Genomic DNA, 57,671 nt, shown 5'->3' with positions numbered 1-57,671 from the left:
ATATCTTGGATCCGCAGCGACGGTTACGGCGTCTGCTATTAAGGGCGAAATTGCATTAGCAAGTGATTTATAATCTGCACAGATTTGTAAAGACTATTTTCACTTCTGCCTGTACTTTTATACAGGCAGAAGTGTCGTTCCACCAGTAATGCCCCTATACATAGAATAAATGTAACTATTCAGTACCTTCATAGTTACGTGCAAAAATCCATTCCAGATCAGCTTCGCTGATGGGATTTTTGCCTTCCAGCCTATGTTTTCTTACGGTCAGCGCAGCAAGTGCGCAGACCCACTGAACAGTTACGGATAAATTACTTATTGGTATTTGCCAGAATGATACGGCAATATGCATTTTTGAATATGATCACTATATTTGTATAGAAATCGAGGACTTTTACCATGGAAAAAATGACTGGAAAGGTCTGGGTTCTGGGCGATGACATCGACACCGATATCATCATCCCGACCGAGTACCTTGCATTAAAGACCATTGACGACATGAAACAGTATGGATTTTCCCCGCTCCGCCCGGAGCTGGCTGCCCAGATCAAGCCCGGTGACATCATCGTTGCTGGAAAAAACTTCGGCTGCGGTTCTTCCAGAGAACAGGCACCGGAGATCATCAAAGCGTTGGGAATCCAGTGCGTGATCGCGAAATCCTTCGCGAGGATCTTCTTCCGCAACTCCATCAACAACGGCCTGCTCCTCATCGAACAGCCGACACTCTACGATGACATCCAAGAGGGCGATACCGTATCCGTTGTGATGAACGAGCACATCGACTACAACGGAAAAGAATACCCGATCGCGTCTCTTCCTGAGAACCTGATGGACATTATCCGCGCAGGCGGCCTTGTCAAGGCCATGCGCAAGCTGAATGGTTTGGACTGAACGGGAGGAAAACGAAATGGGAAAGACTGTAATTGAGAAGATCGTTGAACATAACACCGGCAGGTCCGTAAAGCCGGGCGATATCGTGACCGTAAATGTTGACCGCGTCATGATCCACGACATTTTTATTCCGTTCGTGGCGGAGAAATTTAAAGAGATGGGCTTTGAAAAGCTGTGGGATCCGGATAAGGTCGTTCTGATCTATGACCACCTTGTTCCGGCAAGCCAGCTTGACGATACAAGACATTTCCATGTCGGCGATGCGTTTGCCGCAAAATATGGCATGACCCACGTCCACAGAAGCGACGGAATCTGCCACCAGTTAATGACAGAAGCCGGATATGTAAAACCGGGCGATGTTGCCTTCGGTACAGACAGCCACACAACAACCTACGGCTGTGTCGGCGCATTCTCCTCCGGAATCGGATATACGGAGATGGCCAGCATCCTGGGAACCGGAACCATGTGGATCCGTGTGCCGGAGACCATCAAAGTCGTTATCAACGGAAAACTGCCGGAGAATGTTATGTCCAAGGACGTAATTCTCCGTCTCATCGGTGATCTCGGCGCGGACGGCGCTACTTATAAGGCTCTGGAGTTCTCCGGAAGCGCAGTGGAGAGCATGACAGTCGCAAGCCGTATGACGATCTCCAACATGGCCATTGAGGCCGGCGCAAAGTGCGCTCTGTTCACACCGGACGAGAAGACGGCGGAATACTGCAATGTTACCTTAAATGACTACCAGAAGAGTCTTTTCGGCGACGCAGACGCAAATTACTGCCGCGTGATGGAATACAACGCCGAGGACTTCGTTCCGGTTATGGCATGTCCGTCCCAGGTCGACAAGATCCGCAATGTCAGCGAACTTGAGGGCACAGAGATCGATCAGGTATTCATCGGTTCCTGCACAAACGGACGGCTTGAGGATCTGGCTGCGGCTGCCGAAGTCTTAAAGGGCAAGAAAGTAGCGAACTTCGTGAAGCTCATCGTAACTCCTGCCAGCCGAAAGATCTACAGACAGGCCGCTGACCTTGGAATCCTTGAGACACTGGCCGAGTCAGGTGCTATGATCACCCATCCGGGCTGCGGTCTCTGCTGCGGACGCGCAGGCGGCATCCTGACAGACGGTGAACGTGTTGTCGCTACCAACAACCGTAACTTCCTTGGGCGAATGGGAACATCCAAAGTCCAGATCTATCTCGCCTCCCCGAGAACGGCTGCGGCATGCGCGGTGGCTGGTAAGATCGTTTGTCCGGAATAAACGGGTGTCTCTTATTCCGCCAGCCTGAATTTCAGGTCAGCGTAGGATAAATTAGATTTATATTCATAAAAAATTAAGGTCGAAAGTTTCAAATTCGTATTGGAAGTTGAAACTTTCGACCTTTTATATTGCTTAAATTATGTTTTTCGGGATTGTCTTTTCCCATATCCCTTACGCCGCTGCTTTCTTTGTACCCTCAATGAGTCTCAGCGCTTTCCTGAACTGGATCGCAAAAATAATCGCCGTAAACGTCACCGCAATCGTGTCCGCGATCGGCTCCGCCATGTAGACACCCATCGTTTTATTGCTGACGAACATCGGAACGATGAAGATTAACGGAAGCAGAAGCACGAATTTACGCACAACCGCCACGATGATCGAACATACTGCATATCCGATGGCAACGAAGGTCATCTGGCAGGCGAGCTGGATTCCAAAGAGGAACATCGCACCGCAGTAGATCCGCAGAGCGCCTGCAGTGAAGGAAACGAGTTCTGGATCGGAGCTGAAGATTCCCGCGAAGGTTGCCGGGAAAAGCTGGACAAAGAACCAGAACAACGTGGAATAGATCAGGGAGATCACGAGATGGAGCTTGAATGTCTTCTTCATACGGTCGATATTTCTCGCTCCGTAGTTATAGCTCATGATCGGCTGTGCGCCCTGTCCGATTCCCTGAAGCGGCAGCATTGCAAACTGCATCGTACTTGTAAGGATCGTCATGGCACCGACTGCCAGATCTCCGCCGTACTTTAACAGGGAAGAGTTAAAGCATACCGAGATAACACTCTCGCTGGACTGCATCACAAACGTAGAAAGTCCCAGCGCAAGACACGGGAAAACGATAGACGGAACCGGCTTTAAATACTCCTTTTTGATCCGTAAGAAGGTCTTCTTTCCGGTCAGGAACGCGAGAACCCATCCGCAGGATACCGCCTGAGAGATGATCGTCGCGAGAGCCGCACCCTTTACGCCCATGCCAAACCCGAAGATAAAGATCGGGTCCAGAATGATGTTGCAGACAGCTCCGATGGTAACCGTCAGCATACTGGTCTTTGAAAATCCCTGGGCCGTGATGAACATGTTCATGCCTAACGTCATCTGGACAAAGATCGTTCCGACAGCGTAAATACTCATGTAATCAACCGCATAGCCGATAGTGTTCTCACTGGCTCCAAAAGTCAAGAGCATGGAGCGGCCAAACAACAGTAAGACTGCTGTCAGGATCGCAGAAATGATGATCTGAACCGTAAAACAGCCGCTGAGAATCTTCTCCGCAGAATCCATATCATCTTTTCCCATAAAGATCGACGCTCTCGGCGCACCGCCGGAGCCGACGAGAGCCGCGAAGGCGGAAACCACCATAATGATCGGCAGGCAGACGCCGACACCGGTCAGGGCGAGACTTCCGCTTCCCGGGATATGTCCAATGTAGATCCGGTCAACGATGTTGTACAGCATGTTGACGATCTGTGCGATGACAGATGGAACGGCAAGCTTGAAAAGAAGCTTTCCGATCGGCTCTGTCCCAAGAAATTCTTTACTGTTGTTCATGCAGTTTTCCTTCTTTCCTGTAATCTGAGATGTTTGAATTGATCCGGTTCATAAGTTCGAACAGCATCCGGTGCTCTTCCGGGGTGAATCCGCGGCAGATGATTTCGGCGGCCCGTTTCTGGACGTTTTTCCCGTCAGAGACCATCGGCGCAGCAGCGTCCGTGAGTTTCAGATGGATCGTCCGCCGGTCCGTCCCATAATATTCCCCTGTGAGCAGTCCGCGCTCTTCCAATGAGCGGACAGACATGGAGACATGGGACTTTGTGAACGCCCGCTTCTTGATGATCTGGACAGCAGTGTCGCACTCCGGATTGTTGGCGAGAAACAGCAGGATATTGAATTCCATCTGGGTCAGCCCGTATTTTTTGCAGACCGGATCAATGAGCCCCGTATAGAAATCCCGGCTGTCCGCCATAAAATCAACAAATTTCATGTGTATCACCTCTGGTTCAAAAGTGAACTGTTCTATTTAGAACTATATTAGTATACGAGAATACTCTCCAAAAGTCAAGAGCAGCGGCAGCTCTAAGCCTATCCAGATGCCATATCCAGACTTCATTTTTCACATGATGTCCTTACCTGCACTACAGATTTTATAAAAAAAGAAGTGCCTTTTGTGAGACAGGGAATTTCTCGGAATTTCCTATTACATCAAAAAAATCCGGCAGTCAAGTTGTCTTACAGAATCAAAAATCCCTGTAAAACAACCCAACTGCCGGATCTTTCCTTTATATTCGATCTGTCTTCATATTTTAATTAAACTTCATCGAGATCCCCCGGCTCATCAGAGCATGCCAGACGATCTCCTCTGTTTCCAGAGACTTTTTCACGTCGATGATCCTCTGGTTCTCCGAACCGCGGAATGCCAGTGCCACGCTGTAGAGCTCCTGAACAAACTCGCCGTCCACGAGGACATCGATCAGGCTTAACATCTCATCCGTACACTCACATCTCGCCCGGCTCTCACCGAGAAGCTCTTTATCGAAAAGATAACCGGTATAGCACCAGATATTTTTCTTCGGGAATCTCTTGCGCACTTTCTTTAAGAACGGGAGAAGTGCCCGCTGGTTCTCCGGCTCAAAGGGTTCTCCGCCAAGAAGCGATAATCCATCCACATAATCCGGCTCCAGCGCCTTTAATAACATCTCTTCCGTCTCTTCCGTAAACGGCTTTCCATATCCGAAATCCCACGCCACATCATTAAAGCAATTTTTACAGTGATGTGTACAGCCGGACACAAAGAGGGACACGCGGACTCCCTCACCGTTTGCAATATCACATGTTTTGATCTCTCCGTAATTCATTACAGGTGCAGTACCCTTTCCTTAATTTCCTGTGTTCTGCCCTGATTCCAGAACTGTGTTCCGATGTATCCGCAGGTACGTCTTGCAACGTTGAGCTTGCTCTGATCACGGTTTCCGCAATGCGGGCATTCCCATACGAGCTTTCCGTCATCCTCGATGATCTTGATCTCGCCGTCGTAGCCGCATACCTGACAGTAATCGCTCTTCGTATTTAACTCCGCGTACATGATATTGTCATAGATGTAGCGGATGACCTGAAGAACAGCCGGGATATTATCCTGCATGTTCGGAACTTCCACGTAGCTGATCGCTCCGCCCGGGGACAGTGCCTGAAATTCAGACTCTAATTTTAACTTACTGAAGGCGTCGATCGGTTCCGTTACATGTACATGGTAGCTGTTCGTGATGTAGTTTCTGTCGGTTACGCCCTTTACGATACCGAAACGTCTCTGGAGACTCTTCGCAAAAGAGTAGGTTGTGGATTCCAGCGGAGTTCCGTAGATGCTGTAATCGATATTCTCCGCCTCTTTCCACTTCGTGCAGTAGTCATTTAACTTCTGCATGATCTCAAGACCGAGTTTCTTTCCTTCCGGCTCAGTTAATTTCTTCTCAATTAAGCTGTATACACATTCCCACAGGCCTGCATATCCCAGAGAAAGTGTGGAATATCCGTCATAGAGGAGCTTGTCGATGGTCTCACCTTTCTTTAAGCGGGCAAGCGCGCCATACTGCCAGAGGATCGGAGCCGCGTCGGATAAGGTTCCTTTTAATCTCTCGTGGCGGCAGCGCATTGCGCGGTGGCAGAGTTCCATTCTCTCATCAAAGATCTCCCAGAACCTGTTCATGTCTTTTCTTGCGCTGAGTCCGATATCAACAAGGTTTACCGTCACAACGCCCTGATTGAAGCGGCCATAATACTTGCGCTCGCCTTCCCGGTAGTTTCCTGCATTCGCAAGGTTTCCTTTTACGTAGGAACGGTCCGGGGTCAGGAAGGAACGGCAGCCCATGCATGTATACACATCGCCCTTTAACTCCCGCATCTTCTTCGCGGAGATGTAGTCCGGAACCATGCGCTTTGCGGTACATTTTGCCGCAAGCTCTGTTAAATAATAATACGGTGCATCCGGAGTGATATTGTCCTCATCGAGAACATAGATCAGCTTCGGGAATGCCGGTGTGATCCATACGCCGGCTTCATTTTTAACGCCGAGATATCTCTGTTTTAAGGTCTCCTCGATGATCATCGCAAGGTCTTTTTTCTCCTGCGGATTCTTTGCCTCGTCGAGGTACATGTAAACGGTAACGAATGGTGCCTGTCCGTTTGTGGTGAGGAGTGTTACGACCTGATACTGGATCGTCTGGATTCCCTTCGTGATCTCTCTGCGGAGACGCTCCTCCGTGAGCTTATCGATCTGATCCTCTGTCACAGCAATTCCAAGATCCTTCATCTCGCCGATCACTTCCTGACGGATCTTCACTCTCGATACCTGAACGAACGGAGCGAGATGCGCAAGGCTGATGCTCTGTCCGCCGTACTGGTTGCTGGCAACCTGGGCGATGATCTGGGTCGCGATGTTGCAGGCTGTGGAGAAGCTGTGCGGGCGCTCGATCAGTGTCTCGCTGATCACGGTGCCGTTCTGCAGCATATCCTCCAGGTTTACAAGATCGCAGTTGTGCATATGCTGTGCAAAATAGTCGGAGTCATGGAAGTGAATGATTCCCTGCTTATCCGCCTCAACAATATCTTCCGGAAGAAGAAGTCTTCTCGTGAGATCCTTGCTGACTTCGCCAGCCATATAGTCACGCTGTACGCTGTTGACCGTCGGATTCTTGTTGGAATTTTCCTGCATAACCTCTTCGTTGTTGCACTCGATCAGGGACAGGATCCGGTTGTCCGTCGTATTTGCTTTCCGCACCAGAGAGCGGTCATAGCGGTAGCGCACATAATTTTTTGCGATCGCAAAAGCACCGATCGCCATCAACTGGTTCTCGACCATATCCTGGATCTCTTCTACGGACACCGCACGTCCCAGCTTATTGCACTTGTACTCTACATAATCCGCGATATCCGTAAGCTGTTCCGGTGCCAGATAGGCATTTTCTGTGGCGTTGCATGCCTTCTGGACCGCATTCACGATCTTGAGCGTGTCAAAACTTTCCTCCGCTCCGTTTCTTTTGATGATCTTCATCCCTGATTCCCCGTTTCATTTCATTGTGTTGGCAGAATTGTCCGCTTTACGCACAACTGCCGTTGCCTGTTTTTCTCTTCTGTCTATTCTGCTAAAAAACACAGCTGACCTACAGGTCCGCGCATTTACTGGCCGGCCTCAGGCATGTACATTTCAGTTGCTGATAGTTTTCTTGGTTGTATATACAGTTTGTTTTTTTCAGAATTATACAGAAATTTTATCTGATTTAGATATTTTATGATTGATCTGTCGGACCTGCCGCCACGAGTCTCTTAAGGCGGTCATGTCATGTTCCCGCCACGTTATTTTTAGTCACTCACGCGAGAACGATTCTATTATAACTGTATTGTTCCCGGATTGCAAGGAGTACTGCTATATAAATATGATATACCAAAACCATATATATGGTGAAAAATTCATGATTCAAAACTATATATTGTTGTTTTTTGAATACAATCTACAAGAAGAGTCCCCTCCGGGATCGTTCCGGAAAGCCCTGGAAAGGCATATCCCGCGAGCCATTTTTCTGCCGTTTTAAGCGTCCAGAAAGCCCGCGGGACTGTTTTCTCTGCTCTTCTTACTTAAATATGTCTGCGCCATTCTTCAAGGCGGTAACGCTGTCTTTTCTTTGTGTCCTCCAGTTGTGCCAGCATTTTCGGAATATCTTCGTTAAAAGTTCCCGCAAGCACTACATAGTTGGACGCGTGGTTTGTCCGGAAGATCGTTCCGGGAGAATCAATGTGTGTTAAAAACAGCTCCATTTCCTCCACGATCTCGTCCGGGGTGATAAGTTCCATCTCCCCGCGTTTTACTTCCTCATTCATCTGGGTCCCCTCATAGAGGCGCAATGTCAGGAAGGAGGCATACTCCGGATTCATCTGATTGATCAGCTCCGCCGACTTGATGGCATGTTCCCGGATCCCTTTTCTTCCGCCGAGGCCGGAGATCAGCGTCACAGAGGTCTTGATGCCGCAGCGCTTCAATTTCTGTCCCGCCGCCGCAATCTGGGCCGCCGTCACATCCTTATGGATATGCTCCAGAACACGGTCATCGCCGGATTCCGCTCCGATATAGACCATCTCGAGTCCTGCTGCCGCTAAGACTTTTAAATCTTCCTCAGACTTTGCCAGAACATCCTTTGCAGTCCCGTAAGAGGTGATCCGCTCCACATACGGGAAATTTTTGTGGACATAGGCTAAAAGCTCTAAAAGAAGTTCTGTCTTTACCACCAGTGCATCACCGTCCGCAAAGAATACACGGCTGACATACGGTCCGTAATAATCGCGGCATTCGTCCAGATCCTTCATGATCTCTTCTTTTGTCCGCACTCGGAATTTTTTCACCCGGTACATGTTGCAGAAGGTGCACCGGTTATGGGCACAGCCCACAGTCACCTGAATAATTAAGCTTCTCGCCTCGCTCGGCGGGCGGTATACGGTTCCTTCGTATTCCATATGATCACTTTCCTTTCCAATTAAAATGCCCCAAGTCTGTCCAGCCTGCTCAGAATATCTGCCCGTCTCTCATCAAACAGCAGATTCTTATTGTATTCAAAATATCGTTCACACTCATTTTCCTGTAAGAACCGCACGGCCGGGACGCTGGAGTTCAATTCTGTGATAAACACCACCATCTCCTGACTGCTGCCGAATGTTCCTTCCATGAAATCAAAGGCATACTCCAGTGTCTGTCCGGCATGAGCGCACAGATCCTCAAGTTCTGTCCGTTCGTCACCAAACAGCTCCCGGAACCGGTCGAATATCTCGTCACCACCCGATAAAAGCTCTGCTTTCACAGTCTGAAGGTATCGGTTCATATCCGCTGCGATATCTGCACAGCGATATTTTTCCTGTCTTGTGAGAAGACCGGCTTTCTGTTTCTGCTCGGATGCCGCGGTGAATGCCTCGATCTGATGGGAGAAAATGTTGATCGGAGTCTGCGGCACTGGATTCATCGTTTCTCCGGCCTCCGTTTTATCTTTCAGGCTTCTCTTGAATGCTTTCAGCTCCCCAAACAGCACTTCCAGATAATCTTCTTTCTGCGCATAAGCCTTAAACTCCACATCAAGCTTCGCTAAAATCAGGCTGATGATGGAAAGCTTCTCGTCAAACGGTGCCTTCGCCGCCTGCTCCATCAGGCCCTCATTGCGTTTTCCTTCCAGAACTTCATCGATCTGGTATCTCGCCTGATACTTCTTATATAATTCCAGATAGTTCGCGAAATCTTTTGCGATCCGGGGATGCTCAATGTACTGCACTACAACTTCCCGGTCACAGATAAGATCCACCTTCTCGCAGACCTTTAAAAATCCGGAGAGATCTTCCCACCCACGAGGTGTCGCAAAAATCTTGCCATCCACAGTTGTCTCCACCTGGTAAAAATACTGCGGCTTTGCGGTGAGGAATGACAGGATCGCCGGATGGATATCCGCCTGCTTCGCGTACTCTTTCCAGACCTCAAAATCCGCCTCCACATCGATCTTTTTGATGCGGTCTAAGGTCGCGATATCGAATTCCCGCACGGATTTATTGTATTCCGGCGGGTTTCCTGCTGCCACGATGATCCAGCCATCCGGGATCTTATGATTTCCGAAAGTCTTATACTGCAAAAACTGCAGCATGGCCGGGGCCAGTGTCTCGGACACGCAGTTGATCTCATCGATGAAGAGAAGTCCCTCGGAGAGTCCTGTGTCTTCGATCTTATTGTAGATCGCCGCGACGATCTCACTCATGGTATATTCCGTCACATGGACATTCTTCCCACTGTAAGTCTTCTCCGAGATAAACGGGAGACCGATGGCACTCTGTCTCGTATGGTGTGTGATCGTGTAGGAGACGAGACCGATCCCGCACTCCCGCGCCACCTGCTCCATGATCTGGGTCTTTCCGATTCCTGGCGGACCGATGAGCAGCACCGGGCGCTGCCGCATGGACGGGATCTCGTATTCCCCGTGTGCGTTCTTCGTCAGATACACCTGTATCGTATTTTTAATTTCCTGTTTTGCACGCTTGATGTTCATATCTTTTTACTCCGGTATAATTTTTACAGTCCGTGAACCAGCCTGTCAAACCTTTTACTTTCCGTAACTGTTCAGTACCCCCACAGTTACGCGCAAAAATCCATTCCTAATCGGCTATGCCGATAGGATTTTTGCCTTCCATTCTAAGTTTTCTTACGGTCAGCGCAGTAAATGCGCAGACCTACTGAACAGTTACTATTTTCCATCTAATATTTTCCCCACATCCTCCATCGACTCCGGGTCCAGAATCACCTTCATCGCCCAAGGCGGAACGTCCGCGTCAGTATAATTATCCCGCATAAACACGAAGGCCGTGTCATATGGCGGCATTTTCACCGGAAATGTCCCATATCCGTCCGTAAAATAGAGAAGTCCCCGCAGCCTGCTGAACTTTCCCGCCTTGATCATCTGGTCCACATGCAAAAATGCCGGGCGGAAATCAGTCCCGCCCATGCCATGGAGCTCCATGTGGTCCATGTAATTCCGAAGGTCCTCCTCGCTCTCGATCTTCACATCCTGCCGTACTTTATCATCGCACTGCAAAATGTGGATATTGACCTTCTTAAAGAAGCTCTCCGACTGAGCCAGCACCCCGTAGGTCTCTTCCAGAAATTTCTTCACCAGCTCCCCGGAACATGACATCGAAGTGTCGATAACGACCACAAAATCCTCGATCCGCCGGACTTCCTTCGTCTCAAGGGGCTCGATCAACGGCATATTTCCATATAACTGCATGCCATAATTGTAGAATACATAGTCGAACGCATCCGGATCGATCTGGACTGTCTCCTTCAGCACCGAAAATTTCTGCAAAAACTTCCGGTAATCGTACCGCTCCCGGTTCTCCACCGCCAGCTGATCCATCAGCTCCCTGGAGTCATCCGCCGCCTCGTTGGAAAACGCCTCCATCTCCGCCTGCATCTTCTCCCGCTTGTCATCCCAATCGTTTTTTCGGTTCCGGTTGGGATTCGGAGATTTCTTCTCGTCCTCTTTCTCCCATCTGGAATGATCGTCCCGGCAGAATTCCCGGCAGAGCCGCTCATATTCGATCTCCGAAAGCTCCATCTCCTGCATGGTGTGGTAAATACTCTCAGCATTCAATACCTTGATCTTTTTCCTCAGACGTCCGTAAAATTCCGCCCGCACCGGTGACATCGGCAGATGGACGCACGGCTTGTGGATTCCATCGATCAGGGACTCCACAGCGATATCGCATGCCAGATTCCAGTATTCCTCTGTCCGCTTTTTTCTCGACCATGGGTGGACAAAGAGACAGTGGAAAGTCTCGTGCAGGATCATGCGGTTTACATAAACAGGATTTCTCCGGTACCAGCCGCAGATGTATCCAGTCTCAAATGATAATAAGGTTCCGTCCGTTCCGATTCCCTTGATGCTGTTGTCCGCCACCGGGAACAGACCATTTAAGGCCACGTCGAGAAACCGCATGGAAAGATACAGCTCATTCCTCGCGTTCCGTATGATCTCAACGCCGATCGCCGCCAGTTCTTCCAGCGCGCCCTGCTCTCTCAGGATCGGCGACCATGCCGCATCTTCTCTCATGACGATTTCTGACCTCCTCACAAATCAAAATCAAACTTTTTCTTCTTTACGCCAAACTTCTTCCTCTGGATCTCCATAAACATCCCCAAAAGCTCCGGCAGATGCTTTTTCGAGATCTCCGTGATCAACCCCGACATCTTATCCGCCGTCAGCGGATTCTTTTCCGGTGTTAAATACTGTCCCGCAATCCATTTTATGGTCTCCGCGTCCTCAAGAGTTCCAAGAAGTACCTCATAAAGATTCTCCATAAGAAACTTTTCATATTCCTTTTTCGCGCTCTCCCACAGTCCTTTCGGATACTGCAGCCGGGTCACCGCGATCTTCGATGCCATGAGAACCGATTCCTCTGCTTTTTCATACACAAACATTTTATCATACCTGTCAAATCGGAATTTTCGTCCCTCAAAACAGTAGCGATACTTCTGCCCTGCACCGTGGATATTGGATACCGTGATCCTGGCGGGCGTATTTTCCACCGCCTCGTCGTAGTATTCCGGGAAGATCACACGCGCAGTCTCTGTCTCCCCGCTCTCTTCCTCAAAAGTACTTGAAACCAGCGATGTTCGTTCAAAGTCCGTATCTCTCCCGTCCTGCATTCGATTTTGTCCGCCCTGTATAAACACATGCACTGTGACTCTCTCATTGATCTCCGTCACAAAATCCCTGAGCGCCGACTCTTCATCCACCCCCATATGCACAATCAGACTCCTGATATTCCGGCAGCCCGTAAACACACCGCCGCCGACTTCCCGGAGCGTCCCGTAAAAATGGATCTCCTGAAGCTTCTCACATCCATAAAATTCATATCTTCCGATCCGGGTGAGTGTCCGCGGTAGATAGACTTTCTCCACCGTGCTCCCCGAAAATACCTTGTCTGCCAGCTCTGTCACCGGAAGTCCGCCCAGACTTTCCGGTACCACGCAGACGGCGCCTGGTGCCAAAAGCTTTGTCACACAAGCGCCCCCATTTTTCTCTTTAAATTCAAATTCAACATCCATATTCCAGTTACACTTATTATAATTGTTCAGCAGACCAGCGCAATAAGTTCACAGTCCTGCCGAACAGTTATGCTTATTCTTCAATCAGTTTATTTAACTTTCTCATCGCACTGAACCGGTAATAATATACCAGGAATGCCAGCGAAGTGATACTCCAGCTTAGCGGATAGCTCGTCAGCGTCGTGTACAGTCCCGGATGGACTGCGCCTGCGCCGAATACCCAGAGCACACGCAGGATACAGGTTCCAACACAGATGATCAGCATTGGGATCAGGGCATCGCCCACGCCGCGCAGCGTACACGGATATACGTTGACGCAGATGTAGCAGAACCAGAACGGCACCAGGAAGCGGATAATACTCATGCTCTCCGCCATGACATCCACATCGTTGGTAAAGAGACTGATGAGTACCGGACCTGCCGTAAACATAAATACACCGAGTGCCGCCGTGATGATCGTCGACATGAGAAGTCCCACGTAGGTTCCCTTCTTTAAACGTCTGATCTTGCCCGCACCGAAGTTCTGACCCGCAAAGGTCGTCACGGAGATTCCCATGGCATCCATAGTCATCCAGAAAATACCGTCGATCTTTCCGTAAACCGCCCAGGACGCGATCGTATTCGTTCCGTATCCATTGATGTTTGCCTGAATCAGGATATTGGAGATCGAGTACATCATGGATTGGAGTCCCGCCGGAAGACCGATCTTTATGATCCTCTTTAATAATACCGGCTCCACACGGAGTTCCTTCGGGATAAAACGGTAAGATTCTTTTGTCCGGATCAGCGTTATCATAACGAGTACTGCCGATAAAAGCTGGGACATGATCGTCGCAAGCGCCGCCCCGGCAACTTCCATATGAAAACAGACTACAAACAGGAGATCCAGAGCAATATTGGTCAGGCAGCTCGCCACAAGGAAATAGAGCGGTCTCTTCGAATCTCCCACAGCTCGCAGGATCGCAGCGCCCATATTATAGACCAGATTTCCGATGATACCCAGAAAATAGATCCTGAGATATGTCACAGAATATCCAAGGATCTCTTCGGGAGCACCCATAGCCCGGATTGCAGCCGGAGTGAAGATCTCACCGATCACTAAGAGTGCCACACCGCCGGCCAGCGCCAGACAGAACGATGTGTGAACCGATTTCTGCACCTGCTGGTCTTCCTTTGCCCCATAGAACTGGGATACGACAACGGCCGCGCCGGAGGACATTCCGACGAAGAAACCAACTAACAGGTTGATCAGCGTTCCTGTCGTACCCCCTACCGCGGAAAGTGCTTCTTTTCCAACGAATTTTCCAACGATCATGGCATCTGCCGTGTTGTAAAGCTGCTGGAAAAATGTCCCGAACAGGATCGGAAAGAAAAAGAGCAGAAGCTGCTGCCAGATCACACCGTCCGTGATCCCGTTGTAACCTGCCGGATGATTCTTCTTAAGTGTCATATCTTCACCCTCTACAAAATCCGCCATGCATGGATCCCGTTTGCAGTCTTTTCTGAATGCATGGCAATTGATACTTCCGCCCTGTATCTGTCGGCTGCGGACACAGGGCGGAGGTATGATTGATCAAAGGCCGGCTCTTTCGCCGCCTTTAAAGGTTCTTTTTATGATTACAGGAGATTCTTTCTGAGTTCCTCGCCGCTCTTTGCGGAAAGGTATGCCGGCGGAATGTCAAGAATGGTCTTGCATCCGCTCATTCCCTCCTGTTTCATGCGGAATGCGGCGCGGGCACAGCAAACGATCACGGAGGAAGTGAACTCCGGGTTGGAATCCAGTTTCAGACGATACTCAATCACATGTGTATTCTCCTGATTCCATCCGGTCTTTCCGTTTCTGATCACGAAACCGCCGTGCGGGAGTGTGGAGTGGTCGCGCTTCATCTCTTCCTCGCTGATGAAATGAACCGTTGTGTCATAGTCGGAAAAGTAGTTCGGCATCGTCACGATCTCTTTTTCGATGCGTGCAAGATCAGCACCCTCTTCAGCAACAACATAGCACTCTCTTGTGTGTTTCTCTCTCGTTGTGAGCTCCGGAGTCTCGCCGTTTCTGATTCTCTCCAGTACACTCTCAACCGGAACTGTATACTGTCTTGCGTCCTTCACACCATCAATGCGGCGGATCGCGTCGGAATGCCCCTGGCTTACACCTTTGCCCCAGAATGTATAGTCTTTACCATCCGGGAGAATTGCATTTGCGTATACACGATTTAAGGAGAACATACCCGGATCCCAGCCTGCGGAGATCACTGCTACATTTCCTGCTTCCTTTGCCGCTGCATCGACAGCTGCAAAATGCTCCGGAATTCTCGCGTGTGTGTCAAAGCTGTCCACTACGGTGAAATATTTCGCATACTCCGGTGTCTGCACCGGAAGATCTGTCGCACTTCCGCCGCAAAGGATCAGGACATCGATCTTATCTGTCATATGTTTCGCTTCGTCCGCATGGTAAACCTTTGCGCTTTCGGTCAGGATCCTGACATTTTTCGGATCTCTTCTTGTAAATACTGCCGCAAGCTCCATATCCGGATTCTGTTTGATGGCGCACTCAACGCCGCGTCCAAGATTTCCATAACCCATAATTCCGATTCTGATCGTCATATTGTTCTCCTCTTCTTTCTTTATTTAATGTCGCTATCTCCATTTTACCAATAGGCCGTTATAGTGTCAATTGAAATAAGTTTAACGAATTTGTCTCCTGTTTCTTCCAGATACACCTGCAAAACCTGCCACCGGAAGGTTCTTCTGGGAACACGGTAATGAAAAAAGAAACAACGGAATCCGAAATCCTTTTTCTCAAAGATCCCTGAGTCCGTTGTTTACATATTTTTTAATATATTAATGTTTTTCCCTTTTCATAAGCACAAACGCAACGCCCGCCGTGATGAACTCTGATACAGTCACCGTAAGCCAGATTCCGTCTACACCAAAGAGTGCCGGGAGAAGGAACACGAACACGCTATTTAAGATCACTCCGCGGAGCAGTGTGATCGTTAAAGAAAACCGCGGTCTCACAGTAGACTGGAAATACATTCCGCTGATGATGTTCCACTCGCTGACTAAGAAGCAGAGGAAATACAGCCGGATCGCCGGGACCGCCATTGTGAGGATCTCCGGTGTCGGGTCCAGAAACAGATAGGACAACTGTACCGGGATCAGCATGCCGATCGCAGTGAATATGAAGCCTGCGGCAAATCCGGTCCGGACTCCCAGTTTTCTCGCCTCGCCGACTCTCTTCAGGTTTCCCGCGCCAAAGTTCGCGGAAAGCAGCGGCTGTACTGCCTGAGCGATACCGTTGGAAATGGACGATGCCACAAGCGCGGTGTTTGTGATGATTCCATAAACCGTGATTCCCATCTCTCCCACGTAAGCGAGGAGCTGGCGGTTAAACAGCAGCATCACGAAGCCGTTGGAGATCTCCAGAATAAAGCTTGCGAGCCCATTTCCGAGCACCTCCGGCACCCGTCTCCACACATCGCTAAATTCCAACTTCAAGTGGTTATCTTTCGAGAAAAAATGGCTTGCGAGGATCAGCACCGTGAGTGTCGTTCCGGTGGCTGTCGCCAGCGCCGCACCTCCCATTCCCCATTTCATGATAAAAATGTATACATAATCCAGGATTACATTGGTGACGCCTCCACTAATCACGCCCGCCATGGCAAGCTTCGGCGCACCGTCATTTCGGACGAATGCCTGAAGGAATGAAGACAGGGCAAACATGGGAGCCGCTGTTGTGAGCACAGTTCCGTAAGGCACGGTGTATTCATTTAAGAGTGGGGTATTTCCCATAAAAGTAATCAGAGGGTTGAAAAAGATTCTTCCCAATATCAGAAAGACTGCTGACAGAGCAAGCACCACACAGAGTGCCGCCGTAAAATAACTTCTGGCGCGTTTTTCATCGCCGCGTCCTCTGGAAAACCCAAAGAGAACGCTGCCGCCGACTCCGCACATCATTCCGATCCCGAAATATGTGTTGTAGAGCGGCAGTAAAATATTCATCGCCGCAATACCGGAACCACCGACTCCGCGTCCGATCATCATCGTGTCCGCCAGAATATAAATGGAGGTCACGAGTGTTGCGCTGATGGACGGCACCAGGTAACTGAAAAATACCTGGCGGACCGGGGATTCCAGCATATTGATCTGTTTCATAAGTGTTGCTCCTCAATATTCTTCAAAATGTATTTCGATATACCTTGTTCTTCTTTCTAACAGCAATATTTCAGCAGCTCTTTTTGCAAAGCTGCTGATTTCTTAGTCTGCGATATTAAAATTCGTCCTTGCATATCCTGCCAGCGTGTCTGCCATCTTTTTTCCATACTCTGTGGCAAAATCATCAAGGACTCTTTCAGCGATCCGTGTCCCCTCTTCCCCGAAGATTGCTTCACAGACTTCCCGATATGCCCAGTAGGAGTGAGCGCAGTGGTACTCGAAAGATCTGAGGCCTGCCGGATTTTTTGCCATATTGGACTCCGGCGTCAAACCGGCGTTCCGGATCGTCTGTATACAATAATCATGGTCATGGAGTGTCTGGGAGACCTCATAGCGAATCTCCGGGTTGAAACCTCGGGAAATGGACGCATCCAGGTCCTTACAATAGAGAAGCCCCGCTTCCGGGAGTCCCATATTCTTAAACTGGGTGTGCCACGGACAGACATGGATGTGGATCTGAAAGTCCGGGCTTAAGCTTGTCGTCTCGGACTGGTTTCCGAGTCCTTGTGCTTTCACCTCTTCCGTGTTGACCCATTCACCGTACTGGCAGTATGTCTCATAAGTCAGAGGTTTTCCGTCCCGGATCGCTCGCTGTGCCATCCGACGTCCACGCTGTTCGCCGTAATATCGGGTGGCATGCAAAAATGCCGCCTCGCCGCGGTCACCGAAGATTTCCTTCAGGTAAACATAATATTTTGCCGCGATAAACGCGTGTGACAGTTCTGTAAATCCCATAATGCTTCCTCCCGTCCTATATTCTATTCTTCTGCTTCACCATAGCGCTCTGGCTTGTATACAAAGTCTATGCTGCGGACAGACTCATTTTCCCGCATGACCAGATATCCGCATGCTTCTTATTTCATCTCGCCAAGAATATCCGACAACTGCGCAAACTGTGCAAGGCTTAACGCTTCGCCGCGGATCGTCGGAGTGAGTCCCATCTCTGCGATCGCTGCCGCGATCTGTTCCTTTGTATACGGAAGTTCAGGCGCATTTCCGAGACCGTTCTGCAGCGTCTTTCTTCTCTGATTGAAGGACGCGCGGATGATCTTGAACATCAGGGCAGGATCCTTTACCTCAACTGGCATCTCCTTATGTCTTGTAAGCCGGATCACCGCTGATCCCACATTCGGGCGCGGGATAAAGCAGTTCGGCGGTACGTTCGCTACGATCTCCGGCTCCGCGTAATACTGGACAGCCAGGGACAGAGCGCCGTAATCCTTGGACCCCGGTCCTTCCTTCATGCGGTCCGCAACTTCCTTCTGGACCATGACGGTAATATTGTCGATCGGCACTCCGCTCTCAAAGAGCCCCATGATGATTGGGGTCGTGATATAGTACGGCAGGTTCGCAACGACCTTGATCGGCTTTCCGCCGTTGTATTCCTCGGCCAGTGCCTTGATATCGACTCTTAAGATATCCTCGTTGATGACGGTCACGTTGTCGTAATCCGCCAGTGTCTCCTTTAAGATCGGGATCAGGTTCCGGTCGATCTCAACAGCTACAACATGTCCGGCGTTCTCCGCAAGGTACTGGGTCATGGTTCCGATTCCCGGGCCGATCTCAAGGACGCAGTCATTCTTTGTGATTCCAGCTGCGGAGATGATCTTCTCCAGTACATGGGTATCGATCAAAAAGTTCTGACCAAACTTTTTCTGAAACATGAATTCATACTTCTGTATGATCTCTATGGTATTCTTTGGGTTTCCCAGATTCGCCATTTATTTCTCTCTTTCTATTTTTGACTGCGCTTTTGCGCAGGTACTTTTGTTACATGAGTTGCATCTTGTATACAAAATCCGGTAAATGCGTTCCACTGCTGCGGTACTATTGTCCCGAAAATTCTATTCCGTGATCCGGTACATCTCCCTCGCGTTTTTCGTTGTCTCCCGGATGATCTCTTCCTTGGAAACACCCTTGATCTCTGCCAGCTTTTCCACTACATACGGAAGATTTCCAGAGAAATTTCGTTTTCCCCGGTTTGGCACCGGGGTCAGATACGGACAGTCCGTTTCCAGAACGATCCGGTCGAGCGGCGCATATTCTGCCACTTCAATCAGTTTTTTCGCGTTTTTAAAGGTCAGGACTCCGCCGATCCCGATATAATATCCCATATTCAGGTATTCTCTCGCCATCTCCACTCCGTAGGAAAAGCAGTGGATCACGCCGCCGGTGGCACCATTATGTTCTGCCTTCATGATATCCAACGTGTCCTTCGCCGCGTCCCGGCTGTGGATGATCACCGGGAGTCCCGTCTTCTTTGCGACCTCAAGCTGCGCCGAAAACCAGTGTTTCTGGATCTCCCGTTCCGGCTCGTCCCAGTAGTAGTCAAGACCGATCTCACCGATCGCCACAACCTTCGGGTTTTCTGCCAGAGATTCCAGCCATTTCATGTCCACATCCGTAAGCTCCGCCGTCTCGTTCGGATGCACGCCCACCGCCGCATACATGAAGGGATGCGCCTCGGCCAGTGCCAGCGTTGTCTTTATTGACGCGATGCTCGCTCCGACATTTACAACGGTTCCGATTCCCTGTTCTTTCAGTCCCGTGAGCACTTCCTCCCGGTCCGCGTCAAATGCCTCATCGTCGTAATGGGCATGTGTGTCAAAAATATAGTCCATTCTTTCTGTCCTCAAGTCATATGTCGTTTTCTTTTTCATCCGGAGTCGGCATCCGTAAGACTTTTTTGCACCATCTCATTTTCTACAGTCCCACAGCCATCTTGATTCCCCGGATCACCAGCAGATGCAGCGGATAAAACAGATAGAAAATCCTTCCGTTTCCACCGCCTTTTTCTCCATTGTAACGGTTTATCAGGAAAATTGCAACGCAAGCCGCAGCGCCATAGAAATCCATATACATGCAAAATAAAAATACAGCGCAGACAGCCGTGCGAAGCTGTGGTTCCGTGCGCAATGTATACAATATAACGATCAACAGCACGCCCATAAACCCATAATCCGTCTTCAGATAATAGGCTGCCAGTCCGAAAGGAACCGCCGCCAGAACCCGGATATACCGCTCATATTCCAACGGAAATCTCCTCTGGCCTACCGCCTTCCTGCCGCCATCTCCTGTTTTTTCCCGGTTTCCGTATGACACTCCAGATCCGGTCCCGCAGATCAGATCTCCAGCCCAGACTGCCAGAAGTCCCAGAAGTAATGTGAACACCGTATTCTGATCCGCCGGAAAAAGCCATGTTCCCCCCGCCACAAGATCAAAGGGGATCTCCGAAATAACCGCCAGCAGAAGCAGCCTCAGCGCATACCTTCTCCGGTCCCGCGTATGCGCTGCGCCCTCTGCGATCATAAACGCAAAGAGAGGAAAAGCCACACGCCCCACAAGGCGCATGGCTGTCCCACAGAGACTCCAGGCAGCGCCCGAAGCCAGTTCTGACTGTTCAATAAGCCCAACGGCAGCATGGTCGATGACCATGCTGACCAGAGCAATGTTTTTTAGCTGTTCCGCCGAAAAACGTACCTTCACTTAGCAGACCTCAGAACCGGACTTGATATCCTTTGCCGGTGTCATTAATGCGAGGTTGCCCTCATCATCCTCCGCGCAGAGGATCATGCCTTCCGATAACATGCCTGCGAGCTTCGCCGGTTTTAAGTTCGTAACGACCATAACCTTTCTGCCGACCATATCTTCCGGTTTATACCATGCCTTGATTCCGCTTAAGATCTGTCTTGTCTCAGAACCGATCTTAACCTGGGAGCAAAGTAATTTTTTGGACTTCGGAACCTCTTCACACTTCACGATCTCACCGATCTGGAACTGAAGCTTTGCGAAATCATCATATGTGATCTCCGGCTTCTTCTCAACGTCCATGCCCGGCTTCTCTTCTTCCTTCTTCTCTTCCTGTTTCTCTGCTGCGGCTGCTGCCTTCATGGCCTCAACCTTCTCCATAACGTCCTTGATGTCCATACGAGCAAACAGGATCTCCGGCTTCTCTGTAACCTTGTTTCCGTTCGGGTACAGACCGAAGGTATTCATGTTCTCCAGCGATCTCTTCTCTGTGTTTAACTGAGCGAGGATCTTCTCAGAAGTTTCCGGCATGAAGGAGAATAACAGGGACGCACCGATGGTGATCGCCTCTGTGAGATTGTAAAGAACGGTTGCAAGACGGTCCTTCTTTGCCTCGTCCTTTGCGAGTGTCCACGGAGTTGTCTCATCGATATATTTGTTGCTGCGGCGGAAGATATTGAAGATCTCTGTGATCGCGTCTGCAACGCGGAGCTTGTTCATCTTCTCGTCTACTTTCTTGACCGTCTCAAGAACGGTTGCCTTTAACTCTTCATCCACCGGCTCTGCAGCGCCCTTGTTCTCGACAATTCCGCCAAAATATTTATTTGTCATGGAAACGGTACGGTTTACAAGGTTTCCGAGGATGTTGGCAAGGTCAGAGTTCATGCGCTCAACCATAAGATCCCAGGAGATCACGCCATCGTTCTCAAACGGCATCTCATGAAGTACGAAGTAGCGGACTGCATCTACACCGAAGAAGTCAACGAGCGTATCTGCATAGAGGACGTTTCCTTTGGACTTACTCATCTTGCCGTCGCCCTGTAACAGCCACGGATGTCCGAATACCTGCTTCGGAAGCGGAAGACCGAGAGCCATTAAGAAGATCGGCCAGTAAATGGTATGGAAGCGGATAATATCTTTACCAATCAGGTGAAGGTCTGCCGGCCAGTATTTCTTAAACTTCTCGTCGCTGTTTCCGTCACAGTCATATCCGATTCCCGTGATATAGTTGGTCAGCGCGTCAAGCCATACATAGGTAACGTGCTTCGGATCAAAAGTGACCGGAATTCCCCACTTGAAGGAGGTTCTGGATACGCAAAGATCCTGAAGTCCCGGAAGCAGGAAGTTGTTCATCATCTCGTTCTTTCTGGATACCGGCTGGATAAACTCTGGATGCTCGTTGATATATTCGATGAGCTTCGGAGCATATTTACTCATACGGAAGAAATATGCCTCTTCCTTTGCCGGCTGTACCGGACGTCCGCAGTCCGGGCATTTTCCGTCTACGACCTGGGACGGAGTCCAGAAGGACTCACACGGTGTGCAGTAAAGTCCCTCATAATGTCCTTTGTAGATATCGCCCTGATCATATAATTTCTTGAAGATCTTCTGGACCTGTTTCTCATGGTAATCATCTGTGGTACGGATGAATTTATCATAGGAAGTGTTCATGAGGTCCCAGATCTCCTTGATCTGTCCTGCTACGTTGTCAACGAACTCCTTCGGAGTTACGCCTGCGTCCGCAGCCTTTAACTCGATCTTCTGACCGTGCTCGTCGGTTCCTGTCTGGAAGTAAACGTCATAGCCCTGTTCTCTCTTGTAGCGTGCGATCGCGTCTGCTAATACGATCTCGTAAGTGTTTCCGATATGCGGTTTGCCGGATGTATAGGCGATCGCAGTGGAAATGTAATATGGTTTCTTACAGTTTGTACACATGGATTGATTCCTCCTGTTTTTTATCTCTTTTTACGGCTTTTCTCCTGCCGGTCGTTTTTATTGCACAATGACATAAAAAAGAATGTGCTTTGGCACGTTCAGAGCTCTCGCGCAGTCTCTTGCGACAACCTGCCTCCTCGCGCAAGTGTGCGTTTTTGTTTAACAGGACGTTCCTTCGGAGTTTCCTGTCAAATAAAAAAAGCCCGTCTTTAATTATTAAAGACGAGTCTCCCCGTGTTACCACTTTAAATTCGGCGGTGCCTCACGGTCATCGCCCTCACCGGCTGTCAAAAACAGCCTGACACGCTAACGGGCGCTTCCGGCACAGGCTAACACGGTTTCCGCTTTCACCTGCACAGCTCCAGGACCATCTTCTGCCGCCTCTTTGCTCCCCTTTCTCACCAACCGGGGTCTCTGAAAGCTTCCTTTCGGCATACTCTTCCCTTCCAAGCTTTTTCCATATGATGCCTTTAGTCTATCCTGTTCGAATAAATTTGTCAAGGCATCCCGTCGGTTTCCGCGGGAACTTTACTTCCTTTAGTTGATTTTTCACACAAAAAAGACTACACTTTGTGTTACCATAAAACAGATCGTATTCATGATTTTTGCTTCGGAGGAATGACTTATGAATGAATCACAAAAAAGACTGGATGAAAAACGGCAGCTCCGGATCCGTCTGGAGAACATCTCGATCGTTCTGCTCGCCGTATTTTCTTTTTTCCTGTTTCTGCTGACTTTTTTCCCGTTTTCAAGGATCTCCCAGTCCATGCAGGCCTCTTTTGAGATGGGGCGCATGGTCCAGCGTGCCTTTTCCATTGTTCTTTTCGTGCTGTCGCTGCAGTTATGGAAGAGAAAGCGGAATGCATGGATGATCGCGATGGGGATCTTCACACTCAACTTTCTGCGCGGTCTCATCGGGATGGGACATCCGCTGCACAACGGAGTCATGATCTTTGACCTCGTTCTGTTTCTTCTGTTTTTTGCCCTGCGGAAGGATTTCTGTATCCCGGCCGGACGCGAGAACCGGAAGCAGACCGTAACACTTGCTTTTCTTGCCATTGCAGGTGTCCTGATCAATGTCGGGATCACTTGGCATTACATGCAAGTTGGAACCGCTGCCGGATCCTCCGTCTCCTTTGCGGACAGTTTCGCCCAGGGCATCGGCATGATCTTCGGAATGGGCGATCTTCCTGCTTCCATGGCAGACCGTCATGGAACAGAATTTGTCCTTTTCTGGTTCAGCTGGGGCTGCATCCTCGCCGCCATCCTCTGCGCACTGCGTCCATGGCTTCAGAAACAAGCTCATGGAGCCCAGGAGATCCAGCATGCCAGAACACTTTTAAACCTGTACAGCCAGAATCCATGTTCCTACCTGGCGTTGGAAGATGACAAATGTCTGTATTTCGGGCATTCTGTTGACGGAGTTCTGCCTTATGGGACCGTCGGCGATACCATCGTTGTAAACGGCGATCCGGTCTGTAAGGATGAAGATTTTCCTGCACTTCTCGCTGAGTTCCGCGAGTTCTGCCAGAACAGTGCCCACAATATTTTCTTTCTCGGTCTGACCGACTACTACCTGTCGGAATATGAAAAGCAGGGATTCGGTCTCGTAAAAAGCGGGGAGGAAGCGCGGTTTAAGCTTTCTGACTATGAGATCAGCGGCAAGAAGGGCGCCAAGATGCGCATGAACATCAACCATGCGACAAAAGCCGGCATCACGGTCCACGAATACAAAGTGCTGGAGAAACGGGATCCTGATCTCGACCGCGAATTTTACCGGATCACGGACGAATGGCTCGAAGGGAAGAAGAGCGGAATGCTTCAGTTTACGATGGGAACCGTCGGACTCGATGATCCGATGGACAAGCGTTACTTCTACGCCCTGAATTCGGATGGAAAAATGGTTGCCTTTATCGTTTTTGTTCCTTTCCTTGGAAAGAACGGCTACATGGCCGATGTGACGAGACACGGAAAAGATGCGCCGAGCGGTGTCATGGAGACGATCATCTACGAGGCGTTCCAGGTACTTAAAGAAGAGGGGATCGGCTACGGCAGTCTCGGAGTCGCCCCGCTTGCCGGTCTGAACGCAGAGAGTAAAAATCCGATGGAACGCCTGCTCCAGTTTATCTATGACCATTTAAACGCGTGCTACGGTTTCCGGGATCTTTACCGGGCAAAAGAAAAATACAGCCCGACGGAATGGGTTCCGTCTTACTATGCGTACCTTCCGAAATATCCGACGCCGAGCATGCTGTATGCCGCTGTTGAGATCCAGAATCCTCATGGGATACGCGGGTATATTCTCACGCTTTTAAAAGGGGAACTTCACAAATGGAAAAAATGATCTGTCGTCAGGGTATGGCGGATACGCCCAAAGCTTGGATTTATTATAAAGAAAGCGGGCACGGAGTTCCGATCCTGATGCTCCACGGGAACGCGGAGACGCATATGATCTTTGACTTCTACGAGAAAAAATTGTCTGCAAACTACCGGGTGATCCTGATGGACAGCCGTGCCCACGGACGTTCCCGGATCAAGCCAGACAATGCAGATGCTGAGTTTACGACTGCCGATATGGCAAAGGATGCGGCGGCGCTTCTGGATGTTCTCCGGATCCCGTCGTGTATCCTCTTTGGATTCAGTGACGGGGCGAACATCGCACTGGAGTTCGCTTCTCTTTTTCCGGAGCGGACGCTTTCTGTGATCGCTGTCAGCGGAAATATCACGCCTGACGGACTGATCTTTCCCGTCCGGATGTTCTGCATTGGGAAGTACTATTTTTATCGGATCTTGTCCACGCTTTTCCGCACATGTTTTCTTTCACAGAAACGTCCGCGCCGTGTGGACTCACCAGCTTCCCATCCGCAGAAAAAAGGGCATGCATTTGCTGACATGGTCTATTCTCATGTTTTCCGCTGCCAGCAGCTCGCCTCCCTGCTCTGCAACTCGCCGCTGATGACAAAAGAACAGCTGCATGCGATACAGGCGCCGGTCCTTCTTCTTGCGGGGACAAGAGATCTCGTGAAAACCTCCCACTCCCGGCTGATGGCGCGGCTGATCCCGCGTGCGCAGCTCGTCCTTGTGAACGGTGCTACCCATACTTCCATGTTTGGAAGAAAGCAGTTTTATCTGAACGTCATTCTGGACTTTTTGAAAGGGTGCCCGGCAGCGCCTTTCGGATGCATGGCAGCAAAAAAGGACCTTTGATCTGTTTAAGGTCCTTTTTTGTTGGCTGTGTGTTTCACAGTCCTTTATTTATGCGGATATATACGCATTGTTTTAATAATTCTCGATCCGTCTCTGCTTTCTCAGCGCGTTTCTGCGCTCTCCGGCTGCCCATGCAGCTTTTTCTTCCTTGGTTTCCACGATCAGTCCCGGAACGGTTGTCGGATGATCATTCTTGTCGAGTGCTACCATTACAAAATATGCGGTATTTACAAGTTTTCTCGTTCCGTCGAGTGCCTCCACATAGGTATCGACCTGAACCTCCATGGAAGTATGACCCACATAAGTAAGTTTTCCGAATAAGATCAGCGTATCATTCATATACACTGCTTCCTTAAACTGAAGGCTGTCCACAGAAGCCGTTGTCTGGTTGCAATGGGAATGTCTTCTCGCTACAACACCCGCAACGATATCGATCCACTCCATCAGCTGTCCGCCGAAAAGTCGGCCGGCACCGTTGATATGGCTCGCAAGAACGATCTGTGTCTGTTCTACTGCTGATTCTGATACATGACGCATTAATCTTTCACACATAATTCTGTTCCCCTCTCCTCATTCTTAGATGATCCCCGTCTGCTGGGTCTTCCATCCGCAGACGCTGGTGCCAAATGTGCATTTTGTTCTTGGATGCCGCACATTTGTCTTTCTGTCGCGATACTACTCAGTATATCCTCTTCCGCGCTTCTTTTCAACCTTGAAAAGAAAAGTTCCTGTATTTGTAAGTAAAAAAAGTTCTGTATTCCCTCATCTGATTCATATATTGAACCAGTCAGCTTCCGTATTGATCCTATTGGCAGCTGCATCCGGGAGGTTCTTTTTATGAAATGGAAACACATTTGGGCAGCTGCTCTGGCACTCTTTTTCCTGTTCATTCTCACTGCCTGCGGAAATGAGCGGATTTTCTCTACCAGTCCGGCGGAGACCGGGGAATCTTACTCTTCCAATGACTTTTCATCCGGCAATCCCGCCACTTCTGAAAAATTTTTAAAGCTCCAGGCAGATTTCGACTCATTCTGCTCTGACCTTTTCCGCACCGAGATGGAGTCTTCCAGCACTCTGGATCTCCACTACACTCTGCTTCACCCGGAAAATTACGGGATTAACGCGGGGGATGTCTCCCTTGGCACTTACCGCCTGTCCGAGCTCATCACAAATCACCATGACCTCCATGATCTCCGAAAAAAACTCAACGACTTTGATCCTGGCTCCTTATCAGCAGACCAGCAGGTCCTTTACGATTCTCTTTCCGCGATAACAGACACCACTCTTATGGCGGAAGGTCTCGAGCTCTACGAACAGCCGCTTGCCCCCACCATCGGGATCCAGGCGCAGCTCCCGATCCTGCTGTCGGAGTATTCTTTCCATTCTATCCAGGATGTCGAAGACTATCTCTCTCTGCTTTCCCAGCTCGACTCCTATTACGGTGATATTCTTTTCTTTGAGCAGCAAAAATCTGATGCCGGACTCGGTCTGTCCGACGCTTCGATCGACCGGATCATCGAATCCTGTGAAAGTTATCTCATTGACCCGGAAGACAATTTCCTGACGGAGACCTTTGAAAGCCGCCTGAAATTTCTGGAACATGAGATCACTCTGACAGAACAGCAGAAAACTGACTTTCGTTCCCGTCATCTTGACATGATCAAAAACGCGTTTTTGCCCGCTTATCGCCATCTGATCGACGGGCTTTCAAGCTTAAAAGGGCGCGGGATCAACGAAAGCGGTCTCGCCGGATTCCGGGACGGAAAGCAGTACTATGAATATCTTGTAAGATCAGGTCCCGGTCTCTCCTATCGTACGATCGAAGAGTTGAAAACTGCGCTGTCTTACCGGATGCAGAAAGACCTGGAGACAATCTCCTCTTTTTCCAAAACTGCCGCTTCCGATCTCACTTTTTCCTGTACACAGCCTGACCAGATCCTTACAGATCTTCAGGATCAGATGAATTCTGACTTTCCGGCGCTGTCTGATGCTGCCAGGCAGTACGAGATCCGCTATGTCCCGGTCCAGCTGGAAGCGGCGTTGAGTCCTGCATTTTATCTCACCGCACCGCTCGATGATCCCGCTCAGAATGTGATCTATATCAATAACGGCAGTACCGGCGCAGCGGATGAACTTTATCCCACGCTCGCCCATGAAGGTTTCCCCGGACATCTCTACCAGACAGTCTATTTCCGGGAACATGCGAAACATCCACTGTCCGCCCTGCTGACCTGTTCCGGCGCAGCGGAAGGCTGGGCGACTTACGTGGAAAATCTGGCCTGGTCCTATGATAATGGTGTTTCCACAGAAACCAGCGCCTATCATGCCGCCATGCGGTCCTTTTCGCTCTGTTTTCACTCCCTTTTGGACATCGGGATCAACTACGACGGCTGGTCCAAAGATCAGGCCGCCGCGTTTATCCGCACCTGTTTTGACGCAGACGATGATCTGGTAGAAGAGCTCTGGCAGACAATGATTGACAGTCCCACGAACTATCTCGAATACGCTGGGGGATACGTGGAGATCATGGAAATGCGGGAAGAGGCGGAAAAAGCACTCGGGAACCGGTTCTCCGCAAAAGAATTTCACAGATTTCTTCTCGATCTCGGACCCATGCCGTTTTCTGTCATCAGGAAATATTTCAGACTATGGCTTGAGAAGAATGCATGAAATCGCGAATCGTGATATAATGAGCGCAAGAAAGCCGGAAAACTGTCTGCAGATTTCCGGCAAGCGGCGAATGCTGATCACGATCGCTGCACCAGCTGCATACATCAAGCGAGTACAGGAGGAAATCTCAATGAACGAAGTCATGAACAATATCCTTACAAGAAGAAGCATCCGTAAATTCACCGACACTCCAATCTCCAGAGAGATCCTTGACGATCTGGTACAGGCAGCTCTCCACGCGCCGAGCGGTATGGGAAAACAGACCTGGAAATTTACGGTGGTGACAAATAAGAATGCCATCAAACGTCTGGCTGAGGCGATCAAAACCACATTAAACCGCCCGGGATATGATCTGTACTGCCCGGCTGCCATCATCATACCGTCCAATCTGCGCGACAGTAACTGGGGAAAAGAAGATGATGCCTGCGCTCTCGAAAATATCTTTTTAGCTGCCAATTCCTACGGAGTCGGCTCTGTCTGGATCAACCAGCTCCAGAATATCTGCGATACTCCGGCAATCCGTGACATCTTAAATGATTTTGGTGTTCCAGCCAATCATGTAGTCTATGGGATGGCTGCTTTAGGCTATCCGGATCCGGATACTGTGATCCAGCCGAAAGAGCGGATCGGAAAAGTTGCCTATATCGAATAATCGAAAGCTTTCCGGCGCTGCTGTTTACCGCGGTGCCAGTCTTTATACACATACAGTTACAGACACATAAATACCTGGTCAGAGTGAAGTGATCCATCTCTGCCAGGTATTTTTATCCGGATCTTTGTGCTGATCTACTCTACGTATCCCGCATTCCAGAAGTAGAGTCCGCTGTAATTATTTAAGCCTTTTACATGATCATTCCATGCATAGTTTGCAATATAATGACCAAAATTGATGACTGCCAGATACTGCCAGGAATATTCCTGAACTTTATCCCATGCTGCTTTCGCATCGTCCATGTTTGTTGCCGTGTTCATGTCATTTAAAAGGCTCTGAAGCGTCTCATCATCATTCCAGCCAGCGTAGTTCGGTCCAAAATAGAGTTTCAAGGACGGGATCGGCACCTGGGAGAATGTGCAGATATACATATCATATGCTGTCGGATCGGTGCTCTGCGCCTGGAGTGTCGGCCAGTCTACGATATTCAGTTCCACCGGGATGCCGACTTCTTCCAGCTCCGACTGACTGCATGGTCACTGCCATATAATCCATCTTATTCAGGGTCGCTGCTGTCAGTCTCAGCGGAGTTCCATCATATCCATGTTCCTTCAGGATCTCTTTCGCCTTTTCCGGATCGTGTACATTGTATTCCTCAGATCCGGCATCCGTGTACCAGAACGGCTGTGCTTCATCCATGTAGCAAGACCCCATCGTAAAGCCATTGGCCCCATAGGTTGCCGTCATGACTTCCTCATAATCAAGTGCATAGCTGACCGCCTGACGGAACCACTGATTCGCGCAGAGCCCTTCTTTATGATTGATGATCGGTGCAATGGTCCCCTGCTGTGTGGAGTAAACCGTGACATCGTCCAGACCGGAAACCCGGTCCACATCATCCGCCGGAAGATTAAATATTGTTTTTATCAACTTTGCTTAATATTTTTAAGTTATATTTATATATGCTTTACTTTTTTAATTCAACTTTTTATTGCTTTCTCTCTGCTATCACGACAGTCGCTAAGGTCTCGCGCAAATTAAAAATACGCACCTGACTTCTCGCTGAAACAGCGATCGTGCAGTGCGCATTTTATTCCCGTCCTGTTTTGTTCTCCTCTTCCTTATCCCGAAACCAGTTGTCCAGCTTCGTGAGTCCACGGATCAGGATCTTTTTCTCATCCTCGTCAAATTCATCCAGGATCGAGGTGATCATTTCTTTATGGAATCTCGCATGGTGGATAAACGCTTTCTTTCCCTTATCCGAAAGCGAGATATATACGACCCTGCGGTCTTCCTCCCCGCGTTCCCTCTTCACATACCCTTTTTTTACCAGGCTGTTCATCGCGATCGTCAGGGTGCCTACCGTGACAGAGAGTTCTTTTGCGATCGATGACATGTTTTTCGGTGTTCCCATACCGATGGCCTCGATCACATGCATATCATTGTTTGTTATATCCTGGAACTCCTGGGTGATGATCGCCTTCTCCTCAACGTCCATGATGCTGCGGAACAGTCTCACCAGGATCTCGTTCAATACTTTATAATCGTCCAACCGTGGAATCCTCTTCCTCTCTGGGCTGTCCAACCGCAATATCCGATCTTCCTGACGCCCCGGATCTTTTGTTTTTTACGGCTTTTATTATAAACGATTCCAATTCACGACACAACCGATTTTCTCCGGTTTTCCGCTTTTTCTGTGAAAATACACTACAGTACACGGACGCCCCACCGCCGGGCTGTAACAAGATTATGCCGATGCTTCGCATTCCGACCCGGCTGTATCAGGTATGGAATAATTGCCCCGTCAAAAAGATACTTGCAGCGATCCCAGCCGCTGTTGCAGCAAGAGCTCCAGGCAATGTCCAGCGTGTCTTTCGGATATGTGCAGACATAAAATACACACTCATGGTATAAAACACTGTCTCCGTACACCCCATCATGATAGAAACCATATTTCCGACCAGAGAATCCGGCCCATATTCTTTAAAGATGTCAAGGATCAGACCAACGGCTGCAGAGCTGGATACGATCCTCACCAGAATGATCGGGATTACCGGAACAGGGATATGGCAGAGTGCGGCGGGAATCTTCAGAAGTTCCGATACTGCTTCAAGAATCCCCGAAGCTCTTAAAACTCCCACCGCTGTCATCAGTCCGATCAGAGTCGGAAGTACATCCGCCACAGTGTGCATTCCTTCCTTTGCGCCATCCAGAAAATCATCGAACACCGGTCGTTTTGCAAGGATTCCGGAACCGACGATATAAAATACCGTGAGCGGTACCATAAATTCTGAAAGAAAGATCAGAATATCCATATTTCTTTCCGCCCGATCAACATCTTCTCCTTTTCATTGTATTCTCCGGAAAAATCCATTATACTAAGCACATGGAGGTGTTTTTCACTATGAATATTCTTTTTCTCGAATATCCGCCGTGTTCCACCTGTCAAAAGGCAAAGCGCTGGCTCGATGAGCACCAGGTATCTTATACCAGCCGCCATATCAAGGAAAATAATCCCAGTGTGGCAGAACTGACAGAATGGTACAAAATGAGCGGACTTCCGTTAAAAAAATTCTTTAACACCAGCGGACTTCTCTATAAATCCATGGGACTGAAAGATAAACTCCCGACTATGAGCGAGGAAGAACAGATTGCCCTTCTGGCAACTGACGGCATGCTCGTAAAACGTCCGTTAGTGATCGGTGACTCCTTTGTTCTCACCGGTTTTAAGGAAAAAGACTGGCAGGAAAAGCTAGGGTGACTGACGCCCTGGCTTTTTTCCGCTTTTCACAAACAGCCAGATTCCCGCTGCCAGTAAAAGTACACTTACAAAACTCACCGTTATCGTCGTGATATGGCTCTCCAGCCATTCAATGATCCGCTCTGCGAGACTTGCCTGTACAGTTTCTTCGGAAGTATCCGGGATCGTTTCCGGCTGGCTCATGATCTCCGGCTCTGGTTCGATCCCTGTCTCATCTTCCGTTTCCGGGAGAACTTCCTCATAAATTCCAATATACTGCTTTCCTTCCAGATCCGGTGTCCGGATCTGACCGCCGTACTTCGCTTTTACGTTTCGGACCAGTTTGCTTCCAACTGCGGCTGCGTTTCTGCATATCACCTCCCCATCTTCATAAGGTTCGCCGTCCCACTCCACGCGGTCTACCCGGTAATACTCCCGGGACAGTCCGGCGAGATCCAGAAGTTTTTCTCCGTAGTCAGCAAGATCCGCATTCCCGGGGATCTCCATATCTCCCAGATAAAATGAGTCTGCTCCATACCCGGAAACCGTGGCCGAAAAAGAAAAGGTATCTGACCATTCTCTCGATATTTCTTCCACATCCACAAGAGAAAGCTCCCGCTCAAACTCTGTGCCGGACTCCTCATCGATCAGGGGAACATCCGCTGTCTCCGGCACTGTATCATCTCCTTCCAGATCATATGGGATTGTCACCTGGGCATACGTCATTTCTCCTGTTTTCTTTGCGTTTCGGATTCGCGTTGATACCAGACGGTATTCTTTTTCGCCCTCGGTCCTTGTCTCTTCCGGTAGAAATTCCTCTCCCCCACCCGTAAATATGGGGCTTTCATACGTCAGAGTCTCTTTTTCTTCTCTTTTTTTCTCCGCAGGCGATGTCTCTTCTCCGGACAGAGTTTCTTCCACCTGCAGCTTTCTTTCCTCTGACGGCAATTTTTCCGCGAATGCAGGCATGAAAAAAGATACACATAAGAGAACTGCCTCCATTCCTAAAAATCCGAATATTTTTCTGACCGGAAGCCGGATTTTCCGGCTTCCATCATTTTTCATCCTCATGTTCATTGTTCCTTTCTTCTCTCTCCTTTTTTATGTGAAGATACCAGAGTCCAAGGAATCCGACAAACAGACCGGTTACTGCAAGCTCTGGTCTTCCCGTATCTCCCGTTTCCGGGGTTCTGAGATCTGTCCTGCCTTTTTGGTGGACGTGCCCCTTTCCGCTGCCTGAAAATTCCCGTTCATAGCGTACCGTGATCGTCCCATATGTTTTTTTCCGTTCCGGTTCCGGTTCTGTCTCAGGCTCTGTCCACTCCGCTTCCACCGGTTTCTTTGGCTTCTCACCAGGAACAGATGGCGTCGGACGTTCCGGCTCCGTTGGTGTTTCCGGCGTCTCCGGCATTTCCGGTTCCGTCGGTGTTTCCGGAAAAGTCGGGATATCGGGTTCTGTCGGCTGTTCCGGCTCCGTCGGTGTTTCCGGTTCCTCCGGCGGCTTTCTTCGATCCGTCATCTCGATCTTCACGAAATTTCCGTTCTCCGGCACTGTAAAGGAAATGGATTCCGCGAGCTCGTACCCGTCAGGAGCGGATATTTCTGTCAGAATATAGTTCTCACCTGCCGTCAGCTTTCCTTCTACAAGATGCGGAGTCTTCCCGGATATCCAGGAATCAACAAGCCTTCCATCAGAAGTTTTTAACTCCAGGGAAGCTCCCGGAAGTTCTTCCCCTGTCGTGAGATCCAGTTTACTGAATCCGGCTCTTGTCGTTTTATTTTCGACAGAAAGTTCATACAGCTGGATCAGATCCTCTTTTTCCCTGTCAAACACGACCGAAAAGGTTTCTTCACAGCGTCCGTATCCCGGAGGTGGCATGAGCTCCCGAACTGTATATTCATACATGATCCAGGCTCCATGATCCAGATATCCGATTGAAAGTTCCGGCGATAACGCGATCCCATCTTCACCAGTCGCAAACACAGTTTTCTCCCCTGTCTGTACACAGACAGCTTCAAACCAGGCACCGGAAAGCCGCAGATCTTTATCATCCGCATCCGTCTTCCTGATCCTGATGCGCCCAAATGCTGCCCGTTCCTCCGGTTTCCGTTTATTTTCCACTTCATAACGGATAACGGTTCCGGACTGATCCACTGTGATCAGCATCGGATCTGCTCCCTGATATCCATCCGGAACCTTACTCTCCAGAAGCACATATTTTCCTTCCGGAAGCCGGTCGATCCGGTGCAGACCGCCTCTTGTATCGTAGCTGGTCACTTCCGGGAAGCTGCCGGAAAATCCGGAACGGTAACGGAACTGATACTCAAATGCCGGTGACGGCTGACCATTCTGCGTTAATTTTTCCGGATTTCCATTTGCGGATACAGAAACCTGCATTCTGCTTCCATCCGATAGCTTCCAGAGCTGCAGGATGATCCCCTGATCCTCTGTTTCTTTATTCTCCAGAAGTCTGGCCTCTCCGGAGATCACTCGTCCCGTGATTTCTTTTCTCCATGAAAACTGTTCAAATCCATTTCCATACTCGCCAAACATCTTTTCATACGCCTCCGGGACCGCCGGAAGGTACTCTGACAGGTCATCTGCCTTCCAACTGTCTGCAATCCGGTCTTTCCGGTACCCATAAGTACCGTTCTCCATCTTCACCTCCCCGTTTTCATCAAGATCCGCTTCACAGAGAACAAATTCGGGAGACGCCGGCCAGGACAGCGCTTCTTTCTCGCCGGACGTATTTCTCTCAAACTTAAGGATCTCCAGTTTTGTATGGTCATCCTTCAGGACAAAGCTCTGCAGCTCTTTTGTCTCTTCCACTGTGATCTCCATCGAAGCAGGAAGATAACCAGGCGGAGTCTCCAGCTCCTCCAGGATATAGTTTCCCACCGGAATTCCCTCAAAATACTTTGGTTTTCCATCCGTAATCCACAGCGCCGTCACCGGAACTTTGTGATTGTCCAACGGGTCTTCTGAGCTCCACACAGCAGGCGTCTCTTCTGCCTTCACAAGGTAGTATCCTTTGGGGTATTTCTCATGATCCGCAGAATTCACACGCTTCGCTTTAAAGAGCGCAAGTTTTGCTCCTTTGACAAACTTCTGACCGTATGATCCGCGGATCTCCGTCCCGTTTTCTTTATTCTGGCTGTCCGTCCCGTTTTCGATATTCTGAACATAGCTTTCTGTCCCGTCTGTCTTTGCAATCTCCACCTTCGTCTTCTCATCTGACAGGACGACTCTCTGGATTTCTTTTGTCTCATTCACCTCCACTGCTGCCGGAAGCGCACGCACATACCCATCCGGCGCCTCCAGTTCCTCAAGAATGTAGCTTCCCGGGATCACACGTCTTAAAAGATCCGGCTGTCCATCCGTCTCCTCATCCGTGCTGCCGTCCTGGATCGTTTTCTCACCGCTGACCCATACATTCGGAATGATCCATACCTCTCCCTTTCTGTGTTTTAAAGGTACATCATCCGCCTCATCCTCCGGATCCCCTACATCAAGAAGATCCTCTCTCCTGTTCAAGTGGTATGCCGCACGGTTCTCCATTTCCAGAAGATCTTCATACCGGTATGTCACATAATCCCCATCCCGGTCATAGACCGATTCTCCTTTCTTGTACACGGCGCCGCTTTCCGGATAATATTTTACCAGTCCAAACTCATCGAGAACTGGTTCCATCTTTTTTTCGAAACGGCCTGTTTTCGGGTTCCATGTCCCAGTAATATAGGCATTCTCAGTTTCTTCTGCGATTTCTGCCGGTCTTCCGGTCAATATTTTCCGTCTTCCGATCAGATTCCCCGATGAATCCGTCTCTTTTACCACCGGCCACACGTAAAAGACCGGTCGTTCCCTTCCATACCTTCCAATCTCCATCTTCCTCACATATGCCAGTCCCGTATAGGGATCTGTTTCCGCGTCCCTGCACAGGAATGAGTCAAGATGAAACAGCGTAGTCTCCGAATCCATCGAGGTAAACGCCTTCGACTTCCGATCATATACAAGTTTTGAGAAATCGCCTCCAGATACTTCAAATACAGGTTTTCCATTTTTCAGCGCGTAGATCGATCTCGTATCAAAGGTGATCTTCTGCCGCCGCCCTTCCCGGTCATAGCCGTAAAGAGTTCCATCTTTTCCTTTCGTTATCACATCAAGATTCCCGAGATCGTAGAGCAGGACCGGGGTATCCGGTCTCTTCACGGTCCTGAGTTTCCAGATTCCTTCGCCCCGGGTATCATTTTCCGATCCTGGTTCACGAGAGAATTCCTGTTTTTCTCCTGCATATTCCTCCTTTACGACAATATCTGTCACATTTCCGTTTCTGTCCCTTGTGACCTCCACACCTTCAAATGCGTAGTCCTCGGAATCTCCGGTCGTTTCTACCCGGATCGCGTCATAAAGCGCAAGTTTCGCTCCGGTTACATATGGGTTCTCATGATCTGCCGTTTCAAGCCTTTTTGTCACATAGCCGTATCCCTGAAAGACACCGTTCTCATAAACGAGCTCCACCCTCTCTCCGGCATGTTTCCGCTCTTCCAGTATCTCCAGTGTCCCTTTCTTCCAGCCAAATCCCTGGTATATCCCTGCATGATCATAGGCAAGGTCGAGATTCTCCAGTCCATACTGTGCGCGAAGTTCAGAGATCGTACCTTCCACGCGGCCTGATACCTTCATTCCACGAGTTGTATCTATTGTCTTTGTTTTTGAAACTTCCAGAATTGTTGCGGTATTTTCCGCGTAGATTCTGGCTGTATCCGTGACATTCTTCGGATGGATCCCCTTCGGATCCTGCTCATATCCATAAACGGATGCTGCCGTTTTCTCTTCCGTCCAGCCACCGGAATACAGGATCCTGTCACTGTAGATTTCCACCGCCACAGGTCCTGAACGTACATATCCAGACGGCGCCTTTATCTCTGCCAGCACATAGACTCCTGCCGGAAGAGGATTTGGCGTTTTCGCGTAACCTGCTGCCTGAAGAATCCCCTTTTCCGCAATATCCCGGATTGTTGGGATCGCCAAGAGCGTTCCCGTCTGCAGTCCATCTCTGTCCGTAAAGCTTACAAGATCTTCCTCATGACAAACCGGCGTTCCCGCAGGAACCGTTCCATAAAAGAGTTCTCCGGCTCCAGGCGCTTTCCGCGCAAACGGCCGGATCTCCTTCGCTCCCATCGCTTCCAGAAAATATCTGCTTCCCAGGATCATCGTATCAGCCGTGTAACACGTTACAGCTCCATCACCATTCTCTGCCTCATTTCTCTCTGCACGGTAGATCCCGAATACTGCGTCATCGTAAAGGATCGGTTCCCCTGTTTCCGCATCAAGCTTTTCAATTCTCACATCAGCATAATATTTCCGGTCCAGAAATGATTTTTCTCCATATCCTGTCCAGCTCTTGTCATCTTTCTGCTCATTCGGATCTACAATGCTCCATGGAACCAGCATCGGCGCATATTCTCCGTTACGAGCTGTTTTTACCCCTGTCATCGTCTCCTTTCCATCCGTTTTCGCTCCGTATTCGCTGTCTGACCGATAGTGATAATATCGCCCCACCTTCCCGTTTCCATAAGGTTCATAATGGCCGGTCTTTGCTTTTTCTGAGAGGCCATATGGATAAACTTCAAAATCCCCGTCATTGCTGTGGGCACTGATCACATACTCCCACAGCTCCTGCTGCTGATTTTTGTCCCACTCCTCATTGAAGCGGATCAGGTACTTTTTCGCAAGATCCCATGGGGAATACGCTCTCTTATAAATATAGTTTTCTCTCTGATCATCCCCGGACTGTCCTGCTGCCTCCGGAAGGAAGATCTCCTTCGGCGCATCAATCTCATAATGCCTGTTCTTAAAGTCCAGTAATTCAGATGCATACGGCTGTTCCTCTGCGATCACATACTCTCCGTATGGGAGATATTCAGAAACTGCCGCAGCTGCCTCTTCCTTTGTCTCCCCATTTTTCTTTTGAACGGTCAGAGTTGTCTGATCTCCGTCAGAACCACCGTCCTCCTCGCTGTCCCATGCGATCGCGTAGATCTTTCCAAGATCATATCGAAAAAATGGCTGCAGATACTCCTCCGCCTTTTGGATCGCAAGAAAAAAGGCATGGTCGTACTGCTCATCCGGATATTTGCTCTCCTTATACTGCAGATTTTCCATCTCCTCTTTCAGATACCAGTCGATGGCGAACTGCCGGACCGCATCCGAGCGCTTTGTGTTTTCTTTCGCATATTCTGAAGTATTGATCTCATTTTTCTTTCCGCTGATAAGGCTGGACGCAAATGGTTTAAATGACGTATTCCACAGTTTTCCCTTTCTCTTCCAGCGATCTGTATCCGCCGTTCGGATAGCCGCGAAGAACTTTTCATAGTTATACTCGTGAATCGTTCCTTCTCCCTGGTCAGAATCTTTCCTCTGCGCCACCGTCTCCAGTACCTGTCGGATTTCCTTTCTCGTATAGATCTTCTGCACCAGCTCTGGAAAATGTTCCCGGTATTCTTCGATCTGCACCGGATTTCCGTTTTTATCTGCCCAGGAAATCTCTCCGTCTTTTGTACAGAAAATTCGTTCCAGATTGGACTTCAGGTAGATCTTAAAGCGGAAATTCCCGATATTTTCTCCGTCGTCCGTCTTTTTTTCCACGCGTATTTTCTGTTTCACAGGCCGCTCAAGAACAATTGCCGGTGTCAGTCCCGTATCCCCGTCCTCGCTGATCTTATCCTGCCCGCAATAGATCAGCCGCTTTGCGATAATATAGGTATCGGAAAGATCCCGGTTCTTCGAAACAGACGCTGCAAGAGCTGCACCCGAAAACCTTACAAGGTATTCCGCATAGCCGATCCGGTCTCCCGCCCGATATCCCCGGACATTCGCATTTCCAAGCATCCGGATCTCTTTTTCCGTCAGAACATGGCTTTTTTCCGGAAGTTTTGCAGTAAAGTTTAAAGTAAGACTCGTCTTTTTATCATTGAATTCTTTTCCAAAAGAATCCTTCCCCGCGGTCTTTATATGGATCCTGTATACACCGTTTTTTTCCTCTCTCACCACATCCGGAAGTTCCACGTCTTTTTCCACGACTTCTTTTTCTGTCGTGATCTCGATCTTATCTTCCGTCTTTGTAAGTGGAACGCGGTATCCATGTGCCGGATCTCCAGACAGGTAATCGATCACGTCTTCCCCTTTTTTATGGTAAACCATGACCTGATGCATGATCTCCGTCAGTTTTCCATCCGTTCCCGGCATCATGACCGGGGTCAGTGTCGCGTCAAGATAATATCTTCTGCCTCTGCCGTTCCCGAGCATGTACTGTCTGTCCACCTGAAACCGATACTTTCCACTGTTTTTATATTCCTGGTAGACCCAGCGAAGATTTACCGGATCCTCGTATACGGCATACACGCAGTCCACCGTTTTCCTTCCATTTTCCGTTTTCGATGTGAAAAATCTTCGATTCCCGATCGAGGATGCCCCGGCGTACAGGGTGATCTGATAGTGGTCTCCTTCTCTTCTGATCATGTCGATCCCACCAAAATTCCACTGGGGATGTTCCTGATACCAGGTGAAAATATTCTGCATGAGATCCAGGATACTGTCATTCTTTTTGCATGTGACAGAGATTTCCTGTACTGCTGCCCCATATACTGTTTTTTTCGCTGTTTCTCCTGGTTCCGTCGTCATACCCCAGACATCTGTCTGACCTTTTTTCACTCCCCGGTTGTAAATCGGTGCAGTTTCCATAGAACGGATCCCTCCTGCAGTAACCGGGACATCATATCCGTTCTTTCCGAGGATTTCCTCCGTCTGCGCTTTCAAAAAGAGAAACGCGTCTGCTGTTTCGTCTGAAAGATCACATTCCTCCAGTTTTGCCTGAAAACGTTCATCGTCCTCATCGACAGACAGATTTTCAAGGCGCATCGGTATTTTCTCCGGGATCTGCTCCACCTTTAAAATCTGCGGTTCCATTCGGATCACCGGTTCCTGCCCGGTGATCTTTCCCGCTACGTTACGTTCCGGCTGATAGAGAAGGTCACTGGAATCGCTTTCCGCCTGCTTCCATATCGTTCTTCCTGCCGCATCTTTCACGATCACGGTCTCTGTTCCCGTCACATGAGGTCCTGTGACCAGCTCTTCTCCTGTATCGACACGATAAAACTTTGTCCCTTCCGGGAAGCCGCAGGCGAGGATCTCATATCCTCCATCTCCGTTTTCCCCGGCAGTTCCCGAGGAACTCACCGTAAATGCAAGTTCATCGTATCCTTTTCCGCTTCCATCATCGCCTTCCATCGCAGCCGCAAGCTCCGGCATCGTAACCACCGCAGTTCCATTGGCATCTGTCACAGAATCCGGCACATCATATCCGCTTCCCCGGTTTGTAATCTGCTGCTCCATTCCATTTACAGAAAGTTCATATCCCTCGCTTCTTGAGAGCTCCTTTATATAATATTTTCCAAGGATCAGCGGACGTCCGATCCAGCAGTTTCCGTTCTTTTCTCTATTCTTCTGATAAAGATTTTCCGGTCCGTTCCAGGAAATATCATTTCTTTTGCTGATCTTCCCTTCCCCGTAATCGTATTCCATCCCCGGTTTTACGGTATAACACAGGAAATCTGCATTTCCGTCCTGATCTGTCGATGCCGCAGCCACAAGATCATTCTTCCTGTAGACGATCCCTGTATTTGTCAGGGTCCCGTTTCCCGCTACTTCTGCGTCCGGATGGATAATGTCTTCCGCCGCGAAAAGACCGTAAACAGCCCCCTGAAGTGTTCCGTCCCCTTCTGTATCCCCGTAGGATGAATACTTATCAGATTCTCCCCGGAAAAGGTCCAGATCTTTTTTTGTAATATGGATCCGTCCTTCCGTCCGGTGGTCATAGACATGCCATGCATCCCCACAGTTTTCCGCTCCGTTACAATGCGAATATTTTCCGGGATCCCCGGTATTCAGATGCCGGATCCCATCTTCCTCTGCATCTGCCAGGATATCCGCAAAATCTCCAACACCTTCAAACTCACCCCAACCGTCTGATCCTCCATTTTCCTCTTCCTCATCCTGATCTTTTCCCCGGAACAAGTCATAAAGCATCCGGAAAATACTTTTCTTTTCCGCATTGGACTCCGTCGCCCTGACAGCCGCAGCTTCTGAGTCGGAAGCAGTTCTCCTCAGAACATTTCCCATCGTGCTTTTCACCATCGGTATTTTTCTTTCTGAAACACTGTTCTCACCCATACTTCCATTTCCCGAATACCAGATGTTTTCCGCGATCTCGCGGCTGCTTCCGGACACCTTCTCCGCATTCGCTCCTGCCTCGGAAGAATCCGTCATGATCATCTCCACCGGAATATCATCCTGATGCAGATCATGGAGTATATACCCACTTCTCGCCTGGATTTCTTTCCAGGTATAAGTAAAACGCAGTCCGATAAATTTCCGGTAAGTCTCTTCACAATCTGCTTTACAGCCGGATCCTTCAAATGCATCCTGAGACGCGGCACGGTTCTTTCGCATCATCCCGGCGCCTTCCCGGCTTCTTCCGTCTGCTTCTCCGCTCTCCAATACCTCCTTCACTTCGTCATAGACACTCTCATCTGCAAGCCAGTGGAAGTGGCATCCGCCGTCCGCCTCTGCCTCGCAGGCCTCTGCTAACTCCAGCCACTGTTTTGCCGCCGCCCGGTTATTGTCCCGCGTCTGTTCTGCCGCCTCCTCATAGGCATCGCTTTTCCCATCACCTTTTCCCTGTTCTTCAGGCATATTTGCCCAGGATGGAGCGGCATGTCCGTCGCAATATGTCTTTTCATAGGCATACTTTCTGGTATCGCGATAAGTAATTTCACCCTTTTCATTCGTGGTTCCTTCAGAAAACACCTGGAAGTCTCTCCATGGACGAAAACTTAAATTTTTTTCCGCAAGTTTTCCCTCTCCATCCGCCTTTGAGATCTTATCCTGATCCTCAAATCTTTCATACAGATAGAACTGGCTTCCCTTTAACGGCATTCCCGTCTCATCATCATGTTTTACGAGTCTGACATTATAATCCGCCGAAAAAGTCTCTTTATGGCGATAGATCTGAAATTCCAGTGTCGGCGTCTCTGCTCCGTATTCCTGCCTTTCGTCTTTTTCTCCTCCGTCCTGGCTGATCACAAGATAAAATACCATATCCGACGGAATGATCCTCATATCCGCTTTGTAGAGTCTCTGGTGTTCCGGTGCGTTGATGCAGACCTTAAAATCCATCCACTCCCGGAGATATTCCGGATTCCAGCTGCCTTCCGTGTACCAGCCGGAATTTCCTCTCATCGTGATCTTATAACGAACCGTAGTCTTATTATATTTTTCTTCATCTGTCATACTGCTGCCGACCGCATTTTCGTTTGCAGTCGCCGAGCCGTTATTATGGATGCGGATCGCGTCTCCGCTCCAGGTCACCTCATACAGATTTGTACCCATCACAGATTTTGCAATATTTTTATCCTGGGAGGCATCCAGCCAGCCCACATTTCCCCCGGTCGATCCATTGTCCCAGACACTCTGAGGTTCGATCTTCGCAATATCGCGGATAAACTCCTTTCCGAGCACAAATTCTGTATCCAGTGCCCCCGGTCCGTCGGAAAAAGGCAGTACCTGGAATGGCACTGCCGTATCTTCTGAAGTCGCTCCCCGGATCGCGTCCGGTGCTTCTTTCCCCGCCGCCAGTCCGACCGATGACGCCTGCTCCATTGCAGCGATCGCGCGATCTTCGATTTCCGGATTGTCAGCCACCCAGGCAAATTTTGTTCCGGCATCGTCTTTCACATATTTTACGATATTGGCACTCGATGTTGTGGAGGCAATTTCCGCATAGAGGCCCGGATCAAATTTTTTTGCCGCGTCCTTTAACGCTGACCAGTTATCCGGATACGCCCAGAATAGCCGTTTCGCCTGCGTCTCCGTAAGGGGAGACGGCATCGTATCAAATTTATACATGTCATACCGGTCGACTTTTTTCCATCCTTTTCCTCCATCGAGGCAGTAGAACGGTGCCGTCGATTTCTGCGGCCATATATCCGATGCCTCGGACGGGAACGGGAGTGGAATCCCCACTCCCGTGATCGTCATGATAACCGCCAGAAAACCGGCTATCCATCGCCTTCTTTTCTTCTTTTCCATCCTGATCCCCCGCCATTATTTCTTTCCAAATGTCTGCACAACCCCGTGAACACACCATGCACCTGTATCATCCACGGTATATCCGTCCGGTGTCATACAGCCCGCCAGCATATGTCCGTTTTTCTGGTCCATATAGTAACATTTTCCGTCGATCCAGTTCCATCCCTTTGTCATTCGTCCCGTCGGTCCAAGGTAATACCATTTTTCTCCCTCTTTCAGCCATCCGGTCTGCATTTTTCCCTGGTTTCCGTCGCTCGTCTTCCGGAGGTAATACCAGCTGCCATCCTTTTCGTCGAGAAACCAGCCGGTCTGCATCCTGCCGTCACTTGCGAAATGAAACCAGGAAGTTTTTTCCTGACCTTCTTTTGCGTATGGATTGTAGATCCAGGCCCATTCACCGGCATAAGTTTTTCCGCCGGAAACAAACCGCCAGCTTCCGTCTGCTTCTTTTCTCCATTCACCGGCAATACTTCCTTTCGGTTGTTCTCCTGTATTCTGCAGCTTTTTCAATACACTTCCCGTACTTCCACTGCCAGAAGAATGTCCTCCGGAACTTCCTGACCATGTCCGGTCTACAAGTTTAAACGTCAATTTTACCGGGATCTTTTTTTCAATAGTTCCTGCCTTCACCGTGATCTCATCCGTGGTTTCCGCCGTATACGGGTATTTCTTCATCGCCTCCGTGATCCAGGATGCGCCTGTATCTGCCGATATCACTCCGTTTTCCGCTTTCACAGCTCCGGATCGAGATCTCCATTCAAGTACAAAATTTCCGTCTCCATTCCCTTTGAGCGCCGCTTCGGGAACAAGTTCTGCCGTGATCTTCTGAGCATCCGAGCCCTCCCAGCTAAGTACCGGGTTGTATCTTGATCCGCTTTTCGTAAGTGTCAGCGCAAAGGTCAGCGTATCCTGATCCGTCCTGATCTCCTCAGGCATCACCACCGTCTGGTCATCCGTCACAAAGTCCACTTTCACACTGCAGGCTGCCGACTGGATATTTCCAAGCGCATCCTTTGCTGCCATGATCACATCCGTGCTTCGGGTCCCATATCCGGTGCGTTTTTCATAAATATGTTCCGCATGAGCCGCGTCATCTGCTTCCATGAGATCCAGGATCCATCTTGTATCCTTTTTGGCGCTCACCTTCGCGTTCCGGTAATCGCCGTCCGCGATCCCTTCTTCCACAAAACCGGCATCCATCTGGATGATCGCATGATCACCGACTGTCCAATTGATATCTTTTTTGTCAAAATAATCCGGTGCAAAGGTCCCCGAAAGGATCTGCGGTGCTGATACTGTGAGTGTCTCCTGCGGATTTTTCCGGTCACCGGTCAGTTTTCTGGTGACTGTAAAATTTAAAGCCGTCTTATTGAGAGATGCTCCTTCCGCCGCGACCTTCGTCCGGTCTTTGATCTGGAAGGTTACCGGGATCCTGCAGTTTGCCGTCACAGACTTCTCCTCGAAACTGGATACAGGTCTCGTTTTTGCCGTCAGGACAGCAAGTCCACCCTGAATTCCGTTTCCGTAAATCGTATCCTCGATCGGATACCGGTACTGTTTCTTTGCCTGCTCTGCCTCAGCCTTCCCGACGATGTCCTTAAAAAATCCGGCATTCAGATTCAGCTCGATCGAAGCGCTCTTTTTCGTATATCCGGACTCATCCTCATCATCATTTTTCTTTAAAAGGATCAGTTCATCATCGTCCACGCTCCATCTCACCGCCTCATCAGCGACATCATTATTCTTATCGACTACCGCCTGGATCTTCACATCCTGGACCTTTGTCCCTGCTTCCGGCTTTCCGTTCAGATATCTCGCCAAAAGTTTTCCCGCGCTGTCCCGCACTTCCGTTGTGATCGACGGGTTCATCCGGTCGCCGGTGCGCTCCTCTGTGACCCTGAAAGCAAATTCCTGAGGCTCCACCCGCACGCCTGCAGCCACCTTCTTATAGACAGCAGATACTTCCGTGTCATGCTCCGGCATCACAAACTGGTAGGAACCGCCTGTCTGATAGCTCGTCTTCCTTCTTCGCCCCAGAGAGTCCGTATAAGTCGGCACACCGTCCATCTGGAATTTTTCCGTCTCCGTATTCCTGGGCGCTGTGAGGACTGTCACCGTGTCCCCGGCCACCACTGCACCCCGGTAAGCTTTATGAAATTCTTTACTGTACGCGGACGGACCTTTTGCTGTGAGAACTGCGACATCGTAGAAATTCTCTGAATTTGCCGCCGTATCCACCTGGAGAACCGAAAGCAGATATCCCCGCACTGGCCGTCCCACGGAATTTGGTGCGAAATGGTCCGGAGTATACAGGCCCTGTCTCGCCGCATCCTCCGTATCCACGACATGGAGGACTCCGTTTTCGAGTTCCTCGTAGAAATAGAGCTCATCCTCTTTCTTTACATTCTGTCCCTGGACTAATGTGTAGAAATTATCGCCCTTGTTCCAGAAGCCGATATGGGCATCATATGAAAACCGGTTATCATCCGAAACTCCGGAACCACAGACTCCGGCCGCGATCTTTTCCTCCGTGTCTGCGAACAGATACGCTGCGTCCGCGCCAGCCTCCGCACCATAGCGGAAATGGAACCCAGTATCGTGCGTTCCGATGAAGGTTCCCTCCCGCGCCGCACTTCCGAGTCCGGAGGACGCGATCGTTCCCTCAAATCTCGCCACTTTGATCTTTCCGGAGGCATATTTTCCGGTAATTCCGCCGATAGACTGGGCACCGCTTCCGCCGATGGTCCCCATCACATGCGAATTAAAGATATCTGCAGAATTCTGAAAGCCCGCAATTCCGCCAACATAACCACCGCCCTGGATCCTGGCGCTCAGGCTGTCCCCAGTATTCACTTCACAATCCGCGATCAGTGACTCGGAGGCCCGCCCGGCAATTCCGCCAATGAAGATCTCCTTTCCGCTTCCCGCGTCGATCGCCACATGGTCGGAAACACAGTTTTCCATCACAGAATCTTCCAGAACATCCGCGGTCACTCCGCCAACGGTGCCGGTAGTCCTCAGTGTCCCATTTACCGTCACATTCCGGATCACCGAATGCTTTGCCCGGCCCGCAAGAATTCCTCCATTTTCCTTCACTGTGATCACATGTCCCGGCTTTACTTTAAGATCCGTGATCTCCGCATTCTCCACCATTCCGAACAGTCCTCCAAAGTCCCAGGACGGCTGGTACATGCGAAAATTCGAGACAGTCTTCCCATTTCCGTCAAAATGACCTTCAAACGGACTCACTTTTCCCGCCCGCATATCCGCACCGGTTCGGTAAAAACCGATCGGGATCCAGTTCATGCCGCCGAGATCGATATTTTTCCCCAGTTCAAACCAGGCACCTCTATAATTACCCGGGTACGTTCCCTCCCCGCTTCCAATTTCCATTCCCATGGACGCGAGAACCGCAAGTCCGATCAGATGCTCTTTTGTCGTGAGCTGGTAAGGTTTTTCTTTGCTTCCGTCTCCGGATCTTCCACTCAGGAAGCTCATATCACCTACATCCGCACCCCAGATCTCATCGTCCGCCGCGAATACAGCGATCTTCCCGGACGCATCCGACGCAGTCGCGATTTTCCCCTCCGCCGTCTCCACGCTTCTTAAAACTGCCATTCCCTTTACCGGTGTTCCGAGCGCCATGCAGACTCCTAATCCCGCTAACATCATCCGGCTCTTTCTTCCTCTGTTTTTTCTGCTCTTTTTCATATTTTCTCCCCTCTATGCCTGCGGCAGACAGAACGCCGGACAGATTCCGATCCCGCTATCCGACACATCCGCCTGTCTGAGGCATCCGTTTTCCAGATCTACAACATATTCCCTGTTTCCGTATACAAAATTTCCATACTCGTCTGTCTCATAAGCCGGTGTGCGGAGCCAGAATCCCCTGCTGTAAGAACTTCCCTTTCCTTCCGGGTTCCAGATCTCCTCCCGGTACCGGTACGCCTCCTCAAGAGACAGCAGAAAGAAGCGGTCCCGGCATTCCTGATACGAAAGCCGGCAGCTCCGAAGCCCATCCATCCGGGTCTGCGCAAAATCTCCGGTTTCCGTCCTTCCTGTAAATGCGGTTACTGTTCCCGTGTATACAAAGTCCGCATCCGGAACCGTATTCTCCTCCTGTTCTCCCAGCCACTTTCTTACCCGGGATTTCTTATAATTATTATTCTCCCCGAACGAAAGCAGGACCCGTTCCTCATATGTGCTCTCCACGTCAGACCGGATCACACACTCCGCCAGAAACAGCGCGCGTTTTCCGTAGTTTCCGCTTCCATCCTGATAATCATCATCAATGCAGCGGAATCTGCAGACTTTTCCCGCGACATTCCGCAGGATCACATCGCCGATCTTCCAGGACGCCCGGTCTTTTTCATCCCCGAACTGATCTCCTGTTCCGGGCACTTTCTCTTCTCCGGGATCCGGCGCCCGCCCCCGCCACTCAAAACCGATCCGGCAGTCCGAAAACAGCTCACCGTTCACACTTCTCGTTCCAAGATCTGTCTTTGAAATATTGATCACATCCGGAAACATCTGCGCGATCACCAGCGTATCAAATGCACTTTCTCTTCCTGTTACCGTGATCTCCTGTCTTCCTTCCCGGTCTGCAGCAGATACGGATTCCATAAAGAATCTTCTGCCTGCTTCCCGGTCCTGCAGGATCACCTGCTCCGCTGCCGAGATCTCTATCGGTCTCTCCGCCGCATAGGGGACAAGTTCCCCGCTGCAGCCTGCGAGTGCGCCAAAAGAACCTGCAGCAGCAAGCCACTTTACCATTTTCCTTCGATTCATTTTTCCTCCTGGATATTCCGGCTAAAGCCGCCGGCGGCTTTTCGATGAAGCAGACACCATCTGCTTCCGGAGATTTTTAAGACTTTAAAAAGATCTGTCATGATTTGACTGGAATGTCCCGGACGGTTCATTCCTCTGTTTGTCCATAACTATATCACAGGACCTTTCCGGAATCCATATCGGATCCGTAAAACCATGCCCCTGTTATTTGGTCAGTTTCACGAAAATATTTTTCTATTTTCGTCATTTTTGCCAATCCGTTTTCATAAAAATCCCTGCAAAGTCAGTGTTTACAGGCATTTGATAATGTAAAAAAGAGTGTGCACCATTGGCACGGAGTGCCTTTGGATTTCACCGGAAGTTCCTTTTAAGAAAAAACGGGACACGCCGCGCGCATCCCGTTTTCTTCTCCATATTGTATTTACCGAACTTCCACCGTCCGCAGGAACTCCTCCATCGGGATCACACCGTCACACACCAGATCTGCCAGCTCTTCCCGCATGGTCCGCATTCCCTGTGTCTTCACTATATATTCCTCGATCTCCCATGCAGGCCGGTTCTCCGCTGTCATCCGCTTTAATTCCCGGTCCATCACAAAGATCTCATGGACCGCAGTTCTCCCTTTGTATCCTGTATTCAGGCAGTGTTCACATCCGCGCCCGCGTTTTGCACTTTTCACCGTTCTTCCAAGCAAACGCTGTTCCTCCTCCGTGAGTTCCACCGCCTCCGCGCAGTGCGGACACACCTTTCTCACCAGTCTCTGTGCCGCCATGCCGCACAGACTGTCCGCCGTGAGGTATGGCTCCACGCCCATATCCGCCATTCTTGTGATCCCGCCCACTGCACTTTTCGTGTGCAGAGTCGAGAGCACCAGATGACCGGTGATCGCCGCGCGGACACTGATCTTCGCAGTCTCCGGATCTCTCGTCTCGCCGACCATGATGATATCAGGATCCTGTCTCAAAACCGCGCGGAGTCCCGATTCAAAGGTAAGTCCCGCCTGTTCATTCACCTGGATCTGGCTGATCCCCGGAAGATATCGCTCCACGGGATCCTCGATCGTCACGATATTTACCGGCTGTCTCAACAGATATTCCAGGATCAGGTACAATGTCGTGGTCTTTCCGCATCCTGTCGGTCCGGTAAGATACAGGATCCCGCCCGGACTCCTCAGGATCTGTATCATCTTCTTATAATTTTCTTCATTCATGCCAAATGTCCCGCAATGATCGATCTCCGTCTTTCTGTCCAGAAATCTCAGCACCATCTTTTCCCCGAAGATCGTCGGGATCACGCTCGTTCTCATATCCAGCTGGATCCCTTTGATCGTCTCCCGGAAATGTCCGTCCTGCGGAACTCTCTTTTTTGCGATATCCATCCCGCTGATGACCTTCGCTCTCGTCACGAGCGGCTGGTACATGGATTTGTCAAACTCCCGGACCATCGTCATCATTCCATCGATCCTCATCCGGATCACAAACCGGTCCTCCCACGGTTCCATGTGAATATCGCTGGCATTTTTCCGGTATCCGAAGATCAGAAGTTCTTCCAGGATCTTCACCGCCGATTCTGTCTCTCTTCCAACCCGTTCCGTTTTTTCCGCGCTCTCTTCCCTGTTTCCATTTCTTCCGTCTCCACCTAATGCAAGCAGCATTTTCACTTCCCCCTATCTCAAAATTTCACTGTCTGGACTGCGGTACCGCCACCGCATAAAAACCAATTCTTTGTCATCGGCATCCCTTATTTAAGGCTGCTGTCCGGGGCTCCCACAAAAAATATTTCCAGATCTCTCATAAAGGACCCGTACCCCCTCAGACACCGTGATCCTGATAAATACGCGGGATTCACTCGAATCCTCCACTGAAATTTCCAGCACGAGATCATCCTCACAAAACGTATCCAGTGAAAGCTCGTCCAGCTCCCCGACCCGGATCGCACCTGTCTGCAATCCGTCCGTCACATGCCGGAAAACGGCATCACCGATTATTTCCGCATGTTCCTGATCCCCTGTCCGCTCCAGAACGCGAACCATCATCCGCCTCATCGGAAAAATAAGAAGCATCAGCATTCCAAACAGCAGGATCGCCGTCATGACTTCCACCAGGGTAAAACCGCCTCTTTTATTCTCCATCTGCAAAAATCTCCTCCATGACCGCCTGATCCGCCCAAAAACCGGTTACCGGACGATCACTGTCTTTCACCGTCTCTTCCACATAGGATCCGGATTCCACAAACTCCTCCCCGCCGATCTCCAGATGGATCTCTGCGGCTGCTGCATATTCCGCATCTCCTGTCAGGCGTTCCACTTCTGTGCCTGCTGCGGAAAGTTCCCGGCTCTTTTCGATCACGCGGGAATACCCTGAAATACAGGAAACGACAGCCTTTGACGCCAGCATCAGAATAAAGAACGCTGTCAATATCTCCACGAGCGTCATTCCGCTGTGATCTGAAAGTATTTTCTTTCTCTTTTTCATGGCGCGTTCTCCTCCTTCCGATCCGCTGTGGATGGTGTATACACGGATAGGCGTTCCCGCCCGAGAACGATCGATGCACTTTCTGTCTGCTCCCGCACCGTACACTCCGCATGCAGCACCAGTTCAGAGCCATCCTCTCGCCAGAAAGATGTCACGACAGTCCTGATCTTTTCTGACTCTCCATTCTCCGTATCCGCCCAGACCACGCCCTCGGTCACCGGAAGACCGTGTCTGGAGACAAGTTTTTCGATCACCTCCGATGACTCTTCTTTCAGGATCTTCCCTGCCAGCACCTGCACGACCGATTCCGCAGCCAGTCTCGCCTCCATTTTCGCGATATTCCGCTCTGCCCGCGCATATCTTCTCGATGCTGAAGAAAACAGTAAAGTCCCAAAGACCATGACGATCATGACTGTGATCAGAACTTCTGCCATAACAAAGCCTTCATGTCCGTTCTTTTTCAATCGGTTTCCTCCTCTCAACTGCCAATACTCCCATACATGTTCCACATCGGTTCCATGATCCCAAGGATCAGAAGACCGGTGAGTGAGCCGATGACCAGGATCATCGCCGGTTCCAGGAGATTCATCAGTTTCGTGAGTGCCAGATCCGCCTCATGTTCATAATTTTCCGCCAGCCTTTTTAACATATCTTCCAGGCATCCCGCTTCCTCACCGGTGACGATCACCGCCGCCAGTTTCTTATCGAAACTGCCGCTCGCCCGGATTGCCTCGCTGAGCAGCATTCCGTTTTTCACGTCTTCCATGATCAACCGGAGTTTCCCATCCAGATAGCGGTTTCCGATGGTCCCGATTGTATACATTAAACAGGATGGGATCGGCAGTCCGCTGGAATAGAGACTCGACATGTTTTCACAGAATCTCGCCGTGCAGATCGTTCTCACCTGTCTTCCCAGGACCGGCAGTGCACACAGCATCCTGTCGTACAAAAGCCTGACCACAGGTCTCGTGATCAGAAATTTCCAGACCGTGAAAAGGATCAGTGCTGCTGCCGGAAGAAAATATCGGTATCGATACAGAAAATGGCTGATCTCCATCAGTGTTCTCGTAAGAAGCGGAAGCTTCACACCTTTAAGGAGTGGTTCCAGCGTCGGAAGGATCGCTAGAAAGACAAACAGGACCAGGAATATCATCATAAAGATAAGGATCTTCGGGTACAGTATAGCACTGCGGATCTTTCCTTCCGTGCGATGTTCTTTTTCATAATGCTCCGAGAGCTTCATAGTCGTTTTCCCGAGATGACCTCCGATCTCCGCCGACCGGATCATCTGGACTGCCAGCTCCGGAAATGCCCCTGTCTCCTCCATGGCATCCCCGATCGCCATTCCATCGGTCATCCGCTGCTTGAAAAGCCGGCATGCCCGGGAAAATCTCTGATCTGTTTCATCCGTTTCCATGATCTCAAGTGCCCCGGCAACCGGAAGTCCCGAGCTTACCAGGACCGAAAACTGTCGGAAAAAATCAGCTAATCCTGCCGTCCCAAGTTTCTTTTGCTTTTTCATGACATATCCCACCTTTTATTACTCTGGATCCCCTACCATGTTCCCCAGAAGAACAGGGAGACGATCTGATCCTCAAAAAGTCTTGCGGCAAATAGTCCCATACAGAGCGCCGGAGCAAACGGGATCCTCGCCCGCTCTCCGAATCTCACCTTTCCAAGTGCCAGCAGGACCACTGACTGAAGTCCTCCAAGAAAAAGTCCCGTGATCGTCCCGATCAGGCATGTTTTCCATCCGAGACAGAATCCTGCGGCTGCCAGCAGCCTGATATCACCGCCACCAAATGCCCCGTCCACAAAAAGATTTGCAAGGTACATGGGAAGTGCTGTGCAGAAGATCCCAATGAGCCGGGCAATAAATGGAATTTCCGGCTCCGTAAATACCGAAAGTCCCGCCAGGATCATCAGCGGAACCAGCACCCGGTCCGGTATCATCATCGTGCGGATATCGGTCCATGCAATCTGGATCAGGACCACCGCAAGGCACAGATCCATACAAAATCTCATCTTTTCCTCCATCGTTTGTAAAAATATTCTTTGAAATTTTCTGTCAAAAAGCAAAACGGCGCAGTTGTCCACTGCACCGCATCAAAAAACCATATTTTTATGTCCCCATTTTACGGAATCTCATAAAGCTTGTCAATTCATTGCCCACATATGGGCTATAAATATCACCCGCGAAGATCAGCCTGCGGATACCGCACCACACGGTCACACACCTTCTCAAGGAGCTCCGGCGAGTGGCTGACCGCGATCATTCCCATCTCCCGCCGTTTCAGTTCCTTCAAAACGAAATCCCAGATCTGTCCCTGCGTGATCAGATCCAGCATTGTCGTCATCTCATCCGCGATCAGAAGTTTCGTCTTTCGCCCCAATGCTCTCGCGATACAGAACCGCTGAAGCTCCCCGCCGGAAACCTCCACCGGAAACCGTTCTTTCCATTCATCCCGGATCCCGAGGCCTTCCTCGATCCGCGCCCGTTTGCCCGGATCCTCAAACGTCCAGTCCCCTTCCGCAAGAACCGTACTCAGGCGCCTTTTCGGATTCACTGAGAGCTCCGGATGCTGCCAGACCATCTGCACCGGGCAGTAACCGCGGATCTTCAGGATCGGCATTCCATCGACCAGGACTTTCCCCTGATCCGGTCTCTCATACCCGGCAAGGATCTTACAAAGCGTTGTCTTTCCATATCCGCTCGGTGCCATGATCCCCACCTTTTCGCCTGGTTCCACCGAAAGATTTACATGATCCAGGATCTGTCTGCTCCCTTTCCCGTATTTAAAAGAAATGTCGATCGCTTCCAGCTTCATCTTCCGTATTCCTTTCGCATGATCTCCAGGATCTCTCCTGTGTCGCAGAGGTTTTCTCCGTCCTTTTTCCAGTTCTTCGGCATGGATCGGAACAGCGCCTTTGTGTACGGATGTTTCAGGTTCTCCTCATTCTGAAAAGCAGCCGCGTCCGTCTCCTCGATGACTCTGCCTCCATAGAGCACGACGACCCGGTCTGCTGTCAAAAGCGCCAGCTCCAGATCGTGGGTGATGAGAAGAACTCCTGCCCCGTCATCCGCCATCTCCCGGAAATGCCCCATAACGCGCGTTGCCGCCTCCATGTGAAGTCCAGGTGTCGGCTCGTCCGCAATGACGAATTTCGGTGTTTCCATCACCGCTGTGGAGATCAGAACGCGCCGCGTCATGCCGCCGGATAGCTGAAACGGATATTTTTCCCGGATATCCGGGGCCAGGCCATAGCGCTTTAGCACCGACAGACATTTCTCCTTCACGGAATGATCCTTTTTCCCGTTCCGGATCTGATCCCCGATCTTCATGAGCGGATCAAGATATGACACACTCTGGGGCACAAAAACGATCTCATGTCCACGGAGCTTTTTTACCCGTTCCGCCGTCAGCGGTGTTCCAAGAAACCGGATCTCCCCGTCCATCGCGCTGTTGTAGGGCAGGATTCCCATGATCGCATGGGCTAACAGACTCTTGCCGGATCCGCTTGATCCCACGACCGCCACGATCTCGCCCGCACGTACCGAGAGGTCCATCTTCTCCACCGCATGGAGCGTCCGTCTCGAAAAACCGCGGTCATACTGTGTAAAGGTGACGGAGAGATCCTCCACTTCCAAAATCGTATCCTTCATCTTCTCCGCCTCCTATTCATGAACACTGCCCGGATCCAGAAGCCTGCACAGCGCCTGACCGATATAATGGAACAGCAGGACCGTTCCCACGAGGAAAAGTCCCGGAAACAGCGCCAGCCACCATTTTCCCATCGCAAGGTACTTCATGCTCTCCGACAGGATCACCCCGATCGCCGGACTTTCCGAGGAAAGCCCAAAGCCCAAAAATGTGATGCTGGCTTCATGAAGGATCGCATGCGGAAACAGGAGGACAAGTCCCGTAATAAACTGCGGGATCAGGTTCGGCGCCATATGGCAGAATGCGATATAAAACTTTCCTTTTCCGAGCTTCTCCGCGATCTTCACATACTGGCTCTGTTTTAGCTGCAGGACCTCCCCGCGGATGAGTCTCGCGAGCGATGCCCAGTGCGTGAACGCGATCCCCCAGACAACACCCCAGAATCCCCGCCCGCAGGCGAAGGAGATCAGGATCAGAAGCAGCATATGTGGAATTCCCATCACGATATCGATGAGCATCTGCACAATGCTGTCCGCCGCTTTTCCGCACACAGCCGCGCAGAGTCCCATAAGAAATGCCGCAGCTGCGCTGACCGCCGCCGTCAGGAGTCCGATCCGGATGCTTAAAGAAAGTCCGGCGATCGTCCGAACAAACATGTCCCGGCCCATCCAGTCTGTTCCGAATGGATACTGGATACAAGGCGCAAGATTTTTTCGCGTAAAATCGGTCTGGATCGCAGCTTCCTTCCAGAAGCTCCCGAGAACCGCAACGAACACCAAAAGTCCAGCTGCCAGGATCAGCAGTGCGAAGCTTTTTCTTCTGCGATTTTTCATCATCTCTGCTTCGCCCCCTCCCGGATCCTCGGATCGATCACACCGTACAAAATGTTTGCCGCAAGATTTCCCGCGGCGACGATGACCGCCGTCACGACTGTGATCCCTAAAAGTAACGGAACATCACTTCCGAGTCCCGCCGTCACTGCCGCCTGTCCCAGTCCCGGGTAGGAAAATACCTGTTCCACAAGGACAGAGCCGCCGATGATCTCACTCACCGACGAGAACTGAAGTGTCATGGCCGGGAGAAGAATGTTCCGGAGTCCATGACGTCTTAAGATCGCCCAGTCCGACTCTCCCCTTGCTCTTGCAAACAAAACGTAATCACTTTCCATGACCTCGATGAGTTTTTCCCTCGTATGAAGGGCGATGGATGAGATTCCCGTGATGCTTAAAGCCGCAGCCGGAAGAACCGCATGCCGGATCCTGTCCGCAATGGAGATTGCCCCTGCATCCATTCCGATCGGAACGCTGAATCCGATCGGGAACCAGTGAAGCTGCACCGCAAATACCATGAGCAGCACCATGGCCACCCAGAACGACGGCGTACTCGCCACAAACAACGAATATCCCGTCACGATCCGGTCCATGACTCCGCCGCGCTTTTTTCCTGCGAGAACGCCAAGGAAAAAGCCGAGAATGCCAGATAACAGCCATGCCGTAAATAAAAGCCATACGGAGCTTAAGACCTTCTCACCGATGACTTCCGCCACCGGTCTCCGGTACAGAAGCGAGGTTCCCATGTTTCCATGAAGGAAGTCTTTCAGCCAGTTCAGATACCGCTCCACCGGCGGAAGATCCGTTCCCCAGTAGCTTCTGAGTCTTGCGATCTGCTCCGGACTCATGGAGCCGAGCGCGGTCTGACCGACGTTTGTCTGGAGCGGATCTATGGGCGAGGCCGCCAGGAGCCCAAACGCCAGAATACTCACAAGGAGTACCATCAGACACATCCGCGCTGCCTGTCTGCCGATCCACAGACCCGTTCTCTTTATTTCCATGTCCACTGGTCAACGTTGTTTACGATCGACCAGCCATGTCCGTGCGGATGAAGTTTCTGCTCCGCAACCTGCAGTCCGTCCTTCACCCAGTATAAATGATCAATATTCACAAGCCAGATCCACGGAAGATCCCCATCCTGGGTGATCCCTGTCGTCCCGTCCCACTGGGCATCTTTCCAGAGTTCATAGGACTTTTCAAGGTCGCTCTCCGCCAGAGCGGCATCCATGTACTTGTCCACTTTCACATTTGCATACGGGGAATATTCCGCATATTTCTTTCCCGGAGCCGTATGGTAAATGTTGTAGAGCTCCATCGGCGTGTGCGCGCCCCATCCCCACATGAGCGGAGTGGACTGTGCGCGGTCGTAGGCGGTATCCCAGCCGACTCCCTCGGTCGTCACGTTGATCCCGAATGCTTTTAACTGGTTTGCCGTGTCCTCCGCAAGTGCCTGGCGGACAGAATCACCGGTCGGATACATCAGGGTGAACTCGGCGCGGACTCCGTCTTTTGTGAGGATCCCGTCTTCTCCGGCTTCCCAGCCATCCTCTTTCAGGATCGCCTTCGCCATATCCGGATCATAATCCGTCTCCGCCGCCGGGTTATACCACGGCATCTGGTCGCAGACGCTGTATGCCACTGTCCCGTACCCGTTTAATACGTGGTCGATCATCTCTTCCCGATTGATCGCAAGGTTGATCGCGCGGCGCACACTTACATCACTTGTAAAATCGTTTCCAAGCGCCACGCCGTTCTCATCGGTCTCCCCCGCCGGGATCACCGGAAGGTTGAAGCCGCGGTTATCGACCGTCTTGCAGTCAAAAAGGGAAAATCCATCGACCGTCTGGTCAGAGTATGCCGCCGATGTGTAAGCAAGATCCACCTGTCCGGAAAGAGCCGCCGCATACGCTGCGTCCTCATCCATAAATAAGACCGTCACGGTCTTCATTTTCGGCGCATCCCCATAATAATCCGGGTTTGCCTCAAAGATCACCTGCTGCCCTTTGTCCCACTGTTTCATGATATAGCGGCCGGAACCGATCGGGTTCGTTCCATAGTCCGGACCATAAGCGTGTTCCGGGACAATCCCCGTGATCGCCATCGTGTACGGCCAGATCGAATACGGACGGTTCATATCAAACTCGACCGTGGTATCATCCAGCGCTCTCGCCTCTTTTAACATCGTAAAGTCATTGACCGAGCTGTTGTCCCGCAGTGTATTGTAAGTGAATGCCACGTCCTCCGCCGTGAGTTTCTCCCCATCGGTAAACTTTACGTCATCGCGGATCGTCACGGTCCATGTCATCCCGTCATCACTGACATTCATATCTGTCGCCAGGTCATAACCGATCGTCATATCTGCCTTTGTGACGGTCAGCGTGCTCTGGATCAGCGGCTCATGGACATGTTCTCCAGCTCCCCAGCCGTAAGCCGGATCAAATCCTGCCTCCGGCTCGGAGGACGGTCCCATGACAACGATGACGGAGTCTTTCCCGTTTTCTGCTGCCGCGCCTGTGTTCTCCGCAGCAGCGGAGGAACCGGATGCGGAGCTTTCCGCTGTCCCCGCGTCCTTTCCGGAACAGCCGGCCATGGAACATACCATGGCGGCTGCCGTCAGAGCTGCCAGTATTGTTTTTATTGTTCGTTTTTTCATGAATTTATCCCCTTTTCTGTCCTGAAACCATGTGCAATGACACACTTTTACTCCAGACACGAGTGCAAAAAAATACCAGAAAGAAGCATACATTCTGTATGCGTCAACCTTCCTGGTATTGTTTTATCGACTCTTTTTACGATCTGTATGTCATCTCGCTCTGATGACGTACAGATACGAATATTTTTATCGTGTTCTGTTTGCAAACCGCCTTGGGCGGGCTCTTTTCCGAGTATGGGCTTCAGCCGCATAATAGTAATATTATAGTAAACTTTTTTTCAAAAATCAATGTTTTTCCTGTCCATGACTTTGCAGCCTAAAATGAAAATTTAAATTCCACTTCTCCAAAGGGCGGTGGAGTTTACTCTTGCACAGTTGATATTTACTCATGCATA

Annotated in this window: 44 protein-coding genes and 1 other annotated feature (1 of these 45 running past the window's edge); of the genes, 8 read left to right on the top strand and 36 right to left on the bottom strand. The window is 50.2% G+C overall.

The window, feature by feature from the left end; translation table 11 throughout:
* The 3 genes from GPK90_RS01975 to GPK90_RS01965 all read left to right on the top strand — a co-directional run.
* Positions 1-73 carry the 3' end of a 3-isopropylmalate dehydratase large subunit gene (locus tag GPK90_RS01975; RefSeq protein WP_118600269.1) on the top strand. It extends 1,178 nt beyond the left edge of the window, so 73 of the gene's 1,251 nt are visible here — the last part of the coding sequence; its start codon lies beyond the left edge, outside the window; its stop codon occupies positions 71-73.
* 326 nt (positions 74-399) lie between these two features.
* Positions 400-891 carry a LeuD/DmdB family oxidoreductase small subunit gene (locus GPK90_RS01970; protein ID WP_215702013.1) on the top strand — a complete coding sequence of 164 codons (492 nt, stop codon included), beginning with the start codon at positions 400-402 and terminating at the stop codon, positions 889-891.
* Positions 892-907: 16 nt separating this feature from the next.
* Positions 908-2,152: a 3-isopropylmalate dehydratase large subunit gene (locus tag GPK90_RS01965; protein ID WP_215702012.1), complete on the top strand. Its 1,245-nt coding sequence runs from the start codon at positions 908-910 to the stop codon at positions 2,150-2,152.
* Between the two features lie 171 nt (positions 2,153-2,323).
* On the opposite strand, the gene GPK90_RS01960 is transcribed toward GPK90_RS01965, so the two are convergent.
* From GPK90_RS01960 to metG, 16 genes are all read right to left on the bottom strand, one after another.
* A complete protein-coding gene (locus GPK90_RS01960; RefSeq protein ID WP_215702011.1) occupies positions 2,324-3,703 on the bottom strand; it encodes an MATE family efflux transporter in 1,380 nt (459 codons plus the stop codon).
* Complete coding sequence (locus GPK90_RS01955) at positions 3,690-4,136, bottom strand: MarR family winged helix-turn-helix transcriptional regulator (RefSeq protein WP_215702010.1); 447 nt, start codon at positions 4,134-4,136, stop codon at positions 3,690-3,692. The genes GPK90_RS01960 and GPK90_RS01955 overlap by 14 nt, the downstream gene beginning before the upstream one ends.
* 319 nt (positions 4,137-4,455) lie before the next feature.
* Positions 4,456-5,007, bottom strand: a complete 552-nt coding sequence (gene nrdG / locus GPK90_RS01950; protein ID WP_215702009.1) for an anaerobic ribonucleoside-triphosphate reductase activating protein — start codon at positions 5,005-5,007, stop codon at positions 4,456-4,458.
* Complete coding sequence (nrdD, locus tag GPK90_RS01945; protein ID WP_117503797.1) at positions 5,007-7,196, bottom strand: anaerobic ribonucleoside-triphosphate reductase; 2,190 nt, start codon at positions 7,194-7,196, stop codon at positions 5,007-5,009. The genes nrdG and nrdD overlap by 1 nt, the downstream gene beginning before the upstream one ends.
* Positions 7,197-7,777: 581 nt before the next feature.
* Entirely contained in the window at positions 7,778-8,650 is an 873-nt protein-coding gene (locus GPK90_RS01940; protein ID WP_215702008.1) for a B12-binding domain-containing radical SAM protein, read from the bottom strand.
* A gap of 20 nt (positions 8,651-8,670) precedes the next feature.
* Positions 8,671-10,215, bottom strand: a complete 1,545-nt coding sequence (locus tag GPK90_RS01935; protein ID WP_215702007.1) for an ATP-binding protein — start codon at positions 10,213-10,215, stop codon at positions 8,671-8,673.
* 195 nt (positions 10,216-10,410) lie between these two features.
* Positions 10,411-11,775, bottom strand: coding sequence for a vWA domain-containing protein (locus tag GPK90_RS01930; RefSeq protein ID WP_215702006.1), 1,365 nt, complete (start codon positions 11,773-11,775; stop codon positions 10,411-10,413).
* A gap of 17 nt (positions 11,776-11,792) precedes the next feature.
* Positions 11,793-12,728 (bottom strand): leucine-rich repeat domain-containing protein, encoded by a 936-nt coding sequence (locus tag GPK90_RS01925; RefSeq protein WP_215702005.1) that lies wholly within the window; start codon positions 12,726-12,728, stop codon positions 11,793-11,795.
* A 118-nt stretch (positions 12,729-12,846) separates the two neighbouring features.
* Complete coding sequence (locus GPK90_RS01920) at positions 12,847-14,250, bottom strand: MATE family efflux transporter (RefSeq protein WP_346011199.1); 1,404 nt, start codon at positions 14,248-14,250, stop codon at positions 12,847-12,849.
* Between the two features lie 140 nt (positions 14,251-14,390).
* Positions 14,391-15,377, bottom strand: a complete 987-nt coding sequence (locus GPK90_RS01915) for a diaminopimelate dehydrogenase (protein ID WP_118532211.1) — start codon at positions 15,375-15,377, stop codon at positions 14,391-14,393.
* A gap of 237 nt (positions 15,378-15,614) precedes the next feature.
* Entirely contained in the window at positions 15,615-16,928 is a 1,314-nt protein-coding gene (locus tag GPK90_RS01910) for an MATE family efflux transporter (RefSeq protein ID WP_117503785.1), read from the bottom strand.
* Between the two features lie 102 nt (positions 16,929-17,030).
* Positions 17,031-17,723 carry an L-2-amino-thiazoline-4-carboxylic acid hydrolase gene (locus GPK90_RS01905; protein ID WP_215702004.1) on the bottom strand — a complete coding sequence of 231 codons (693 nt, stop codon included), beginning with the start codon at positions 17,721-17,723 and terminating at the stop codon, positions 17,031-17,033.
* Positions 17,724-17,842: 119 nt separating this feature from the next.
* Entirely contained in the window at positions 17,843-18,709 is an 867-nt protein-coding gene (rsmA, locus tag GPK90_RS01900; RefSeq protein WP_015553982.1) for a 16S rRNA (adenine(1518)-N(6)/adenine(1519)-N(6))-dimethyltransferase RsmA, read from the bottom strand.
* Positions 18,710-18,832: 123 nt separating this feature from the next.
* Entirely contained in the window at positions 18,833-19,609 is a 777-nt protein-coding gene (locus GPK90_RS01895; protein ID WP_252197324.1) for a TatD family hydrolase, read from the bottom strand.
* 82 nt (positions 19,610-19,691) lie between these two features.
* A complete protein-coding gene (locus GPK90_RS01890) occupies positions 19,692-20,474 on the bottom strand; it encodes a TraX family protein (RefSeq protein WP_215702002.1) in 783 nt (260 codons plus the stop codon).
* The gene (gene metG / locus GPK90_RS01885; RefSeq protein WP_021905796.1) at positions 20,475-22,451 is read right to left on the bottom strand and encodes a methionine--tRNA ligase; all 1,977 of its coding nucleotides are present in this window, start codon (positions 22,449-22,451) and stop codon (positions 20,475-20,477) included.
* 215 nt (positions 22,452-22,666) lie between these two features.
* Positions 22,667-22,909: a binding site (T-box leader), on the bottom strand.
* A 167-nt stretch (positions 22,910-23,076) separates the two neighbouring features.
* Here metG and GPK90_RS01880 point away from each other — a divergent pair.
* Complete coding sequence (locus tag GPK90_RS01880; protein ID WP_215702001.1) at positions 23,077-24,795, top strand: bifunctional lysylphosphatidylglycerol flippase/synthetase MprF; 1,719 nt, start codon at positions 23,077-23,079, stop codon at positions 24,793-24,795.
* A complete protein-coding gene (locus GPK90_RS01875; protein WP_118532198.1) occupies positions 24,783-25,658 on the top strand; it encodes an alpha/beta fold hydrolase in 876 nt (291 codons plus the stop codon). Before GPK90_RS01880 ends, GPK90_RS01875 begins: the two co-directional genes overlap by 13 nt.
* A gap of 72 nt (positions 25,659-25,730) precedes the next feature.
* Here the strand turns inward: GPK90_RS01875 and GPK90_RS01870 are convergent, their stop codons facing one another.
* Positions 25,731-26,210, bottom strand: coding sequence for an acyl-CoA thioesterase (locus GPK90_RS01870; RefSeq protein WP_215702000.1), 480 nt, complete (start codon positions 26,208-26,210; stop codon positions 25,731-25,733).
* A 285-nt stretch (positions 26,211-26,495) separates the two neighbouring features.
* On the opposite strand from GPK90_RS01870, the gene GPK90_RS01865 reads away from it, so the two are divergent.
* Complete coding sequence (locus GPK90_RS01865) at positions 26,496-28,328, top strand: DUF885 domain-containing protein (protein WP_215701999.1); 1,833 nt, start codon at positions 26,496-26,498, stop codon at positions 28,326-28,328.
* 130 nt (positions 28,329-28,458) lie between these two features.
* The gene (locus GPK90_RS01860) at positions 28,459-28,980 is read left to right on the top strand and encodes a nitroreductase family protein (RefSeq protein ID WP_118532180.1); all 522 of its coding nucleotides are present in this window, start codon (positions 28,459-28,461) and stop codon (positions 28,978-28,980) included.
* A gap of 134 nt (positions 28,981-29,114) precedes the next feature.
* Here the strand turns inward: GPK90_RS01860 and GPK90_RS01855 are convergent, their stop codons facing one another.
* The 4 genes from GPK90_RS01855 to GPK90_RS01840 form a co-directional block, all read right to left on the bottom strand.
* Positions 29,115-29,477: a periplasmic substrate-binding domain-containing protein gene (locus tag GPK90_RS01855; protein ID WP_215701998.1), complete on the bottom strand. Its 363-nt coding sequence runs from the start codon at positions 29,475-29,477 to the stop codon at positions 29,115-29,117.
* Positions 29,413-29,910 (bottom strand): ABC transporter substrate-binding protein, encoded by a 498-nt coding sequence (locus GPK90_RS01850; protein WP_118532176.1) that lies wholly within the window; start codon positions 29,908-29,910, stop codon positions 29,413-29,415. Before GPK90_RS01850 ends, GPK90_RS01855 begins: the two co-directional genes overlap by 65 nt.
* A gap of 160 nt (positions 29,911-30,070) precedes the next feature.
* The gene (locus GPK90_RS01845; protein ID WP_346011198.1) at positions 30,071-30,532 is read right to left on the bottom strand and encodes a MarR family winged helix-turn-helix transcriptional regulator; all 462 of its coding nucleotides are present in this window, start codon (positions 30,530-30,532) and stop codon (positions 30,071-30,073) included.
* 229 nt (positions 30,533-30,761) lie between these two features.
* Positions 30,762-31,295, bottom strand: a complete 534-nt coding sequence (locus GPK90_RS01840) for a spore maturation protein (RefSeq protein WP_118532174.1) — start codon at positions 31,293-31,295, stop codon at positions 30,762-30,764.
* 89 nt (positions 31,296-31,384) lie between these two features.
* On the opposite strand from GPK90_RS01840, the gene GPK90_RS01835 reads away from it, so the two are divergent.
* Entirely contained in the window at positions 31,385-31,741 is a 357-nt protein-coding gene (locus GPK90_RS01835) for an arsenate reductase family protein (RefSeq protein WP_118298251.1), read from the top strand.
* On the opposite strand, the gene GPK90_RS01830 is transcribed toward GPK90_RS01835, so the two are convergent.
* From GPK90_RS01830 to GPK90_RS01760, 15 genes are all read right to left on the bottom strand, one after another.
* Entirely contained in the window at positions 31,733-32,791 is a 1,059-nt protein-coding gene (locus GPK90_RS01830; RefSeq protein ID WP_215701997.1) for a hypothetical protein, read from the bottom strand. The genes GPK90_RS01835 and GPK90_RS01830 overlap by 9 nt on opposite strands.
* Positions 32,775-42,869 (bottom strand): SpaA isopeptide-forming pilin-related protein, encoded by a 10,095-nt coding sequence (locus GPK90_RS01825; protein WP_215701996.1) that lies wholly within the window; start codon positions 42,867-42,869, stop codon positions 32,775-32,777. The genes GPK90_RS01830 and GPK90_RS01825 overlap by 17 nt, the downstream gene beginning before the upstream one ends.
* A 15-nt stretch (positions 42,870-42,884) precedes the next feature.
* On the bottom strand, positions 42,885-46,580 hold the full coding sequence (locus tag GPK90_RS19340; RefSeq protein WP_275950553.1) for an N-acetylmuramoyl-L-alanine amidase family protein: 3,696 nt from the start codon (positions 46,578-46,580) through the stop codon (positions 42,885-42,887).
* A gap of 12 nt (positions 46,581-46,592) precedes the next feature.
* Positions 46,593-47,657: a DUF6273 domain-containing protein gene (locus GPK90_RS01815; protein WP_215701995.1), complete on the bottom strand. Its 1,065-nt coding sequence runs from the start codon at positions 47,655-47,657 to the stop codon at positions 46,593-46,595.
* A gap of 421 nt (positions 47,658-48,078) precedes the next feature.
* Positions 48,079-49,311, bottom strand: coding sequence for a GspE/PulE family protein (locus GPK90_RS01810; protein ID WP_215701994.1), 1,233 nt, complete (start codon positions 49,309-49,311; stop codon positions 48,079-48,081).
* A gap of 90 nt (positions 49,312-49,401) precedes the next feature.
* Positions 49,402-49,788 (bottom strand): type II secretion system protein, encoded by a 387-nt coding sequence (locus GPK90_RS01805; RefSeq protein ID WP_215701993.1) that lies wholly within the window; start codon positions 49,786-49,788, stop codon positions 49,402-49,404.
* A complete protein-coding gene (locus GPK90_RS01800; RefSeq protein WP_118298258.1) occupies positions 49,778-50,131 on the bottom strand; it encodes a type II secretion system protein in 354 nt (117 codons plus the stop codon). The genes GPK90_RS01805 and GPK90_RS01800 overlap by 11 nt, the downstream gene beginning before the upstream one ends.
* Positions 50,128-50,595: a type II secretion system protein gene (locus tag GPK90_RS01795; protein ID WP_118532160.1), complete on the bottom strand. Its 468-nt coding sequence runs from the start codon at positions 50,593-50,595 to the stop codon at positions 50,128-50,130. Before GPK90_RS01795 ends, GPK90_RS01800 begins: the two co-directional genes overlap by 4 nt.
* A 14-nt stretch (positions 50,596-50,609) precedes the next feature.
* On the bottom strand, positions 50,610-51,653 hold the full coding sequence (locus GPK90_RS01790; RefSeq protein WP_215701992.1) for a type II secretion system F family protein: 1,044 nt from the start codon (positions 51,651-51,653) through the stop codon (positions 50,610-50,612).
* A gap of 32 nt (positions 51,654-51,685) precedes the next feature.
* Positions 51,686-52,156: a prepilin peptidase gene (locus GPK90_RS01785; RefSeq protein ID WP_215701991.1), complete on the bottom strand. Its 471-nt coding sequence runs from the start codon at positions 52,154-52,156 to the stop codon at positions 51,686-51,688.
* A gap of 164 nt (positions 52,157-52,320) precedes the next feature.
* The gene (locus tag GPK90_RS01780; RefSeq protein WP_215701990.1) at positions 52,321-52,959 is read right to left on the bottom strand and encodes an ABC transporter ATP-binding protein; all 639 of its coding nucleotides are present in this window, start codon (positions 52,957-52,959) and stop codon (positions 52,321-52,323) included.
* A complete protein-coding gene (locus tag GPK90_RS01775) occupies positions 52,956-53,795 on the bottom strand; it encodes an ABC transporter ATP-binding protein (RefSeq protein WP_215701989.1) in 840 nt (279 codons plus the stop codon). Before GPK90_RS01775 ends, GPK90_RS01780 begins: the two co-directional genes overlap by 4 nt.
* A 12-nt stretch (positions 53,796-53,807) precedes the next feature.
* A complete protein-coding gene (locus GPK90_RS01770) occupies positions 53,808-54,629 on the bottom strand; it encodes an ABC transporter permease (RefSeq protein WP_215701988.1) in 822 nt (273 codons plus the stop codon).
* Positions 54,626-55,624, bottom strand: coding sequence for an ABC transporter permease (locus tag GPK90_RS01765; protein WP_215701987.1), 999 nt, complete (start codon positions 55,622-55,624; stop codon positions 54,626-54,628). Before GPK90_RS01765 ends, GPK90_RS01770 begins: the two co-directional genes overlap by 4 nt.
* A complete protein-coding gene (locus tag GPK90_RS01760; protein WP_215701986.1) occupies positions 55,615-57,276 on the bottom strand; it encodes an ABC transporter substrate-binding protein in 1,662 nt (553 codons plus the stop codon). The genes GPK90_RS01765 and GPK90_RS01760 overlap by 10 nt, the downstream gene beginning before the upstream one ends.
* Positions 57,277-57,671 lie beyond the last annotated feature (395 nt).

The organism is Clostridium sp. MCC344 (genome assembly GCF_018785365.1).
Classification (GTDB): Bacteria; Bacillota; Clostridia; order Lachnospirales; family Lachnospiraceae; genus Pilosibacter.
Note: the sequence above shows the minus strand (reverse complement) of the source record. Positions and strands in the feature narration are given on the sequence as shown.

Excerpts from the sequence above, each read along its gene's own strand:
- GPK90_RS01970 (WP_215702013.1), top strand. The coding sequence starts at position 400 with ATGGAAAAAATGACTGGAAAGGTCTGGGTTCTGGGCGATGACATCGAC.
- GPK90_RS01965 (WP_215702012.1), top strand. The coding sequence starts at position 908 with ATGGGAAAGACTGTAATTGAGAAGATCGTTGAACATAACACCGGCAGG.
- GPK90_RS01960 (WP_215702011.1), bottom strand. The coding sequence starts at position 3,703 with ATGAACAACAGTAAAGAATTTCTTGGGACAGAGCCGATCGGAAAGCTT.
- GPK90_RS01955 (WP_215702010.1), bottom strand. The coding sequence starts at position 4,136 with ATGAAATTTGTTGATTTTATGGCGGACAGCCGGGATTTCTATACGGGG.
- nrdG (WP_215702009.1), bottom strand. The coding sequence starts at position 5,007 with ATGAATTACGGAGAGATCAAAACATGTGATATTGCAAACGGTGAGGGA.
- nrdD (WP_117503797.1), bottom strand. The coding sequence starts at position 7,196 with ATGAAGATCATCAAAAGAAACGGAGCGGAGGAAAGTTTTGACACGCTC.
- GPK90_RS01940 (WP_215702008.1), bottom strand. The coding sequence starts at position 8,650 with ATGGAATACGAAGGAACCGTATACCGCCCGCCGAGCGAGGCGAGAAGC.
- GPK90_RS01935 (WP_215702007.1), bottom strand. The coding sequence starts at position 10,215 with ATGAACATCAAGCGTGCAAAACAGGAAATTAAAAATACGATACAGGTG.
- GPK90_RS01930 (WP_215702006.1), bottom strand. The coding sequence starts at position 11,775 with ATGAGAGAAGATGCGGCATGGTCGCCGATCCTGAGAGAGCAGGGCGCG.
- GPK90_RS01920 (WP_346011199.1), bottom strand. The coding sequence starts at position 14,250 with ATGGCGGATTTTGTAGAGGGTGAAGATATGACACTTAAGAAGAATCAT.
- GPK90_RS01915 (WP_118532211.1), bottom strand. The coding sequence starts at position 15,377 with ATGACGATCAGAATCGGAATTATGGGTTATGGAAATCTTGGACGCGGC.
- GPK90_RS01910 (WP_117503785.1), bottom strand. The coding sequence starts at position 16,928 with ATGAAACAGATCAATATGCTGGAATCCCCGGTCCGCCAGGTATTTTTC.
- GPK90_RS01905 (WP_215702004.1), bottom strand. The coding sequence starts at position 17,723 with ATGGGATTTACAGAACTGTCACACGCGTTTATCGCGGCAAAATATTAT.
- rsmA (WP_015553982.1), bottom strand. The coding sequence starts at position 18,709 with ATGGCGAATCTGGGAAACCCAAAGAATACCATAGAGATCATACAGAAG.
- GPK90_RS01895 (WP_252197324.1), bottom strand. The coding sequence starts at position 19,609 with ATGGACTATATTTTTGACACACATGCCCATTACGACGATGAGGCATTT.
- metG (WP_021905796.1), bottom strand. The coding sequence starts at position 22,451 with ATGTGTACAAACTGTAAGAAACCATATTACATTTCCACTGCGATCGCC.
- GPK90_RS01880 (WP_215702001.1), top strand. The coding sequence starts at position 23,077 with ATGAATGAATCACAAAAAAGACTGGATGAAAAACGGCAGCTCCGGATC.
- GPK90_RS01875 (WP_118532198.1), top strand. The coding sequence starts at position 24,783 with ATGGAAAAAATGATCTGTCGTCAGGGTATGGCGGATACGCCCAAAGCT.
- GPK90_RS01870 (WP_215702000.1), bottom strand. The coding sequence starts at position 26,210 with ATGTGTGAAAGATTAATGCGTCATGTATCAGAATCAGCAGTAGAACAG.
- GPK90_RS01865 (WP_215701999.1), top strand. The coding sequence starts at position 26,496 with ATGAAATGGAAACACATTTGGGCAGCTGCTCTGGCACTCTTTTTCCTG.
- GPK90_RS01860 (WP_118532180.1), top strand. The coding sequence starts at position 28,459 with ATGAACGAAGTCATGAACAATATCCTTACAAGAAGAAGCATCCGTAAA.
- GPK90_RS01840 (WP_118532174.1), bottom strand. The coding sequence starts at position 31,295 with ATGGATATTCTGATCTTTCTTTCAGAATTTATGGTACCGCTCACGGTA.
- GPK90_RS01835 (WP_118298251.1), top strand. The coding sequence starts at position 31,385 with ATGAATATTCTTTTTCTCGAATATCCGCCGTGTTCCACCTGTCAAAAG.
- GPK90_RS01830 (WP_215701997.1), bottom strand. The coding sequence starts at position 32,791 with ATGAGGATGAAAAATGATGGAAGCCGGAAAATCCGGCTTCCGGTCAGA.
- GPK90_RS01825 (WP_215701996.1), bottom strand. The coding sequence starts at position 42,869 with ATGGAAAAGAAGAAAAGAAGGCGATGGATAGCCGGTTTTCTGGCGGTT.
- GPK90_RS19340 (WP_275950553.1), bottom strand. The coding sequence starts at position 46,580 with ATGAAAAAGAGCAGAAAAAACAGAGGAAGAAAGAGCCGGATGATGTTA.
- GPK90_RS01815 (WP_215701995.1), bottom strand. The coding sequence starts at position 47,657 with ATGAATCGAAGGAAAATGGTAAAGTGGCTTGCTGCTGCAGGTTCTTTT.
- GPK90_RS01810 (WP_215701994.1), bottom strand. The coding sequence starts at position 49,311 with ATGCTGCTTGCATTAGGTGGAGACGGAAGAAATGGAAACAGGGAAGAG.
- GPK90_RS01805 (WP_215701993.1), bottom strand. The coding sequence starts at position 49,788 with ATGGAGAATAAAAGAGGCGGTTTTACCCTGGTGGAAGTCATGACGGCG.
- GPK90_RS01800 (WP_118298258.1), bottom strand. The coding sequence starts at position 50,131 with ATGAAAAAGAGAAAGAAAATACTTTCAGATCACAGCGGAATGACGCTC.
- GPK90_RS01790 (WP_215701992.1), bottom strand. The coding sequence starts at position 51,653 with ATGAAAAAGCAAAAGAAACTTGGGACGGCAGGATTAGCTGATTTTTTC.
- GPK90_RS01785 (WP_215701991.1), bottom strand. The coding sequence starts at position 52,156 with ATGAGATTTTGTATGGATCTGTGCCTTGCGGTGGTCCTGATCCAGATT.
- GPK90_RS01780 (WP_215701990.1), bottom strand. The coding sequence starts at position 52,959 with ATGAAGCTGGAAGCGATCGACATTTCTTTTAAATACGGGAAAGGGAGC.
- GPK90_RS01775 (WP_215701989.1), bottom strand. The coding sequence starts at position 53,795 with ATGAAGGATACGATTTTGGAAGTGGAGGATCTCTCCGTCACCTTTACA.
- GPK90_RS01770 (WP_215701988.1), bottom strand. The coding sequence starts at position 54,629 with ATGATGAAAAATCGCAGAAGAAAAAGCTTCGCACTGCTGATCCTGGCA.
- GPK90_RS01765 (WP_215701987.1), bottom strand. The coding sequence starts at position 55,624 with ATGGAAATAAAGAGAACGGGTCTGTGGATCGGCAGACAGGCAGCGCGG.
- GPK90_RS01760 (WP_215701986.1), bottom strand. The coding sequence starts at position 57,276 with ATGAAAAAACGAACAATAAAAACAATACTGGCAGCTCTGACGGCAGCC.